Source organism: uncultured Chitinophaga sp. (genome assembly GCF_902168175.1).
GTDB lineage: Bacteria > Bacteroidota > Bacteroidia > Chitinophagales > Chitinophagaceae > Chitinophaga.
Genome location: NZ_CABHOU010000067.1, coordinates 1 through 57,671, shown reverse-complemented (window position 1 = coordinate 57,671; position 57,671 = coordinate 1). Strand labels below are relative to the sequence as shown.

51 protein-coding genes (1 of these 51 running past the window's edge) are annotated in these 57,671 nt (G+C 48.4%); 23 read left to right on the top strand and 28 right to left on the bottom strand.

Going from position 1 to position 57,671, the window contains the following annotated elements; translation table 11 throughout:
• From QZT80_RS14055 to QZT80_RS14045, 3 genes are all read right to left on the bottom strand, one after another.
• A protein-coding gene (locus QZT80_RS14055; protein ID WP_295122904.1) for a sulfatase crosses the window boundary here: on the bottom strand, positions 1 to 350 show its 5' end (the start). 1,069 nt of this gene lie to the left of the window's left edge; only the first 350 of its 1,419 coding nucleotides appear in the window; the start codon lies at positions 348 to 350; its stop codon lies beyond the left edge, outside the window.
• Positions 351 to 471: 121 nt separating this feature from the next.
• The gene (locus QZT80_RS14050) at positions 472 to 750 is read right to left on the bottom strand and encodes a hypothetical protein (RefSeq protein WP_295122901.1); all 279 of its coding nucleotides are present in this window, start codon (positions 748 to 750) and stop codon (positions 472 to 474) included.
• Positions 751 to 804: 54 nt separating this feature from the next.
• Complete coding sequence (locus QZT80_RS14045; RefSeq protein WP_295122899.1) at positions 805 to 1,089, bottom strand: RNA-binding protein; 285 nt, start codon at positions 1,087 to 1,089, stop codon at positions 805 to 807.
• A 307-nt stretch (positions 1,090 to 1,396) separates the two neighbouring features.
• Here QZT80_RS14045 and QZT80_RS14040 point away from each other — a divergent pair, with 307 nt between their 5' ends.
• From QZT80_RS14040 to QZT80_RS14030, 3 genes are all read left to right on the top strand, one after another.
• Positions 1,397 to 2,257 carry a lysophospholipid acyltransferase family protein gene (locus QZT80_RS14040; RefSeq protein WP_295122955.1) on the top strand — a complete coding sequence of 287 codons (861 nt, stop codon included), beginning with the start codon at positions 1,397 to 1,399 and terminating at the stop codon, positions 2,255 to 2,257.
• A gap of 41 nt (positions 2,258 to 2,298) precedes the next feature.
• Positions 2,299 to 3,267 carry a fatty acid desaturase gene (locus QZT80_RS14035; protein ID WP_295122895.1) on the top strand — a complete coding sequence of 323 codons (969 nt, stop codon included), beginning with the start codon at positions 2,299 to 2,301 and terminating at the stop codon, positions 3,265 to 3,267.
• 311 nt (positions 3,268 to 3,578) lie between these two features.
• A complete protein-coding gene (locus tag QZT80_RS14030; RefSeq protein WP_295122892.1) occupies positions 3,579 to 6,743 on the top strand; it encodes a TlpA disulfide reductase family protein in 3,165 nt (1,054 codons plus the stop codon).
• A gap of 237 nt (positions 6,744 to 6,980) precedes the next feature.
• Here QZT80_RS14030 and QZT80_RS14025 read toward each other — a convergent pair whose 3' ends face one another.
• Both QZT80_RS14025 and QZT80_RS14020 read right to left on the bottom strand, forming a co-directional pair.
• The gene (locus QZT80_RS14025; RefSeq protein WP_295122889.1) at positions 6,981 to 7,388 is read right to left on the bottom strand and encodes an RNA-binding protein; all 408 of its coding nucleotides are present in this window, start codon (positions 7,386 to 7,388) and stop codon (positions 6,981 to 6,983) included.
• 353 nt (positions 7,389 to 7,741) lie between these two features.
• Positions 7,742 to 8,968: a thioredoxin fold domain-containing protein gene (locus QZT80_RS14020; protein WP_295122886.1), complete on the bottom strand. Its 1,227-nt coding sequence runs from the start codon at positions 8,966 to 8,968 to the stop codon at positions 7,742 to 7,744.
• A gap of 244 nt (positions 8,969 to 9,212) precedes the next feature.
• Here QZT80_RS14020 and QZT80_RS14015 point away from each other — a divergent pair, with 244 nt between their 5' ends.
• Complete coding sequence (locus QZT80_RS14015) at positions 9,213 to 9,764, top strand: dihydrofolate reductase family protein (protein ID WP_295122883.1); 552 nt, start codon at positions 9,213 to 9,215, stop codon at positions 9,762 to 9,764.
• 2 nt (positions 9,765 to 9,766) lie between these two features.
• Here QZT80_RS14015 and QZT80_RS14010 read toward each other — a convergent pair whose 3' ends face one another.
• A complete protein-coding gene (locus QZT80_RS14010; protein ID WP_295122880.1) occupies positions 9,767 to 10,330 on the bottom strand; it encodes a dihydrofolate reductase family protein in 564 nt (187 codons plus the stop codon).
• Positions 10,331 to 10,372: 42 nt separating this feature from the next.
• Positions 10,373 to 12,805: an outer membrane beta-barrel family protein gene (locus QZT80_RS14005; protein WP_295122877.1), complete on the bottom strand. Its 2,433-nt coding sequence runs from the start codon at positions 12,803 to 12,805 to the stop codon at positions 10,373 to 10,375.
• A gap of 229 nt (positions 12,806 to 13,034) precedes the next feature.
• Here QZT80_RS14005 and QZT80_RS14000 point away from each other — a divergent pair, with 229 nt between their 5' ends.
• The 3 genes from QZT80_RS14000 to QZT80_RS13990 all read left to right on the top strand — a co-directional run bounded on the left by QZT80_RS14000 (position 13,035) and on the right by QZT80_RS13990 (position 17,360).
• Positions 13,035 to 14,165 (top strand): sensor histidine kinase, encoded by a 1,131-nt coding sequence (locus QZT80_RS14000; protein WP_295122874.1) that lies wholly within the window; start codon positions 13,035 to 13,037, stop codon positions 14,163 to 14,165.
• Positions 14,158 to 14,880 carry a LytTR family DNA-binding domain-containing protein gene (locus QZT80_RS13995; protein WP_295122871.1) on the top strand — a complete coding sequence of 241 codons (723 nt, stop codon included), beginning with the start codon at positions 14,158 to 14,160 and terminating at the stop codon, positions 14,878 to 14,880. The genes QZT80_RS14000 and QZT80_RS13995 overlap by 8 nt, the downstream gene beginning before the upstream one ends.
• 125 nt (positions 14,881 to 15,005) lie before the next feature.
• Positions 15,006 to 17,360 (top strand): ABC transporter permease, encoded by a 2,355-nt coding sequence (locus tag QZT80_RS13990; RefSeq protein ID WP_295122869.1) that lies wholly within the window; start codon positions 15,006 to 15,008, stop codon positions 17,358 to 17,360.
• Between the two features lie 50 nt (positions 17,361 to 17,410).
• Here QZT80_RS13990 and QZT80_RS13985 read toward each other — a convergent pair whose 3' ends face one another.
• Positions 17,411 to 19,774, bottom strand: a complete 2,364-nt coding sequence (locus QZT80_RS13985; protein ID WP_295122866.1) for a TonB-dependent receptor — start codon at positions 19,772 to 19,774, stop codon at positions 17,411 to 17,413.
• 163 nt (positions 19,775 to 19,937) lie between these two features.
• On the opposite strand from QZT80_RS13985, the gene QZT80_RS13980 reads away from it, so the two are divergent.
• Positions 19,938 to 21,587: a carboxylesterase family protein gene (locus tag QZT80_RS13980; protein ID WP_295122863.1), complete on the top strand. Its 1,650-nt coding sequence runs from the start codon at positions 19,938 to 19,940 to the stop codon at positions 21,585 to 21,587.
• 117 nt (positions 21,588 to 21,704) lie between these two features.
• Positions 21,705 to 21,929 (top strand): DUF2905 domain-containing protein, encoded by a 225-nt coding sequence (locus QZT80_RS13975; RefSeq protein WP_295122860.1) that lies wholly within the window; start codon positions 21,705 to 21,707, stop codon positions 21,927 to 21,929.
• Positions 21,930 to 22,095: 166 nt separating this feature from the next.
• Here QZT80_RS13975 and QZT80_RS13970 read toward each other — a convergent pair whose 3' ends face one another.
• On the bottom strand, positions 22,096 to 22,518 hold the full coding sequence (locus QZT80_RS13970; protein ID WP_295122858.1) for an OsmC family protein: 423 nt from the start codon (positions 22,516 to 22,518) through the stop codon (positions 22,096 to 22,098).
• A 222-nt stretch (positions 22,519 to 22,740) separates the two neighbouring features.
• On the opposite strand from QZT80_RS13970, the gene QZT80_RS13965 reads away from it, so the two are divergent.
• The 4 genes from QZT80_RS13965 (at position 22,741) to QZT80_RS13950 (ending at position 26,735) form a co-directional block, all read left to right on the top strand.
• Positions 22,741 to 24,075 (top strand): NAD(P)/FAD-dependent oxidoreductase, encoded by a 1,335-nt coding sequence (locus QZT80_RS13965; RefSeq protein WP_295122855.1) that lies wholly within the window; start codon positions 22,741 to 22,743, stop codon positions 24,073 to 24,075.
• Positions 24,076 to 24,772: 697 nt separating this feature from the next.
• A complete protein-coding gene (locus QZT80_RS13960; protein WP_295122852.1) occupies positions 24,773 to 25,504 on the top strand; it encodes an intradiol ring-cleavage dioxygenase in 732 nt (243 codons plus the stop codon).
• A 15-nt stretch (positions 25,505 to 25,519) separates the two neighbouring features.
• Positions 25,520 to 26,044 (top strand): hypothetical protein, encoded by a 525-nt coding sequence (locus tag QZT80_RS13955; RefSeq protein WP_295122849.1) that lies wholly within the window; start codon positions 25,520 to 25,522, stop codon positions 26,042 to 26,044.
• Positions 26,034 to 26,735, top strand: a complete 702-nt coding sequence (locus tag QZT80_RS13950) for a hypothetical protein (RefSeq protein WP_295122847.1) — start codon at positions 26,034 to 26,036, stop codon at positions 26,733 to 26,735. The genes QZT80_RS13955 and QZT80_RS13950 overlap by 11 nt, the downstream gene beginning before the upstream one ends.
• Here the strand turns inward: QZT80_RS13950 and QZT80_RS13945 are convergent.
• Both QZT80_RS13945 and QZT80_RS13940 read right to left on the bottom strand, forming a co-directional pair.
• Entirely contained in the window at positions 26,732 to 27,373 is a 642-nt protein-coding gene (locus tag QZT80_RS13945; protein WP_295122844.1) for an NAD(P)-dependent oxidoreductase, read from the bottom strand. The genes QZT80_RS13950 and QZT80_RS13945 overlap by 4 nt on opposite strands.
• Before the next feature lie 69 nt (positions 27,374 to 27,442).
• Complete coding sequence (locus tag QZT80_RS13940) at positions 27,443 to 28,252, bottom strand: helix-turn-helix transcriptional regulator (RefSeq protein ID WP_295122841.1); 810 nt, start codon at positions 28,250 to 28,252, stop codon at positions 27,443 to 27,445.
• Positions 28,253 to 28,459: 207 nt separating this feature from the next.
• Here QZT80_RS13940 and QZT80_RS13935 point away from each other — a divergent pair, with 207 nt between their 5' ends.
• The 4 genes from QZT80_RS13935 to QZT80_RS13920 all read left to right on the top strand — a co-directional run bounded on the left by QZT80_RS13935 (position 28,460) and on the right by QZT80_RS13920 (position 33,869).
• Positions 28,460 to 28,915 (top strand): DoxX family protein, encoded by a 456-nt coding sequence (locus tag QZT80_RS13935; protein WP_295122838.1) that lies wholly within the window; start codon positions 28,460 to 28,462, stop codon positions 28,913 to 28,915.
• A 187-nt stretch (positions 28,916 to 29,102) separates the two neighbouring features.
• On the top strand, positions 29,103 to 30,524 hold the full coding sequence (locus QZT80_RS13930) for a glycoside hydrolase family 125 protein (protein ID WP_295122837.1): 1,422 nt from the start codon (positions 29,103 to 29,105) through the stop codon (positions 30,522 to 30,524).
• Between the two features lie 24 nt (positions 30,525 to 30,548).
• Positions 30,549 to 32,498: a glycoside hydrolase family 97 protein gene (locus QZT80_RS13925; RefSeq protein ID WP_295122834.1), complete on the top strand. Its 1,950-nt coding sequence runs from the start codon at positions 30,549 to 30,551 to the stop codon at positions 32,496 to 32,498.
• Between the two features lie 63 nt (positions 32,499 to 32,561).
• A complete protein-coding gene (locus QZT80_RS13920; RefSeq protein WP_295122828.1) occupies positions 32,562 to 33,869 on the top strand; it encodes a M23 family metallopeptidase in 1,308 nt (435 codons plus the stop codon).
• Here the strand turns inward: QZT80_RS13920 and QZT80_RS13915 are convergent.
• Entirely contained in the window at positions 33,859 to 34,296 is a 438-nt protein-coding gene (locus QZT80_RS13915; protein ID WP_295122826.1) for an SRPBCC domain-containing protein, read from the bottom strand. The two genes, QZT80_RS13920 and QZT80_RS13915, sit on opposite strands and share 11 nt — an antisense overlap.
• A gap of 122 nt (positions 34,297 to 34,418) precedes the next feature.
• On the opposite strand from QZT80_RS13915, the gene QZT80_RS13910 reads away from it, so the two are divergent.
• Entirely contained in the window at positions 34,419 to 34,820 is a 402-nt protein-coding gene (locus QZT80_RS13910; RefSeq protein ID WP_295122823.1) for a DUF2809 domain-containing protein, read from the top strand.
• A 16-nt stretch (positions 34,821 to 34,836) separates the two neighbouring features.
• Here the strand turns inward: QZT80_RS13910 and QZT80_RS13905 are convergent, their stop codons facing one another.
• The 9 genes from QZT80_RS13905 to QZT80_RS13865 form a co-directional block, all read right to left on the bottom strand.
• Positions 34,837 to 35,511, bottom strand: a complete 675-nt coding sequence (locus QZT80_RS13905) for a collagen-like protein (protein ID WP_295122821.1) — start codon at positions 35,509 to 35,511, stop codon at positions 34,837 to 34,839.
• Between the two features lie 241 nt (positions 35,512 to 35,752).
• Positions 35,753 to 36,562: a ThuA domain-containing protein gene (locus QZT80_RS13900; protein WP_295122818.1), complete on the bottom strand. Its 810-nt coding sequence runs from the start codon at positions 36,560 to 36,562 to the stop codon at positions 35,753 to 35,755.
• 107 nt (positions 36,563 to 36,669) lie between these two features.
• A complete protein-coding gene (locus QZT80_RS13895; protein ID WP_295122815.1) occupies positions 36,670 to 37,779 on the bottom strand; it encodes a glycoside hydrolase family 88 protein in 1,110 nt (369 codons plus the stop codon).
• Positions 37,780 to 37,785: 6 nt separating this feature from the next.
• Positions 37,786 to 38,961, bottom strand: a complete 1,176-nt coding sequence (locus QZT80_RS13890) for a glycoside hydrolase family 76 protein (RefSeq protein WP_295122812.1) — start codon at positions 38,959 to 38,961, stop codon at positions 37,786 to 37,788.
• Positions 38,962 to 38,971: 10 nt separating this feature from the next.
• On the bottom strand, positions 38,972 to 40,102 hold the full coding sequence (locus QZT80_RS13885) for a SusE domain-containing protein (RefSeq protein ID WP_295122809.1): 1,131 nt from the start codon (positions 40,100 to 40,102) through the stop codon (positions 38,972 to 38,974).
• A 28-nt stretch (positions 40,103 to 40,130) separates the two neighbouring features.
• Complete coding sequence (locus tag QZT80_RS13880) at positions 40,131 to 41,924, bottom strand: RagB/SusD family nutrient uptake outer membrane protein (RefSeq protein ID WP_295122806.1); 1,794 nt, start codon at positions 41,922 to 41,924, stop codon at positions 40,131 to 40,133.
• An 18-nt stretch (positions 41,925 to 41,942) separates the two neighbouring features.
• The gene (locus tag QZT80_RS13875) at positions 41,943 to 45,248 is read right to left on the bottom strand and encodes a TonB-dependent receptor (protein WP_295122803.1); all 3,306 of its coding nucleotides are present in this window, start codon (positions 45,246 to 45,248) and stop codon (positions 41,943 to 41,945) included.
• 266 nt (positions 45,249 to 45,514) lie between these two features.
• Positions 45,515 to 46,687, bottom strand: coding sequence for a FecR family protein (locus tag QZT80_RS13870; protein ID WP_295122800.1), 1,173 nt, complete (start codon positions 46,685 to 46,687; stop codon positions 45,515 to 45,517).
• Between the two features lie 79 nt (positions 46,688 to 46,766).
• Positions 46,767 to 47,354, bottom strand: a complete 588-nt coding sequence (locus QZT80_RS13865; protein WP_295122798.1) for an RNA polymerase sigma factor — start codon at positions 47,352 to 47,354, stop codon at positions 46,767 to 46,769.
• Between the two features lie 225 nt (positions 47,355 to 47,579).
• Between QZT80_RS13865 and QZT80_RS13860 the strand changes: the two genes are divergently transcribed.
• Positions 47,580 to 48,197 (top strand): YceI family protein, encoded by a 618-nt coding sequence (locus QZT80_RS13860; protein ID WP_295122796.1) that lies wholly within the window; start codon positions 47,580 to 47,582, stop codon positions 48,195 to 48,197.
• Between the two features lie 62 nt (positions 48,198 to 48,259).
• Here QZT80_RS13860 and QZT80_RS13855 read toward each other — a convergent pair whose 3' ends face one another.
• The 3 genes from QZT80_RS13855 to QZT80_RS13845 form a co-directional block, all read right to left on the bottom strand.
• Positions 48,260 to 49,297 carry a lactonase family protein gene (locus tag QZT80_RS13855; protein WP_295122793.1) on the bottom strand — a complete coding sequence of 346 codons (1,038 nt, stop codon included), beginning with the start codon at positions 49,295 to 49,297 and terminating at the stop codon, positions 48,260 to 48,262.
• 108 nt (positions 49,298 to 49,405) lie between these two features.
• Positions 49,406 to 50,212 (bottom strand): SDR family oxidoreductase, encoded by an 807-nt coding sequence (locus QZT80_RS13850; RefSeq protein ID WP_295122790.1) that lies wholly within the window; start codon positions 50,210 to 50,212, stop codon positions 49,406 to 49,408.
• Between the two features lie 405 nt (positions 50,213 to 50,617).
• Entirely contained in the window at positions 50,618 to 51,346 is a 729-nt protein-coding gene (locus QZT80_RS13845) for a DUF4197 domain-containing protein (RefSeq protein ID WP_295122787.1), read from the bottom strand.
• Positions 51,347 to 51,521: 175 nt separating this feature from the next.
• Between QZT80_RS13845 and QZT80_RS13840 the strand changes: the two genes are divergently transcribed.
• Positions 51,522 to 52,529, top strand: a complete 1,008-nt coding sequence (locus QZT80_RS13840; protein ID WP_295122785.1) for a DUF2167 domain-containing protein — start codon at positions 51,522 to 51,524, stop codon at positions 52,527 to 52,529.
• 391 nt (positions 52,530 to 52,920) lie between these two features.
• Here the strand turns inward: QZT80_RS13840 and queG are convergent, their stop codons facing one another.
• Positions 52,921 to 53,847 (bottom strand): tRNA epoxyqueuosine(34) reductase QueG, encoded by a 927-nt coding sequence (gene queG / locus QZT80_RS13835; protein WP_295122782.1) that lies wholly within the window; start codon positions 53,845 to 53,847, stop codon positions 52,921 to 52,923.
• 83 nt (positions 53,848 to 53,930) lie between these two features.
• Here queG and QZT80_RS13830 point away from each other — a divergent pair, with 83 nt between their 5' ends.
• Positions 53,931 to 54,140 (top strand): hypothetical protein, encoded by a 210-nt coding sequence (locus QZT80_RS13830; RefSeq protein WP_295122779.1) that lies wholly within the window; start codon positions 53,931 to 53,933, stop codon positions 54,138 to 54,140.
• A gap of 41 nt (positions 54,141 to 54,181) precedes the next feature.
• On the opposite strand, the gene QZT80_RS13825 is transcribed toward QZT80_RS13830, so the two are convergent.
• Positions 54,182 to 54,901, bottom strand: coding sequence for a 3-ketoacyl-ACP reductase (locus QZT80_RS13825; RefSeq protein WP_295122776.1), 720 nt, complete (start codon positions 54,899 to 54,901; stop codon positions 54,182 to 54,184).
• Positions 54,902 to 55,041: 140 nt separating this feature from the next.
• On the opposite strand from QZT80_RS13825, the gene QZT80_RS13820 reads away from it, so the two are divergent.
• Both QZT80_RS13820 and QZT80_RS13815 read left to right on the top strand, forming a co-directional pair.
• The gene (locus tag QZT80_RS13820; protein WP_295122773.1) at positions 55,042 to 55,911 is read left to right on the top strand and encodes an aldose 1-epimerase family protein; all 870 of its coding nucleotides are present in this window, start codon (positions 55,042 to 55,044) and stop codon (positions 55,909 to 55,911) included.
• Between the two features lie 293 nt (positions 55,912 to 56,204).
• Positions 56,205 to 56,405, top strand: coding sequence for a hypothetical protein (locus tag QZT80_RS13815; RefSeq protein WP_295122770.1), 201 nt, complete (start codon positions 56,205 to 56,207; stop codon positions 56,403 to 56,405).
• Between the two features lie 332 nt (positions 56,406 to 56,737).
• Here the strand turns inward: QZT80_RS13815 and QZT80_RS13810 are convergent, their stop codons facing one another.
• Together QZT80_RS13810 and QZT80_RS13805 are read right to left on the bottom strand one after the other, a co-directional pair.
• Positions 56,738 to 57,103: a hypothetical protein gene (locus QZT80_RS13810; RefSeq protein WP_295122768.1), complete on the bottom strand. Its 366-nt coding sequence runs from the start codon at positions 57,101 to 57,103 to the stop codon at positions 56,738 to 56,740.
• Between the two features lie 30 nt (positions 57,104 to 57,133).
• On the bottom strand, positions 57,134 to 57,430 hold the full coding sequence (locus QZT80_RS13805) for a GNAT family N-acetyltransferase (protein ID WP_295122766.1): 297 nt from the start codon (positions 57,428 to 57,430) through the stop codon (positions 57,134 to 57,136).
• Positions 57,431 to 57,671 lie beyond the last annotated feature (241 nt).

The window sequence follows — 57,671 nt, the reverse complement described above, 5'->3', positions numbered from 1 at the left end:
GCGGTGGTGTACCCTGCTTTCCTGAGTTGGGTAGCAATGGTAACCTCGCTGGTATCCAGCGCTATGGTGGACCAGGGCATTAATGCGTTGTACAAACCTAAACGGTTGGGATAACAGCCGGTGAGTAATGCCGCCCGCGACGGACTGCACACCGCCTGCGCCGCATTGAAATGTGTAAAACGGGTGCCCTGCTGCGCCGCACGGTTGAAGTTCGGTGTGGGTATACCCGTCATCCCATACGGCTCAATATCGCCATATCCCATATCATCCATATTAATAATAATGATGTTCGGACGCTGCGCGGTGGCCGTGAGGGTACACAACAGCAATAGTAAAGCAATGTATCTCATGATTAATGGAGTACAGTTATTAATAGATCACAGGCTAAAAATAAGTAAAAAGGGACAGTGGGGGAAAATCAATCAGTAATAAGCTGTCGTAATGTTTGGGGAACGGGGACAGGGGGGAGAACTATTCGAGTACTAAAACTTCGCGGCCGCTTTGGCTGCCATAAAAAAGAAGAGCGGGGCCTTCTGAATTACCCACCTCTATACGCAGCGACTCCTCGTCGGCTACCAAAGAAGGATCGGTATCGAGGTAAAAACGGCCGTCGGCTTCGTGCAGGCTGTACGCCATGCCGGCTTTACGGTCGATGTACATAGAATTACCGTCGAACCTGAACTTTTTGTCGCCTGTAATATCATAGTAACTCCTGCTGCAAAGTAATGCGTTAATATCCCTGATGGTCATGTGCGGTAGATTTAAATGAAAAAAAAAGGGGCCATAAGGCCCCTTGTATATACCTTACCAGCGGCCGCCGCGGTTGTTGTTGTTGTCGAAACGTTCCTTTTTAGGTTTCGCCTCGTTAACAACAATGCTCCTGTTGCCAAGCATAGAGCCATTCAGCTCATCGATAGCTTTTTGTGCTTCTGCATCGTTAGGCATTTCCAAGAACGCAAAACCTCTGCTCTGCCCTGTGAATTTATCCGTTATAACGTTTGCCGATGTGATTTCACCATACTGTGAAAAGTGTTGCCTAAGCGCCTGGGAATCCACGCTGAAGGCCAAGTTTGCTACGTAAATGTTCATTTCGAAAAATTTTGAATTAATATTATTTGAGGTAAAAAGCAGAAAGAAAGAGAGAAAGGAATTTACTGGAAGGAAAAGTCTGTCCCGATAACGAGTTGCTGATGATCTCAAATGTACCCGCTAAAGATACTCCATTTTTCCCCAAATAAGCTAATTTTTTTACAAGGGATTATTTAACAGAAGATTATGGCCCGGTTGGTAATATCGGATTGATGCTCCATTTGATTAAAATAGCCTATTTTACCGCATATTATATATATATTTGTAACTATATGCTGAACTTTACAACTGATTGCTATTGACTGCCGTGATTTATTACATTTGCCTGCCGGTTATCTACCTGCTATCTTTGTTGCCATTTCCGCTCTTGTACCTGTTTTCCGACTTCTGCTGTTTTATATTGTACCGCGTAGTTGGCTACAGGAAGAAGATTGTTTTACAGAACCTGCGTAATTCCTTCCCACAGAAAAATGAAAAGGAAATTCAGCAGATCTGTAACGAGTTTTACAGCTACTTTTGCGACCTGTTCCTTGAAACGTTTAAAACCCTCACCATCAGCAAAGCTTCCATGTTAAAACATTGTAGCTTTACACCTGAAACAGTGGCACTGTTCAGGAAACTGGAGGCAGAGGGCAAAAGTGTAGTGCTGGTAATGGGCCATAAAGGCAACTGGGAATGGGCAGGTAATACTTTCAGCCTGATGTGCCCGCAACAGTTATACGTTATTTATCATCCGTTGCGAAATAAGTACTTCGACGGACTGATGTATAAGATGCGCACGCATTTTGGTACTAAACTGATTGCGATGCAGGACACGTTCCGGGATATGGTGAAGTTCAGGAGTGAGACAAACGCCACCGCTTTTATTGCCGACCAGAGTCCGCGCCGCGACAATGCACAGTGGGTCGACTTTTTAAACCAGGACACACCGGTATTTACCGGGACAGAGAGAATTGCGAAGAAGATGGGCTATCCCGTGGTATACGTATCGGTACATAAATTGAAAAGGGGTTATTATAGTGTAAGCGCCGAAGTGTTGATAGATGATCCGAAAGCAATGGCGGACGGAGAAATTACGCGGATACACACGGTAAGGCTGGAGGCCGATATTATACATCAGCCCGCCACGTGGTTGTGGACGCACCGCCGCTGGAAACATAAGAGATAATTCTATTACCCATATTTAAAAACCACCAACGTTCAGAAAAAATGCTTCAAGGCAAAGAACTTATTTTAGCCACCAAGGCTTATGCGCACGAAGATCGGGGAAAGAGCTGGTTCCACACCATCTCCACCCTCCTGTTGTTAGTCGCATCGTTAACCGCTACTTTGCTGGCGCCCTATCTTACTTTACGTATTGCTGCGAGTATCCTGTCGGGCCTGCTGCTTGTGCGTATGTTCGTTATTTACCACGACCATCAACACCATACGATACTGCATAAATCGCCTGTTGCGAACGCTATTATGACCGTTTTCGGTATATATATACTTGCGCCCTCCAGCATCTGGAAGCGATCGCACGACTATCACCATCAGAACAATTCAAAGTTATTCAGCGCCAGCATTGGCTCTTACCCGATCGTGACCAAACAGAAGTTTGATGTAATGCCCGCAGGCGAGCGCCGCCTGTACCTGTTTACCAGGCACCCGCTCACCATCCTGTTCGGCTACCTGTTCATCTTTATTATAGGGATGTGCGTAAACTCCTTTACCAGCAGCCCGCGCAAACACTTTGATGCGTTGATCGCCCTTATATTACATGTAGCGGCCAGTGTGGCCATTATTATATTTCTTGGATGGACAAGCTGGCTCCTGTTCCTGTTCATCCCGTTCTTTATTGCCTGTTCCATGGGTGCTTACCTGTTTTATGCACAGCATAACTTCCCGGGCGTCACCTTTAATGACAATGGAAGCTGGGCGTACGACAAAGCCGCCATGCATTCGTCGAGCTTTATGGAGATGAATCCGGTGATGGCCTGGTTTACCGGCAACATTGGTTTCCATCATATTCACCACCTGAATGCACGTATACCTTTTTACCGCCTCCCCGAGGCCATGGAAGGCATACCTGAACTACAGGCCGCCAAACGCACCTCATTGCGCCTGCGCGACATCCGCGACTGTTTCCGCCTGAAGGTGTGGGACCCGCACCAGGGTGTCATGACGGGATATAAATAATTACAGAGGGCCGGGAGGCCCTTTTTTTATGTCAGGAACTGGCGATGAACCTGCCATGAACCGACGATGAACCGACCCAGACGGCTTTCACCCCTCTTCTTCCCCTCTTTCGCCCCCCTGTTCGTCCCTGCGTTCCTGCCCGCTCAAAATTCTACCCAAAACGACATTTTTTCTACCCATAACGACATTTTTGCTCGTCCCGGATCGGCACCTTTGTCATATAAAAAAGGTGTAGTTAAGGATCAGATTTTGCGCTGTTAGAGATCACTGAAGCGGCTGCACGTTACCGAAATTTGTAAAAACCATATCCAATGATATTAAAGAGATTTAACGCCATACTAAGCGGCTGCAGCGGCGTGATAGGCGATAATGCCGTTCGCCAGCGGAAAGAAAGAACGATTGTGACCAAACGGCCCTGCGAACGTGGCGCCCCTGTAAAGGAGGCACAAATAGCCACCAATAACAGGTTTAAACTGGCTAACGATTATGCCGGTACGGCCCTGGCCGACCCGGCGTTGTATGCTGCTTATAAACAGGCGGCCGACCGGGCGGAGAAGCTGGTGCATGCCCGTAACATGGCCGTGGCCGACTACTACAACCCACCTGTCATACAAAAAGTGGGCACCCAGTTTTATACAGGCCTGCCGGGCGGAAAGATCGTCATTCTTGCTAAAGATGACTTTCGTATCAAAAATGTGACCGTAGCCATTTACGACAGTCGCAACCAACTGCTGGAAACCGGCCATGCGGTGAGTCGTGGCGGCGATAAAGCTTACGAAGTATTTGACTATATCACCACCGCCGACGGTAAAGGCGTACGTGTGATGGTATATGTTGCCGACTACCCGGGCAATGTAACCACCGAAGAAGTATTTACCGGCTACATGGAAACTTGCGAAGATGATTTCGTCACATTTGCCCCTGTGAGCCATCCCAAACAATTGGCCGGAAAAGCAGCACCCACCGTCAGCGAAAAAGCCGGTAAACCCTTGCTTAGTAAAGATCCGGACGTTCAAGGGAGTGACACAACGGCGGCTGAAACTGGTGATGAAGCTGGTACCACCCTATTTTATAATATCGAAAATAGCCATACCTTACCAGTAGTTAATCCAACGCCAACTATGTATAACAAATTACTACTTACTGCGCTGCTGCTTTCAGGATCTTTGGCCTCAAAAGCACAGCAATTCGTGGCCAAAGCCGGCAGCGAAGGTTATTACCGTATTGAGTCGGAAAACAGCCAGAGCGGCGGCATGAAAAGCAGCGATACCTGGAAGCTGAAAGTAAAGGCGGTGAACGATACACTGCTGGAGCTTACGTGTACACTGCTGCAGCGAACATGCACTTCGCCTTACCAGCTGTTTAGTACCAGCGATACCCTGCTGGATGGAGTGAGCAGCCAGGATATAGAAATGCTGGCGCTGCTGAACAAACCGTTTACCTATTACCTCCATAACCCTGTAACAGCAGGACAGCCAGGTGTAAGCGGGCTTTTTAAAGAGGCCGTTACGAACTGGTCGCTCGGCGAACAATACGACAAAATATTCCAGGGAAATGCGGCGTACTACTACAGTGCTAACTTCCAGTCGCTATTTCCAAGCTTACCTTCTACCCTTGCGGCTTTGCCAGCTAACTTCCTGAGTAAAGACAGCAGTAACTACACGGTGGTAACGAAGGAGAAAAACAGCACACTGCTGGTAAGAACGTTGCCTAAAGACAAACAGCTGGGGTTCAAAAACACGATCAGGATTAACAATACAGACGGTATGGTGTTGACCGCAGTGCAGCAGCAAAGCTTTGAAGCAGACGGAAAAACACAAAACATATCTTCGCGGATTACACGTATAGATGAACCCCGTTTCCCTGTATTAAGCGAAGACCTGAAAGCCGCAGCTGTAATAGGTTCGCGCTACAGTTACCAACTGATGGACGGCTACCAGTACGACTCTGCCAAAATGGAAACTTACTTCGCAAAGTACGATCCCATGTTCGCGGAACACAACTTCTACAAAATCAGCAAAGCGGCTATCATACAGAGTTCTAACATCACCGACCTTAACGCAAGGTACAAACGTTACAATGCACTGATCGTCACCATTCCGGATGAAGCCATCGCCAATTCGCCGATCATACTATTTAACAAATTGCAGGAAACGAAGGATACTGATGCGGAAGCCTCCTATAAAACGCTTACCTACCTGGCTAAATACCCCGACCAGTTATCCTCCTGGGTGCAGCATACCTTCGCACAATCGTTCCGTTCCATGCCCGACACTACCGACATGCGTAAAATATTAAAAGAACGCGGGCTAAGCGATGCAGATATTAAACGTATTATTGACAAAGGCATGCAATCGCCAAGAACAGCGCAAAAGCTGGTGGCCATGATGGCGAAAAGTAAGGATACTGCGGTACGTAACGAAGTATACCCGCTTTACCTGTGGAACGAGGCGAAGTTGCACGCAGGCAATAAAGACAGCGTGTTGAAAATAGTAAGCGAACTGGAAAAGATAGCCGGTAAAAAACAAGGAAACTCCCATCGTTACGCGTTGCTGGTATACAAAGACCTGAAAGCGAATGTTGACAGTAAAGCCGCTGCCAGCCTGCTCGATAAACACGTTGCCGCCATGGAGAAGCGTGTAGCCGATACTGCGGACATGAAACGTTTTGGTGATCAGAACATACTGGCTTACGCTTATAAACTGAAAAGCGAAGCCGCTGCCGATTCTGGCACTGCCGTAAAATACCTCGCCAAAGCCGCCTATTATTCGCCTAAATCCATTGCAGAAAAGGAACACGGCAGCTTTTACGACCGTGTGATGCTGGATTCAAAGGAAAGCTACCGCGCCGATTTTGCGCAGGCACTGATGAAGCAGGGTAATTCGGTAGAAGCGATGAAAATACTTTCACAGCAACTCACCTCCGACCCATCGATGTTGCAGGATATGCAGCAGGCCTTTGCGCAAAACTTTCCCGACCGTAATTTCGCAGACTTTTTCAACGATGTAGTCGTAAAATCGTGGAAAGCCGTGCCCGACTTTGCGCTGGCCGGCCCTAACGGCAACGGCTCCTTTAAACTGGCCGACTATAAAGGCAAATGGCTGCTGCTCGATTTTTGGGGCACCTGGTGTGATCCCTGCCGCCGCGAGCTGCCGCAGATCAACAAGTATGCAATGAGCATTAAAGACAGTCCGGACAGGGCGTTCCTGTCTATCGCCTGTCATGATAACGACCAGGCTGTAACCACCTTCCTCACCAAAAACAACTACCAGTTCCCGGCCGCCATGTCGGACAGGAAAGTGGAAGGCGCGTATGCGGTAAAAGGGTATCCGAGTAAAGTATTAATAAGTCCTGCCGGCACGATGCTAGAAATACCTTTCGGCTCCGACTGGGAAAAGATCGCGAATGAATATTCGGCCATTAAACCGAAGCAGGCGGCAGATAAAACGGCCGTTAAAACGGGGAAAGAATTGTAAGTAACTACTCTGTTGATAAGGACGAACGCGCTGTATGGTGCGTTCGTTTTTGTTTGCGGGCTGCTGGCCCGGCGGGTCATAATCCCGCAGGTAAACCAGGAAACGATACGGGGCATCTGTACCCCACGGAAGAGCATTCTACCTTCCCTACTGTCATAAAAAAAACGGGCGTTCCAAAAGAACACCCGCTTCAGTTATATGAGCACACCGGCCGTGCAGCCTGTGAACATTGTAAGTTTACCAACGGTTGTAACCACCACCGCCGCCGCCGTCGCCGCCACGGTTGTAACCGCCGCCGCCACCGCCACCGCGGTTAAAGCCGCCGCCACCGCCACCGCGATTGAAGCCACCACCGCCGCCGCGATTAAATCCTCCGCCACCGCGGCTATCAGGACGTCTTGGAGCCTGGGGCTTAGCCTCGCTAATAACCATGCTTTTGCCGTTCATGTCGATACCCTGCGACTCCTCGATAGCTTTCTGAGCTTCGTCGTCGTTAGGCATTTCAATAAAAGCAAAGCCTTTGCTTCTGCCGGAAAATTTATCGGTAACGAGTTTCACCTCAGTAACAAGGCCAAACTGCGCGAAGTGCATAGTGAGATCTACAGTATCTACGCTAAAGTCTAGGTTTTCAACATAAATATTCATTCGTCAAAATTTTTAAGTGTTAAAACAGCTGATTGGTTGGCCTGGGAAATATCGGTTTTATTTCTTTGACATTGTATTCAATCGGGATAAAAATACTGAGAAAAAGCAGATTATAAAGAGGGATTAACGTTTTATTAAACCAGCCCTTGTGACGAATTGCTATGAACTCAATTACTTTACTAAAACAAAAATAGGGCATTTCCGGCTTTTCAGGCATTTTTTTTCCATCCTTGAAAAGCCGGGAACCCTATGGGCAGGGCGATACCACATAATGGCCGCCCTGAAAACTGCCGGTTTTCACCGGTTTATTGTATAACGAGCAGGTTTCTAAGCAGTTAGAAACAACCGGGCTTTTACCAGGTCTGCTCGCCTTTCTTCATTTTTTCGAGGGTCGCTATCGTGCCGGCATCGTTTTTACTCAGTACCACCGCTTCTTCCTGGGCTTTGATGGCTTCCTTTTTTTTGCCTGTTTTGTACAGCAGGTTGGCGTAGGTGTCCATGAACATAGCGGTTTTAGCCGATTTCATCGACTCCTTTGACCAGGCGAGGGCTTGCTGGAGGCAGGCGGCATCGTCGCATTCTTCGAAAATGGCCCAGGCAAAGTTGTTGAGCTGCATATCGTTAACAGCTACCCGATAAGTACTGATATATTTAGTAGCGGCTTCGCGGAAGGCAGGCCACTCTTTCTTTTGCATGTAATAATACATTCTTGACGAGAGCAGCAGTTCATCGGCCAGATCAGGGAATTGTGTTTTCATGGCATGCTCGGCATTAGCCCAATCAGGCGCCGCCGTTCTGTCCCCTTTGGGGTACATGGCAAGTGGAAGTACTCTGCCAGCCACCTGTTTTACGATCTGGCTGCTTGCTTTGTAACCCAGGATGCTGTCGGCCTTAGCGCCCTGCCTGCGGAATATTTCAAAACCCGGGTCCGAAGGACTACTCGTAGTCTGCGCCAATAACTCCAGGTTAGGCTTGGTGAACAGGTCGTTCTGCGTAGCCATATACGCCTTTACTACTGCCGGTGAAAAGTCGCGGTCGTAGCTGGCCACCGATCCTTTAGCCAGTTTGTACAGCAGGTTGGCATCACGATCGCCGGACTGGAACTTCTTTTTCAGGGTATAATACTGTTCTGAAGGGTCGAGTGCCGCTTTCCCTTTGGCTATAAATTCAGCCTCCGGAGATGAACCTACCGCCCTGTGTACTATTTCGCCATCGGGGCTGAAAAACAGGTACGTGGGATAAGCCTGGATACCGTAATCTTTGGCAATCATTTTGGCATCTTCGTACCATTTCTTCACCTCCTCATTATCCTCTTTGGTTTCATCCATCTGCACTTTTACGTTGATGTAGTTGGCGTTATAGAAATCACCTACAGCCTGCAGTGGGAATATTTCAGCGCTCATCATTTTACAGGGGCCGCACCAGGTGGTAAAGGCGTCCAGGAAGATATACTTGTTCTCGGCCTTAGCTTTCGCCTTGATCTCTTCCCAGCCGGATGCGTGGGCGAACTTCATGCCTTTTTCCTGGGCAAACAGGGCGCCACTACAGAGCATAAGCATGGCAAACAGAATTCTTTTCATGGTGAAGTGTGTTTTAATATATTATGGAGATAAGTTTAAAAGGAAGATTGGCACATTATCATTCCACCAGGTCAACATCTGCCTTTGAAAGATACAAAATTGTGTGAGGCTTAGATGCGCCCCTCTCCAATTTCCATAAACATTAACATCTCCTATGGAAGAAGCCCGTTTCACCCCTTTATTGTCGCTTTAGCCCCCGGTAATTACTGTTGTTCGGCGGTAAATTGCAGTAAAACTCAGATCCATGGGACTAATCACATCATTTACATTTATTACCCTCAACGGTTTTTTCGAAGGTGTACAAAAGGGCGACATTGGCTGGCATAAACACGGTAGCGAGGAAGGAGAATTTGCGAGCGAGAGCGCGCAATCAAATAACACCCTGCTGTTCGGGCGCATTACTTACGGGCATATGGCCTCGTGGTGGCCCACTCCACAGGCCCTCCAAAGCACACCCGCACTGGCCAGATCGATGAACGAGTCCGACAAGATCGTGTTTTCCAACACCATGACCAGCGCCGACTGGCAAAACACCACCGTTATGGGCGGCGACATAATATCAAAAGTGAAAACATTAAAACAGGATAAAAACATGACGATACTTGGGAGCGGCAGTATCCTCACCCTTTTCAGCGAACACCGTCTCATCGACGAATACCAGTTCATGCTCGACCCGGTGGCTATCGGGGGCGGCAGTACGTTATTCCAGGGGCTTACGAAGCAGCTTGACCTGCAACTGGTGAGTAGCAGGCAGTTTAAGAGTGGGGTAATACTATTGAACTATAAGCCATTATAAAACTATTTCTTTTCGTACCAGGTGCTTATTACGCCGTTGGGATATTCTTTCGTACTGATCACTTCCAGCGTTTCGGGCATTACGCCTTCGAACACCTTTTTGCCCGATCCCGCTATTACCGGGTGTACACAAATATGGATACGGTCGTACTGGTTTTGTGTTATGAACTTTTGCCAGCTGCCCAGGCCACTTTCCACCGAAATATCATTCGGGAACTGCCGTTTCAACTGTTCCATCTTACTGCGCAGCGCGTGTTCGTCCTCGAACAATATCTGTTCAGAATTGCGCCAGACCAACTCTTTCGGCTCGCTGGAAATCACGTACTTCTTCATATCATTGATCTTTTTCGCAAAGCGGCGTTCCAGTTCGCTGGGCGAACTGGTTTCGGCATGCTGCCAGTACTCCGCCAGTCCGGCGTAGGTGTTTCCTCCAATAATGATCGCATCCAGGCCATCATAGTAGGCCAGTGAATCAGCCACGATCTCGTCCGGCATGTTCATCCATTTTTCGAGGTCGGTCACAACGCCATCCAGTGAAGCCTGCCAGGTTAAATTAATCTTTCCCATAACTCCTTTTGGGATATGTACATCAAAATTGCTGCCATGCTGTTAATCCCTGCGTACCCGGCTGCGTTCGTCGCCGGCCCCCTCCTTCCGGGCCCTTTCGCCCGTACCAAAATTGCGGCTATAGGTCAGTTTGGCCACTGTAGCCACCGTATGTTCCGGATAAATCAGTACATCCGTATCCAGCCCGAAAGCTTCCCGGGTTAATTTGCCGAACAGGCTGTTGTTACGGTTTATCCGCAGTACGTCGGTAACCACCAGGTTAAAGGTACCTTTCCACAAGTCCTTCTTCACACCGAGGCTCAGTATAGAAAGGCCGCGTACCTCAATGCTGCCGTAGTAGTGTTTACTGGCGTAGCGGCCGGAAAGTTCAGTCGTGAATCCGTACGGCAGGCGAAAGGTTTCTGTAAAGCTGATGCTGGCAAAGGGGTACGTCTTTTTCACCGGCACCTCCGTATAAGGCACGCTGAGCCGATTGATATTGGCCGCCAGGTTATACGTCATACTCCACCATGCTAAAGGGTTAAACGGCAGGTTAGCCTGCAAACCCAACTGCTGCTGGTAGTCCAGGTTTCGCGGTGAAAAGTACGCCAGCGTTTTATCCGGGCCATAGCCGATCTGCGAGTACACGATGGCATCGCTGATATGACTGGCGTTGATGCTGAAAGCATAACCACGCGTATTAAACCCGACCCTCAACTGATGATTGATCGCAGGCCGTAGTTGCGGGTTACCCGTAAACACCGAAACCGGATCATTATAAGACACATAAGAAGCCAGGTCGTTATAGCTCGGGCGACTGATACGTTTTGAGTAAGACGCCTGCCAGTCTGCCGTTTCACTGGCTTTGTAACTATAAGACAAATTCGGAAAAAACAGCCCCTGTCGTCGTTTTAACACCGGCTGTTTCGCACCGGGGCTGGTAACATCGCCATGTACATATTCGTACCGGCCGCCGATTACCAGGTTATTTTTTGGGTTGATGACGATAGTGCCCGTTGCATAAGCAGCGCCTATCCCTTCACGCATGTGGTACTCGCTGGTTACCGCCCTCTTCCTCCATTCGCCATTTACCAGGCTATTGATGCCCGAGCGGCTGTGGCTGCCGCTGAACGTGCCCTTAATACCCGTTTCTATTTTAAGATGTTGGGTAATTGGTTGCGTGTATTGTAAGGCCAATACCCCAATCTGTATACGCGTATTCACCTGACTGCGGTGTTGCGGCGCATAAAAGCTGTCGTTCGCCAAAAGGGCCGGCTGACCATACTCATTTAGATAAGCGTTTTGCATGGCCGAGGGATTGCGGTTGCGGTAATACAAATAATCAGCCGAGAAGCCAAGCTGGCCGCCGTGTAACAATTGCCTGTCCGCATAAGCAGCCAGCGCCACGTTACGCCAGCGGCTGGAGGTTTGCACCGCAGTGGTCACCGTTAATATCGAATCGGGCGGCAACACATAATCGCCATGGCTGGCAGTAGTACCTATCGACCTGTTGGCCGAAAACTGCATACTGCCGCCGGTGCTGAACTTTGCAGAAGGGCGAAGATCGATGCCCAGCGTAGCGTTATGGTCCTGTTGAAGCGGTTTATGTGTAGTCTGGAAAATAAAAGCCGTATGCGGCGCCATAATGGGGATATCGTGAAACCCCGTAACATCGTACCGGTTGTAGCTGCGGTTGCGGGCGTAACTGTAACTGCCATAGAGATCTGCCATTTGCCGGTTATAAGAAAGCGCCGCATTGAGCGACGCTTTTTCTCCTGTTCCGTAGCCGGCGGAGATACTTGTGTTTCCGTTAATTCCAGGTCTTTTATTTCGTTTGAGTACAATGTTGATCAGGCCTCCGCTGCCCTCTGCGTCGTACTTTGCGGGCGGCGTGTCCAGCAATTCGATCTTTTCCACATCATCGCCCCGTAAGCCATTTAAATAGGCCAGCAGTTGCGCGAACTGCATACGCTGTAGTTTGCCGTTGATCATCACCATTACCCCCGGGCGGGTATTAAGGGTGATTCCACTATTGTGTTGATCAACCACCACGCCAGGCAGGCGTTCCAGCACCTCCAGCACCGAACTCCCCTTCGTTAAAACACTGTTCTGCACATTTACCGTGAGTCCTCCCGGTTGTTGCCGGAACAGTGGTTGCTCCGATATGATCTCAATGCCTCCTAACTGCCGGGGGCGTTCATCCATCAGCAGGCGGCCCATCTCTTTACTATCTGTAAAATCAAACACGGCAGAATGCCAGGTGAGATAACCTATACTGCCACATTGCAGCAGGTAGCGGCCTGGCGGGGCAATGATCGAAAACCTCCCGTCGCGGTCTGTAACGGCAGCCTTTACGAGGGTAGAATCAACTGCTTTGTACAGCAGCACATTAGCATCGGGCAAGCCCTGCCCGGCAACCGTTACCAACCGGCCGGTTACCTGGGCATGGATTTGCTGCAAAAAAAGAAGGCAGAAGGAAAGCATAAAAAGTTTCATGGCGGATACTTTACTACAAAAGAACTGGTAGAAGCCCATGCATAAAAACAGATGTGACAACAGGGCGGGAATAATTGCTGAAAAGCCGTTTTTACCCATAACGGGGGATGAAAGCAGCGATTTCCGGTACAATCTGCTGCTTGTCAATTATTCCCGGCGTTTCATATACCAGCGCTACCGCTTAGTCCCGATTTTATGTAACTTCAGGAAGCGCCTTAAGCTTTTTCACATGAAAACATCCGGTAACTGGGCACTCAGGTATAAACTACACCACATCCCCTTTTGGTTCCTGTACAATTTTGTATGGTGGACGGTGAGTTTCGGTGACCCCATCGCTGCGGCCACGGCCATTTTCACCACCTGCTTCAGCATGAAGTTCCTGTTCTATATGGTGATGCAGGGACTGGCCGCTTCCTTTAACCTGTATTACCTGATGCCGCGCTTCCTGGATACGGGCAAATTCAGGACTTACTTCGCTTTACTGGCCGTTACCATTGTTATTGCCAGCATTGCTATTATACCTGGTTATTACCTTACCGCCATGCTTAACGGGCAAACTATGGGCGAGGCATTTGGGGCGAACAACAGTAATCCTGTACACCTGTTTTTCTCCTCCCCCTTTCCCTCCACCATTGCTATTATGACGCTGGCCATGAGTATTAAGCTGGGCAAAAAGTGGTGGCAAACACAACGCAGGCAACAGTTGCTGGAAAAAGAGAAACTGGAAACAGAGCTTAAGTTCCTTCGCTACCAGTCCAATCCACACTTCCTGTTTAACACCATCAATTCTATATTTTTCCTGATCCACAAAAACCCCCATATGGCCTCTGATTCCCTGGCCAAATTTTCGGATATGCTGCGTTACCAGTTGTACGAATGCAACGACAAACAAATCGCACTGGAAAAAGAAATTGCTTACCTGGCGAACTTTGTAGAGCTGGAAAAACTGAGGCAGAACGAACATGTACGCGTGGTATCGAACATCAATGTTCCCGCCGATGGCCTGGCAGTAGCGCCCTTCATCTTAATGACCTTTGTGGAAAATGCATTTAAACATGTTTCCAAAAGCAGCGATACCAACAATTACATCGATATCAATATTCATGTAGATGGCCTTACACTTACCTTTATTGTCACCAACACCATTTCGGCCGACTACTCAGGCGACGTGGTTCACTATGGCGGTATAGGGCTGCAAAACGTGCAGCGCCGCCTCGACCTAGTGTACCCCGGAAATTACCAGCTGGACATAGAACAGGATGAGCAGCTTTATAAAGTAAGATTATGCCTGGAATTAACACCAGTGGAAGATGCCCAGCCTGTTCCTGCCGATACCCTAAACTATTTGCAACATGCTTAACTGTATTATAGTAGACGATGAACCGCTGGCCCGCGAAGGCATGGCCAACTATGTAAAGGAAACAGGCTTCCTGCAACTGGCAGGCACCTGCGAAGACCCCGTATCGCTGATGCAACTGATGGATACACAAAAGGCCGACCTGCTGTTCCTCGATATACAAATGCCCAAAATGAGCGGCATCGACTTCCTGCGTATTACGCCCAATCCGCCGATGGTAATTATCACCACCGCCTTTCCCGCTTACGCCCTGGAAGGCTTCCAGTTAAATGTGCTTGATTACCTGCTGAAACCTATTACCTTCGACCGTTTCCTGAAATCGGCCGCCAAAGCGAAAGACTATTTCCAGTTACGTTCAGCCGCTTCCTCACCGGAGAAAACAGACCATTTTTTCATTAAGTGCGGCAGTAAATATGAGAAGATCTATTTCGCGGATATCCTGTACGTGGAAGGCATGCAAAACTATATTACCATTCATACCACGAAAGGCAAATACATCACTTTACTCTACTTAAAACACCTGGAGCAAAACCTGGACGGGCAGGCGTTTATACGTGTACACAAATCATTTATAGCAGCCATTGGGAAGATAGACAGCATTGAAGGCAACGAGATATGTATAGGTACCCACCGCGTGCCTATGAGCCGCAACTACCGCGAGCAGGTGATAGAAAAAGTGGTGTCCAATCGTTTGTGGGATAAACTGCGCTTTTCTTAGACCTGTTCATATCCGGACACCGGCTGTATTAAAACTGAACAACCCGAACACCCGTAACATACAGTATATCAAACAATTATCATAAGGCACCATATTTGGAAAAACTGCCGTACAATTGTTTTGTTATGATCATCAACCTCATCCGTACAACCTTCAGGCATCTCTGGAAAAACAAAACCTATAGTTCTTTGAACATCGCTGGCCTCGCGATCGGGATTGTGTGTGCAGGGTTTATATTCCTGTGGCTCGAAGACGAAGTGAATTACGACAACCACATCCCCAATAAAGAAAATCTTTACAAAATACTCACTAATCAAACTTACCAGGGTAAAACACGCGCGTTTCATTCCAGTCCCGGCAAACTGGCGGCAGCTATCAAAGAAGAGATACCCGGCATAGAAGAAAGCGGACGGGTTAGCCGCAACTTCCAATTGTTTAGTGCAGGTGAAAAAAACATCTATGAAGCCGGTTGTTATGCCGATGCGTCCATCCTTAAAATGTTTGGCATGGAGTTCTTAAACGGGCAGGCAGACAATGCTTTTAAACAGCTGAATTCCGTAGTGATCACCGAAAAGATGGCCAACCGCTTTTTTGGCAGTGTGGCCAACGCAGCCGGTAAAACCCTGCAGCTTGAACATGGCGACAATTTCCAGGTAACCGGTGTGATCAAAGATTTTCCGGTTAACTCCACCTTCCATCCCGACTGGATCATTCCTTTTGAAGTACATGCGAAAGATAAGTTTTACCTGACCATCTGGGGCGCTAATGCAGTAAACACCTACGTTACCCTTTCAAATACCTCCAGTGCAGACAGGGTTAACCAGCAGCTACACGGCTTCATTTCCGGCAAAGATGCGGGCGCCACTGCGAAACCCTTCCTGTTTGCCGCCAACGACTGGCGTTTGCGCGCTAATTTTGAAGATGGTAAACAAACAGGGGGCAGCATTACCTACGTTCGCATGTTCGGCATCATCGCCTGGATCGTGTTACTGATTGCCTGTATAAACTTCATGAACCTGGCTACTGCACGCAGCGAAAAAAGAGCCCGTGAAGTAGGCGTGCGTAAAGTAATGGGAGCAGGCAAAGGCACACTAACCCTGCAATTCATAGGCGAATCGTTTTGTATGACCATATTGGCGGTCATTACCGGTTTATTGTTGATGGCATTATTGTTACCGGCTTTCAATGCACTGGTAGAAAAGAAACTCACTCTTGACCTGTTAAAGCCCATCCACCTGTTTTCCCTGCTTGGTATTACACTCGTATGCGGACTGGTGGCAGGCAGTTATCCATCGCTGTATCTATCGTCCTTTAGCCCCATCAACGTACTGAAAGGATTAAAGATAAAAACCAGCAACGCCGGCTTTATCCGTAAAGGACTGGTGATATTCCAATTCACCACGTCCATCGTACTCATCATCTCCACTATCATCATTTACCAGCAAATAAAACATGTAACCGGCCGTGACCTTGGTTACAACAAAGAAAACCTGCTACAGGCCGATGTAAAAGGTAATCTTGTAGATCATTACGACGTGGTTAAACAACAGTTGCTCAATTCCGGTTATGTACAAAACGTAGCCCTCAGCAGCACTGAAATACTTTACACCGGCAATAATACTTCGGGGTATAGCTGGAAAGGGAAAGACGCCGATGCAGACATCCTTATTTCCTACCGGAGTATCACCCAAGGCTTCTTCGACGCCTGGGGCATGACCATCACTGAGGGTCGCGACTTTTACGAAAACAGCAAAGCAGACAGTAACAATATCATCATATCCTCCTCGCTGGCCACACTGCTGGGCAAAGGCAGTGCTTTAGGCAAGATTATTACCGATGGCGACGACCAGTTAAAGGTAGTGGGTGTGATAAAAGACTTTGTATACGGCGATATGTACGGCAAGGGCGACCCGGTATTATTCCGTTGCCAGCCGGGCGATGCGGAAAAGATGATAATCAGGTTAAAACCAGACGCCGATGTCAAAGAAGCCATGGCAGGAATTGCGCCACTGATGGAGAAAGCCACGCCAGGTTACCCCTTTTCATACCGTTTTGTAGACGAGCTGTTTAACGAATTGTTTGTAAACGAAATGCTGATCAGCAAACTGGCAAGCCTGTTCGCGCTGCTGGCCATCATCATTTCATGCCTGGGCATATTTGGACTGGCAGCTTATATGGCAGAAAGAAGGGTGAAAGAGATCGGCGTGCGGAAAGTACTGGGCGCCAGCACTGCTAATATCACCTCACTGCTTAGCAAAGACTTTTTACAACTTGTACTGGCAGCGGCCATTATCGCCTTCCCTATTGCCTGGTACGCCATGAGCCAGTGGTTATCAGGGTACGCGTACCGCATCGGCATTAACTGGTGGGTGTTTATTGCTGCCGGGATTGTGGCGATATTTATTGCGCTGCTTACTATTAGTTTCCAGTCGGTAAAAGCAGCGATGGCCAACCCGGTGAAAAGCCTGAAGGCAGAATAAAAAAGGCCGGATCGCTCCGGCACTTCTTTATGGTTTATGGTACTAAGAAATCAGAATTTTAGCGTAACGCCCGCAGCTACGTTAAACGGCTTTTGCGGAACAGTGTTCGTATTCCAGTAATGCTCGTTCAGCAGGTTGTTCAGTTTTAAGTTGAGGCTGAATTTAGGTTTATCGTAAAATACAGCAGCATTGACAAGCGTGTAACCTGGCAGCTTAAAGGTATTAGCCGCATCGAACCAGGAATCTTCGATATAGTTACCGCCTACACCTACGCCAAATCCTTTGGCATTGCCAGCAGGCAGGCGATAGCTGATCCAGAGGTTGGCCATATTCTTAGGTGCCCAGGCAGCGTATTTACCTATTTGTGCAACTGCACCTTTGGTGAACTTGTTTTCATTGTAAGCATAGCCGCCCACGATGCTCAAACCATCTACCGGGCTGGCCAGCAGTTCGGCTTCAAAACCTTTGCTGGTTTGCTCACCTTCCTGTTTGGTAACACCGGCCACCACGAAAGTAGAGTTCTCCACTTTGATATCGTAGTAGCTGAAAGTACCGCTTACTTTACCACCAAACAGGTCGAGCTTCACACCACCTTCCAGTTGGTTAGCGCGCTGAGGTTTCAGCGCTTCGGGTAAACCGCCGGCAGTTTGAATAGCAGGCGGCAGGTTCTGGAAACCATTCATATAGTTACCGAAAACAGACACCACATCTTTTACCGGCTGGTAAACGATACCCAGTTTAGGCGAGAAGGTAGTCTGGTCGTAAGCACCGGAAGTTTTGCCCGTATTAGCATTATAAGAACCCTGTGTTTCGTTTTTATCTACACGAAGGCTGAGCATTACCATTAACTGGTCGGTAATATTCAACACGTCCGACACGTAAGCGGCGTATACATTACGGATGCTTTTAGTGGCCGTCCATGGCAGTCGGGCCGCCCAGGCGTCGAGTGCGCGGTTGTCGATACTGGGCACCGTGCCGGTTACATTGATGGTATCGTAGTTGTATACACCATATGGCGTACGGTTCAGGCGGGAGTAGTCGCGGGAGTAATCCAGGCCCACAACCATCCTGTTTTTAAGGCCGGCAATATTAAACGTACCGATGAAGTTCTGCTGCAGCTGTACGTTACCGAATTTATCAGGCGTAAACATATTAGGCTGGCGGATCAGCGAGTCGTTCGTCATCCAGATATAAGTCCAGTAAGTGAACCGGCCATAATAACCTTCAGAAGATGCGAAGTTGGTAGAGGACGTCCAGCTATTGGAAATCTTGTAATCGGCATGTGCGAACACGCTGTTGATGGTATTTTCGTTGTAAACGCCATTACCCAACAGGTTACGGTTGTAATTCAGCGATACTTCATCAAAGCTTTTAGCGGTGGCGCGGGCCTGCATTTGCCAGTAAAGCGGCTGCGCGCCCCAGTTCTGAGCTACTCTTTCATATTCGAAACTGAACGTTAAACGATCGCTCACCTTGTAAACGATGCTGGGTGCAAAGCTGTAACTTCTCGCATAACCGCGGTCCTGGAACGAGTTTTCACTTTGGAAAGATGCGGTGACACGTGCGAGGATGGTCTTCTCATCGTTCACCGGTGCATTCACATCGGCAGCAATGCGGCTCAGCTCCCAGCTACCGCCGGTGTAACCTACTTCCGCTTTAAACTGCTCCGTTGGTTTTTTAGTAACGTAATTAAGCACGCCGCCGTAAGAAGGTTTCAGACTACCGAACAGCGTGGCAGAAGGACCTTTAATAATCTCTATCCTTTCGATATTGATAGGATCGGCAGGACCTATAGAACCTGTATTTAAACCATTACGCACATTCGCGAACGTAGAGAAACCCCGGATAATAGCACCTGAAGAACCACCACCCGCTTTCTGGATAAGGGCACCGGGCGCATTACGCATGGCTTCTGCCACATCTGTAATCACCTGGTCTTTGATCAGGCGCTGGTCTACGATAGAGTACACCTGCGGGTTCTCCATATTTTTAATCGGCAAACGGCCTATGGTGAAGCTTTCCTTTTTAGCGAAACGGTTGTTATTACCATTCACCACCACTTCCTGAAGTTCCTGGTTGCTAAGTTCCAGCTGTGTGCTGGCCGTACTGGTTTTGCCATTTTCCACCACCACGTTTTGCGTAGCCGTGCGGTAGCCCACCAGCGATACCACCACTTCGTAGTTGCCAACCGGTACATTAAGAATGTTATACCAGCCGTCTTCACCCGTAAAGATCGCTTTCTTGCTGCCTTTCAATACAATGGTGACAAACGCAGCCGGGTCGCCGGAAGGCGTAGTGATCCTGCCTTTAATGTGACCTTTGCCATTTTGGGCATAAGCCGTTGTAAAGGCGAACAGCGTAATAAGCGAGAGCAAAAGGGCTGTAGCCAGCCTTTTACCATGAGTCCAAAGCATAGATGATAGTTTAAGATGTTAGGAGTACGCAAAGGTGATACAGAAACACGGTTACGTGTAATCGTATCCGGAATATGATTTATGGAATAGGGAAATTTGACTGCGAGATAAGTTTAGACCTCCTGCCCCGAAAGCTCTATCTTAGCTTAAACAATCCACAGATATGCCGCATTCATCCATCAATACCACGTTAGGGAGATGGCTTTTCTTCTCCATATTCGCCACTGCAGCAGTTCCGGCAGCAGTGCAGGCGCAAAAAACAAGTAACAACCAGGTTAAAACCGTTCATGGTATAATCGAGGGCACGCTGGAGCCCAGTGGTGTCAGGGCTTTCAAAGGCATACCCTTTGCTGCGCCTCCGACAGGTGATTTAAGATGGAAAGCACCGCAGCCAGTACAAGCCTGGCAGGGCGTACGTAAGACCGTTAAATTCGGCCCCAGGGCCATGCAGGCCAATATGTTCGGCGATATGGGCTTCCGTTCCGATGGCATGAGCGAGGACTGCCTGTACCTCAATGTTTGGACGCCCGCCAAACGTGGTAAAACATTGCTGCCCGTACTTGTTTACTTCTATGGTGGCGGCTTCGTCGCAGGCGATGGTTCCGAATCGCGCTACGATGGAGAAAGTATGGCTACTAAGGGCATAGTGTCCCTTACGGTGAACTACCGCCTCGGCGCTTTTGGTTTTATGGCGCATCCCGAACTGAGTCAGGAAGCTCCTTACAAAGGATCGGGCAACTACACTTTATTAGATCAGACTGCAGCACTTAAATGGGTGCAGGAAAACATAGCAGCCTTTGGCGGCGATCCGAAAAGAGTGACGATTGCGGGCGAATCGGCGGGCTCTATCGCTGTGAGCGCACAAATGGCCTCTCCCCTTTCCCGCAACCTGATAGCCGGCGTTATTGGCGAAAGCGGTTCCCTGCTCGGCGCACTGTCTGCCGTGCCCTTAGCAAAAGCAGAAGCGGTTGGACAAGAGTTTGCCGCAGCACTGGGTGTTAAATCGCTGGCAGAACTGAGGTCCGTGCCTGCAGAGAAATTACTGGAAGCCTCTACGAAATTCGGCCCCTACCGTTTTAACATGAACATCGACGGCTACGTGTTCGATAAAAGTCCTTTCGACATTTACGCATCGGGCGAACAGGCAAAAGTGCCATTGCTGGCAGGCTGGAATAATGAAGAGATGAACGCGCGCGCGGTGCTTGGCAACAACGCCCCCACCAAAGCCAATTTTGAAGCAGCCGTTAAAAAGTTATATGGAGATAAAGCGGAAGAAGTGCTGAGACTCTACAATCCAGCCACCGATGCAGAAGTGGCACGTGTAGCCACTGACCTTGCAGGCGACCGCTTCATCAGTTTCAGTACCTGGAAGTGGATAGACCTGGCAGCTAAAACAGGCGGCCAGCCTGTATACCGCTACCTGTACAGCCATCCCCGCCCGCCAATGGTTGCCTCCATGGGTAACGCCACACCCGGACTTGCAGGAGGTGTTGTAAAGAGCGACGGCAAAACACCTGCATCTCCCCAACCCCGCACCGGCGGCGCTGTACACTCTGCCGAAATAGAGTACGCAATGGGCAACCTCAACGGCAATAAAGTATACGCCTGGACGGCTGACGACCGCAAAGTATCGGCCACGATGCAGGCTTACTTTGCCAACTTCGTGAAGACGGGCAATCCCAATGGCGCCGGCCTTCCCAACTGGCCCGCTATCAAAGGAGAAAACGTACCGGTGATGGTGATCGATGTGAATACCAGGCTTGAGCAGGAACAACATAGAGGGCGATATCTATTCCTGGATAAAAACAGGTAAACGAAAGAGCGATGTGAAAACCACATCGCTCTTTTTTTATAGCTCCAATCGCTGTATGGTTGCGATATTCTATAGTTTGATCAATGCTCATATTCACATATTTCCTACATTCGCCCCATGAACAGCGAAACGGGCAAATACATCATGCTGGCAGGCGCGGTACTGCTGCTGATAGGCGTAATCGTGTACTTCCTGGGCGACAAACTCCACTGGATAGGCCGCTTGCCCGGCGATATCCGCATCGAGCGCGATAACTTCCGCTTTTACTTCCCTATAACCACCATGATCCTCGCCAGTGTGATCCTCACAGTATTGCTAAGGGTTTTCAGAAAATTCTTTTAGTAACCAGCCGGGAAATTCTATTTAGCCGCCGTTGTGTCACTCCCTTCAGCAGCCGTAACAAAAATGAACACTGTTTAATTCTTGCGGTGTATACACTAACAGCCCCATCAACATAAAAAAGCGGACCAGCAATACCGGCCCACCTTCCTATTCGAAATAAAAAATGCTACTGGTAAATCACCTTCAGCGAAACCGGCGTAGCCGCCAATGCTTTCGATACCGGGCAATTCTCCTTTGCTGCCGTAGCAATGGCCAGGAACTTAGCCTCCTCCACACCGTCAATTACAGAAGCGGTCAATTCCAGGCTAATACTGGTAATCTCCAGTTTAGCAGGATCTATTTCCACGATTGCCTTCGTATCAAGCGTGCCGGCCGTAATACCTTCCTGTGCCAGGAAAGCACTGAGTGCCATTGTATAACAACCCGCATGGGCAGCACCCAGCAATTCTTCGGGGTTAGTACCTATACCGTCGGCAAAACGGCTGCCGAATGCGTATTGGGTGTTGTTCAGTACCGTACTCTGGGTAGAGATGTTACCTTTACCTTCTTTAATATTACCTTGCCAGTGAGCGTTTGCAGTTCTTTTCATGATTTTGAGTATTTAAGTAGTGTTTGTTTGTTTGATGATGTAAAGTTGGAGATTCTTTTACCGGGAAATTTTAACCTGGGTTAAAATCTGTTTCACCGGGAACACAAATGGGGTACTATATACATTAATACGTTATCTCTTGTACAAATCACCATCCCCACTCCCCGCATTTCACCTTAATTCCTATCTTTAGGAATCATCTTTACCAAAAAACCGGACATTTTGTTACTGAACCTGGAAAAAATAGCTCAAACGGATAAGAAACGCGTAGTAATCATCGGTGGTGGGTTTGCGGGCCTGGAACTGGCTAAAACGCTGGAGAAAACAGACCTTCAGATCGTATTGATCGATAAACATAACTACCACACTTTCCAGCCGCTGTTATACCAGGTAGCCACGGCCGGACTGGAGGCCTCTTCCATTATCCACCCCTACCGCCGTATTATGCAGGACCAGGAGAACTTCTTCTTCCGCATGGCCGAAGCCCAGTCTGTAGATACCGAAACGCAAACCCTGGAAACTTCCATCGGTTTTATCCGATACGATTACCTGGTGATCGCCACCGGCGCCACGGCCAACTTCTACGGCAACAAAGAACTCCAGGAAAAAGCAATTTCCCTTAAAAGTATCGAAGACGCCCTGCTGCTCCGTAATACCATCATCAGTAATTTCGAAAAGGCGTTACAGGTGAATGATGAAGAACAGCTAAACAGTCTTATGGACTTCGTCATCGTTGGTGGCGGACCCACCGGCGTGGAAATTGCGGGCGCACTCAGCGAACTGCGCAAACATGTTTTCCCTAAAGGCTTCCGCGAACTGGATTTTGTGAATATGGACATTCACCTTATACAAAGCGGCCCCGATCTGCTGAAAGGCATGTCGCCAGTAGCTTCCCGCAAAGCCAAACAATACCTCGACGAGTTTGGCGTAACGGTATGGCTGAACAGGCGTGTAAAATCCTTCGATGGCTATAAAGTGACGCTCGATAATGGCGAGCAGCTTTGCTCCCGCATCCTGATATGGGCCGCAGGCGTTACCGGTGCCCCCGTAAAAGGCATTAAGGATGAATGTATGGTGAGCGGCAACCGTTATAAGGTAGATCAATTTAACCGCGTGGTGTGTTACGATAACATTTTCGCCATTGGCGACATCGCCGCCATGATCAGTCCCGAATACCCCGATGGCTGCCCCATGCTGGCGCAACCCGCCATACAGCAGGGCCGTAACCTGGGCAACAACATCATTCGTTACCAGGCTGGTAAAAAACCAAAACCCTTCAAATACAACGATCGCGGCTCCATGGCCACCATTGGCCGCAATAAGGCCGTTGCCGATCTGAAAATATTTAACCGCGAAATACGTACCCAGGGCTTCCGTGCCTGGCTTATCTGGATGTTCATCCACCTTATTTCCATTATTGGCTTCCGCAACCGCCTCGTGGTATTAATCAACTGGGTTTGGAAATACCTGCGCTACGATGCGGGCATTGGCGTTATCATCGGCGAAAGAAAGGAAAATAAACCAGTGGAAGAATCGGTGGAAAAAGCCCGGATATAAACAGCCCCGCACAGGAATGTGCAGGGCGTTACTTTTTCGGCCTACGGCCTGATTGTCAATTAAATTAATTTGTCCTTTTGTGAAAATTCCATATCCTAATGAATAATAATCATCCCTTTGGATGAAACCTAAATATTACATAAGTCTAAAGTCTACGCCCTCCTTTGGCGGCATTGGGTTAAATGGCAATAAACATGGTTCCGTCAGGTTAATGTTCGGACTCCTTCACAAATAACAAACCGGAGTTACTTTTATAGCCAACACATCCATTGAGGTTCTTGCGGGCAATGGCTGTTATATTTATCCACACGTAAATCACATCTAACGCAAACGAATATACTGGACACCATTTTCATCAACTGAGTATACCAATACGCAAAAGGGTTCCCATACATCAGGAACAGGCATATAGGCATTCTAATAAAAAGCCCGTCACACCAGGGCAGCAATACCGGTGCAGCAGGCAGTTCATCTGCAGTAAAAAGTGTCTAGTAACTGAAAGATTCCCGCTCAAAAACCGCTTACTTCCCGGCCGGCAGTAACCAACAGCCATCCTACCGGAAAGATTCACAACAAATTGTTAAAGCCGTACTGGCGAAAAGCATTAACCGGTAAATAAACGGCATCTACCGACACTCGCATTACCGCGTTAGGCACTTCTCCTATTTTTGGAAAAGCATCTAAACACAGTACGACCATGGAAAGAAAATCCTTCCTCAAAAACAGTTTCGCAGCCCTTGGGGTTGCCTTTGTAGCACCGCTGGCAGCTGCCTGCAAAAAAGACAGCGCGTCTGACACAGAAACCAGCGCTGGAGGTGAAGTAACCACGCCCGGCTCTGGTAATACGAATTGCGTAGTAGCACCATCCGAAACGGAAGGCCCCTTCCCTACTAAAAGCCCTTCTTCTTATGTAAGAAGTGATATTACCGATGGCCGTACGGGGTACAAACTAACCGCCACTATCACCGTTGGAAAGGTGAGCAACGGCTGCGCGGCGCTGGCTAATGCCATTGTGGACATCTGGCACTGCGATAAGGAAGGCAACTATTCTGAATATGGCGGCTCAGGCATGCAAAGCACGAATTACACAAGCGTGCATTTTCTGCGCGGCCGTCAAACCACCGATGCCAGCGGACAGGTTACATTTACCTCCATCTTCCCTGGTTGGTACAACGGCAGGGCCACACATATCCACGTGCATATTTACGATGCCTCGGGCACATCACTGAAGGTTACACAAATCGCTTTCCCTGAAGGCAGCGGCACCGCCGTTGCACTTATAAACGGGTACAGCAAAGGTATGAGCGGTTACACTTACAACAAAAGCGACAACGTGTTCAGCGACGATTCGGCAGGCACTGAAATAGCCACTGTTACCGGTAGCACCACCGAAGGCTTTGCGTTATTCATCAAACTGAATGTTCCTTAATTAATTCACTCACGCATGTTGTCTTCAAAAATCATTACGCTTTGTTACCGGAAAATCATAGATACCCATTCGGTGAAAGCCTGGGACAAACTGGTGTTTGAAGATAGCTTTGCGGAGTTCCGGATGCAGGCGCAGTCGCTCGACCAGCGCAAGCAGCATCGCACTTTTGGCGAGTTGCTGCAAAAGGTGCCAGGGGCAGAGCAATTACACTTCCTGGTAAGTGCCGCTATCGTCAATTACCTACGGCAGCTTAACGGCAAAGTGCCAGATATCACCGACAACCTGGGCAAACTTTTCCTCCCATTCGAAAACTTTCAGTTCGAGATCATTAATTCGGACAGGGCAGATATTAAGAAACACCAGGTGGCTATCAACTTCTACAGCCATCCGTTATACTGGCACGAATCCATCGGTGATTACCTGGTATTATCGGATGCAGCCACTACGCCCGCACAAGATGGCAGTGTGGCGGTGCATCAACTCCGCCTTTCTCCTTACGTAAGCATACACACGTTAAAATATGGACAGCATGAAAGATAATAGTCCCGGCCGCATTTACCTGGCCGACCAGCGTGGTGTACAGCAAAACAGTTGGCACAGGATATTTTACACCTTTAACTCGGGAGCCTATCAACAGCCGCAACGCGAAGCATTCGGCGCGTTGTACGCGCTCAACGATGAAACGCTGGCCGGCGGGCATCAACTAACCACCGAAGTACAGGAGGACAGTTACCTGTGGCTACTACCTGTTGCAGGTGCCGTTACCTACACTAACGGGCAGGATCACCAAACAATTATCGGAGCGGGCGAAATGATGTTCGCGTTCGTTCAAAAGGGCAGCCACTTTACGATCGGTAATCCTTACGAAGATGCGTTGCAACTGGTAAATTATATGACCATCCTGCTTAAAACCGGCGACGCTCCGTTAATTAAAACACCGCGACTTTTCGCGTTCGACGTAACGAAGATCAATACGCTCGAGAAATGGAATATTAACGGGTTGCCGGGCCTCACTTTCGCCATGGGAAAATTCGACGGCCGTGCCGACAGCACCTACCGCTTGCAGGAACCGGAAAAAGGGGCATATGCCATTGTTATACAGGGTGCGTTTGAGGTAAACGGCAGGCTGCTGCACGAAAGAGATGGGGTAGCGCTATGGGACACACCAGAACTGGAATTTGAAGCACTTAGCAACCAGGCCATCCTGTTTATTATTGAAGCGGGCGTTTAATAGGAAACACCCGGTGTTTTATGCAGGTAAGTATCCGAATCCAGCTGCTTCAGCATAAAATCCGCCACATCTGCACGCGACACCTTCACTTTTATTTTTTTATCGGTAGATGCAAACCCATGCCTGTAGCTGCGTGTATGCTCCCCATCCGTCAGGTTGCCGGGGCGAACAATTACCCAGTCGAGGCGGCTGTGTTTAATGTACTCCTCCTGCAAAGCATGATCGGCAAAGCCTTTCTTCAACAAAAAAGGAACAATTAAATATTTAAAGTAAAATGGTGTTTGGTCTAATGTGCTGACGCTATCGCCATAACCGAGCGAGGTTTGGCAAATCAGCCGTTTAATACCTGCTTCTTCCATGCCCTGAACAATATGCTGCGTGCCCTGCGAGCGTAATACGCCCGTTTTGTTAGCCGGTGCGCCGATAGAAGACAATACCACTTCATGGCCTCTTACAGCCTGCGCAACAGAAGCTGCGTTTAACACATCGCCTTTTACGATGTTCAGTTTGGGATGATGCACCTGCAATTTAGAGGGATCGCGAACGAAAGCGGTTACCTGTTGGCCTTGTTCCAGCGCCTGTGTTACGAGATGTTTACCTGTTCCGCCTGTGGCGCCAAAAATGATGATCTTTTTCATAGTTTGAATTTTATAACACAAAACTATGACCCACACAAGGCGGAAAATAGAACGAAACCGACAATCTGTTTAACGGGAGATAAGCGAGAGGTTCTCCATTATTTCGTGGGGCTGCTTTTTGTACTGCAGGGGCGAAACACCTGCAAACTCTTTAAACGCACGTATAAAGTGCGACTGGTCGGCATAGTCGTTAACGAAGGCAATGTCCGACAGCTTATCGAAATTGTGATGGCGCAACTGCTGTAACGACGACTGGAAGCGGGTAATACGGGAAAACAAACTGGGTGGTATACCAATGTACTGTTTAAAACGGCGCTCGAAGCTGCGCTCCGTCAAATTCAACTCATCTCTCAGGTTTTTGATGCTCACATTCCCATTACTCTCCGTAATACGTTGCAGTGCATATTGCATTTGCTGATCTATCCTCCCCTGTTGCTTTTTAAGCATTGTAACCAGGTACTCGGAAAGAATGTTGATGCGAGAGGTTTCATCACTGGCTGCCGCTAACTGTTCCTCCAGGTAAAACCCGAACGGCTTCGCCAGTGGGGAAAGATCGGTACAGGTGTCTGTTAATTCCCCTGCATTCATACCGAATAAGGATTTAAGGGCATCGGGCTGGAAAAAGATGCCCGTAGCGGCAAAACTGCCTTCCATATGAATGGTGGCATGGCCAGTGGCTTGCCCGAACAGGAATATACCGGGCAGCTTTTTATCGAACTGGTACATCACGCCCTTATCAGGTTGCTGGAAAATAAGTCCCGGACAGCCATCCGCAATAGTGCGGAAGCTGCCGCCCTCAACACCATTGCTTTCCAGCATCCAGTAATGCCGGATGTAGGGGCGCAGGAAAGCGGGGGGAAGTATCTGCTTAAATTCCATTTATTAAAGATAATGCTTTTTGCTTCGCTTGTATTATCTGCTCTCATTAGCTCTGGCACGGCTTATGCAGTATTATAGCGTTCATACATGTACGTTTAACGGAAAATTTAGTTACTCCAATGAACCTTTTAAACGGTTGTATGTTAATACTTTCAGCCCTTTGTAATCAACCTACAGGAACCAAATGCTCATCAAAATAACCAGACTATGGCAAAAACCTTCGCCCAAACACTGCTTGGCAGACCAGGATACACCAATGGTATTTCACTGGCGTTACTCATTTTACGGCTTGTAGTGGGCATCGCATTTCTTTATCATGGCTGGGGTAAAATACAAACCCCGTTAAGCTGGAATCCACCAGGCTCGCCGTTGGCAATTCCTGCTTTTCTGCAGATGCTGGCTGCTGTATCCGAATTCGGTGGTGGTATTGCGCTTATCATCGGATTTGCAACACCCATTGCGGCATTGGGCCTTATGTGCACCATGGCCGTAGCCGTGTACATGCACGCAGTAATTTTTCAACAACCCTTTGTTGATATGAAAGGCGGCCCTTCGTTCGAACTGGCCCTTGTGTACTTCGCCATTGCTTTACTATTGCTGATTACAGGGCCTGGCAAATATTCGGCAGACTACCGGCTGTTTGCTCCCAAATTAAGACATTAACCTGCTCTTATTTATCTATTCATATAGCGCAAGGCCGGGGTAATGCCCGGCTTTGTATTTTTTAACCGCGCCAATTATCAATTTACTCAAACCCGCTCCTGCACTATTGCTAAATCGTTGTAACATTTAGCTTTCTTTAACTAAACCAAAGCCGTTATCTTTACCCCGCTAAAACCACGATTTGAAAATGGAAAGAAGAAATTTCATCAGGAACGCGAGCGTACTTGGCGCCGGCCTGCTCCTTGCCGACAAAGTTGCTTTTGCTGCACCTCCCATGGCTTTCCCTACTGTCAGGATTGCACCAGAGAAGAGAAGATTCACTTCAAAAGCTGTAGAAAGCGCTATTGCGGAGTTTAAGAAAAATGTGAAGAACGAAGAGCTGGGATGGTTATTCGAAAACTGTTTCCCTAATACGCTCGATACTACCGTTTTCCATGACACCAAAAATGGTCAGCCCGATACGTACGTAATTACCGGCGACATCGACGCTATGTGGCTTCGCGACAGCAGCGCGCAGGTATGGCCTTATATCCAGTTCATCAAACAGGATAAACCTTTACAAGACCTTATTGCCGGTGTTATTAACAGGCAAACTGCCTGTATCCTGAAAGATCCTTACGCAAACGCCTTCTACGACGATCCTAAAAAGGTGGGCGAATGGGCAACCGATCATACGGCTATGCAACCAGGTGTACACGAACGCAAATGGGAAATAGATTCTATCTGTTACCCTATCCGCCTGGCTTACAACTACTGGAAAATAAGCGGCGATACAAAACCGTTTAATGAAGACTGGAAGAAATCCATTGCTACCATCTTAAAAACATTCCGCGAGCAACAGCGTAAAAACGACCTGGGCCCTTACAAGTTCCAGCGCAGCACGCCACATGCTACCGATACACAACCCATGAGCGGTTACGGTTACCCTGTTAAACCGGTAGGCCTCATCTGCTCGGCCTTCAGACCCAGCGACGATGCCACTGTTTACCAGTTCCTCATCCCTTCTAACTTCTTTGCCCTCGTAAGCCTCCGCGAAGCTGCGGAAATGGTTAAAACGATCTCCAAAGACAGTGCCCTGGCCGCAGAACTAACTGCCCTGGCAAACGAAGTAGATGCCGCACTGAAGCAATATGCAACCGTAAACCACAAGAAATACGGCAAAATATACGCCTTCGAAACCGACGGTTACAGCAGCTTCAACGTAATGGACGATTCCAACGTACCCAGCCTGCTGTCTATGCCTTACCTCAATGCAGTAAAACTGAGCGACCCTGTTTATCAGAATACCCGCCGTTTTGTATTGTCGCTGGACAACCCTTACTTCTTCAAAGGCACTGCAGCCGAAGGTATTGGTGGTCCGCACGTTGGCCGCGATATGATATGGCCAATGAGTATTACCATGCGCGGTATTACCAGCACCAACGACCAGGAAATCAAAACCTGCATCGACCAGCTGCGTAAAACACATGGCGATACGGGCTTTATGCACGAGGCATTCCATAAAAACGATCCAAAGAAGTTCACCCGTTCATGGTTCGCATGGGCTAATACCCTGTTCGGCGAGTTCCTGTGGAAAGTATACAAGGAAAGGCCGCACCTGCTGGCATAATCGATCATGTTTAAATAACACCTGATGCTTAGAACAAAAATTGCAGTAGCAACACTGCTGCTGCTGCATACCGGCATGCTCCATGCCCAAAAGAACTATAGTTTATTAAGTCCGGATGGTAAGGTGAAAGTAGATGTAAGTGTGGCGGACAGTGTTTATTACACCCTAAGTGTTGATGGTAACGAGGTGGCCGGCAAGGCCGTTATCGCCCTTCACACCAGTGTGCTTAAACCCGGCGCCTGGAAAGTGAAAGGCACTAAAACCAGCAGTGTAAACGAAACACTACAGGCCATCGTATGGCAGAAAAGCAAAAACGTAACTGATCATCACAACCAGTTGCGCATCGATTTTACTAACGGGCTTTCGCTTGAGTGGCGAGCCTTTGACAATGGAGCGGCATGGCATTGGGTATCTTCCCAAAAAGGCGCTTACAAAGTAATCGATGAAAAAGCAGGATTTAATTTTGATAAAGAAGGGCGTAGCTGGTATCCCCAGGAAGACGGCTTTTTCTCTCATAACGAACGCCTCTACAAAAACTACAAAATTGACAGCATCGATGCATCCAAACTGGCGAGCTTACCCGCTTTATTCGATGTAAAAGGTATAAAGGTACTCATTACAGAGTCCGACCTGTTTAACTACCCGGGCATGTGGCTCAGGGGTAAAGGCAACGGCGGCATCGGCGGTGTTTTCCCTCAATATCCAAAGGAGAAAAAGATCACCAGCGACCGCGACCAGCAGGTAACACAACGTGAACCCTACCTGGCCAATATCAGCGGTCCGCAGTCGTTCCCATGGCGCATCATGATGATAGCCAGGGATGATAAAGACCTCATCTCCAACCAGCTCCCCTACCTGCTGGCACGTCCTGCGCAGGGCGATTACAGCTGGATTAAACCGGGTAAGGTACAGTGGGACTGGTGGCATTACAACAACGTGTACAATGTAGATTTCGAATCGGGCATTAATAACGATACGTACAAGTATTACATTGATGTGGCCGCGAAATACGGTATCGAATATGTATTGCTCGACGAAGGCTGGTGCGATACCCGCGACCTGCTGAAACTGAAACCCGGTATCGACATAGCTGAACTTTCTGCCTATGCCGAAAAGAAAGGTGTAGACCTATTGCTCTGGAGCAGCTGGCTGGTGCTGGACAAACAGCTTGACACCGCCCTTAACCAGTTCCAGAAATGGGGCATCAAAGGCATTAAGGTCGACTTTATGCAGCGCGACGACCAGGACATGGTAAATTACTATGAGCGCGTGGCTAAAGCCGCTGCTGCCCGTAAAATGATGGTCGATTTCCATGGCGCCTACAAGCCTACAGGCTGGCTGCGCAGCTTGCCTAACATCATGACCTCCGAAGGCGTATTTGGCAATGAAATCAGCAAATTTGCGGGTACTATCACGCCGGAACATACGGTTACGCTTCCTTTTACAAGAATGGCTGCCGGACCAATGGACTTTACCCCGGGCGGCATGATGAACGTGCAGAAGGACCAGTTCTATGTAAACCCGGCCGAGCCCAACACGCTGGGCACCCGTTGCAACCAGATGGCGATGTATGTGGTGTTCGAAAGTCCGCTGCAAATGCTGTGCGATATTCCTACCCACTACCTGCGCGAACCGGAATGTATGCAGTTCCTGGGGCCTGTACCTGCTGTATGGCAGCAAACCGTGCCGCTACAGGCAAAAGTAGGCGATTATGTCGCTGTTGCCCGCCAGGCGCCCAACGGCAATTGGTACATCGGTGCCATGACCGACTGGAGCGAGCGTACGCTGGATGTAAAACTCGACTTCTTACCAGCAGGTAATTACAAAGTATCTGTGTGGAAAGATGGAATCAATGCCAATAAGAACGCGAAGGACTACAAAATGGAAACCTTACAGGCTAACAATACCACTTCCCTCAACATTAAAATGGCGAAAGGCGGTGGGTATGTTGCAGTGATCGAGGCAGTGAAGTAATCAGGTTAAAATATAGTAAAGGGCTGCTCCGTACGGGCGGCCCTTTTTTTGTACTATAGCTGTATGAACGCTCGTATACTATTAGCCGCTTTTATCCTCTGCGTCGGCTGGAGCAGTTGTAAAAGCCCCTCCGCAGGGATATTCGGCAAAAGAACGCCACATGAAATTTACAGCCAGCGTATTACCGATGCAGGACTGGCACAAACCGCCCTGGGCAGCATGTGGAAATCCGCCGCTGCTAAAAGTCTCGCACAACCTGTTCCAGTAGTCATTCCTTATAGTGAGGAGGGATATTTTGCGGCCGAGCGGCCAACGGCGCTTGGTTTAACTTTTAATGTACGCACCGGCGAAAAGCTGAGGATCAGTCTTACGGCTAAAAGTAATCCCCAAACCACCATGTACCTCGACCTCTGGGAAAGGCGTAATGATGGACAGCAAAAGATATTAGCCGTGGCAGACACTACCACCGGCGGTATCGAATACGATGTAAACAGCAGCCAGACGCTTATTGTACGATTACAACCCGAGCTGCTCGTCAGCGGTGAGTACAGCATTAGCATTACCACCGGCCCTTCGCTGGCCTTTCCGGTGCAGGGCGGTACTCGCAGCAGCGTTGGCAGCTTTTGGGGATCCGACAGGGATGCGGGTGCCCGCAGGCACGAAGGCATTGACATCTTCGGTAAAATGGAAACACCATTACTGGCGGTAGCACCGGGCACGATCAGCAGGGTTGAAGAAACGAAGCTGGGCGGAAAAGTGGTATGGCTGCGGCCTGAAGGCAAACCTTATCACATTTATTATGCGCATTTAAATGAACAACTGGTTCGGCCCGGTCAGGAAGTTAAACAAGGGGATGTAGTAGGGTTGATGGGGAAAACAGGTAACGCAAAATCCACTGCCCCTCACCTGCACTTTGGAATATACACCATGGGTGGCGCTATAGATCCATTTCCTTTTGTAAACCCATCAGTAAAAAGCCCTCCTGCAATTACTAACCGCGAAGCGGTAGCCAGGCAGGTTCGCACCAAACAAGCCAAAACACCTGTGTACGCCGCACCTACGAAAGATACCGCGCAACGCAGTAGTACGCTACACACTTTGCTGCGGGTAGAAGCTGCGATGGCAGGCTATTACAGAGTTACGTTGCCCGATAATACAACTGGTTATGTAAACAGCAGCCAGGTAACATCTTTAAACGCACCGCTGAAACAACTGGAACTTAAAAACAACAGGTCACTTTTAAATGCACCAGACTCACTGGCCCCGCGTATTACACAACTTCCCTCAGGAACGAAAGTAGCCGTACTCGCCGTTTATAACGACTACGACTACGTTCGCCACGAAACAAACGAAGGCTGGATCAGGCGGTAGCAGGTGCGCCGTCGAGGAACTTCGTTAACGATTCGTTTATGATGTAATTCCAGCCACCCTGGAAGCTTTCTCTGCGGAACGATTTGGCATCCGGGAAACTTTCCAGTCCGGTGTGCGTAAGCCGCAAACGGGTTTTATCGCCCTCCGGGAACAGCTCGAACGTTACTTCCGAATGCCCTTCATATTTTTCGTACGTCCACGTGTAAGCAATCTTTTTGCCCGGCTCCAGCGCTGTAATACGGCAAAGGTGCACGAACTTGAGGTCGCCATCTTCCCCTGTAAACGAAAACTCTGCACCCAGTTCGGGTTTGAAATCAGCGATATCAAAGTACCACTGCTTCATTTGCTGCCGGTCGGAGAGGGCTGTCCAAACCTTTTGTACAGGATGATCATACACCCTTTCAACGATTAACGGTTCGTGTTGCATATCAATACGTTTTTCTGTTGACGAATCATAATGTAACCAATCGGTTTCAAAACTAAGTATAACCTTTTGGTTACACAAATTTATTTTACCAGGATTATCTTACCTGCTCATCTATATCTTTTATGTTCCGTTTTAACCGAAAGTACTTCTTACTATCCCTCGCCCTGTTGATTATCGAGATACTTATTGCATTGTACATGCACGACGAGTTTATCCGCCCCTATTTCGGCGATTTCCTGGCAGTGATATGGTTGTACTGCCTGCTGCGCAGTTTTGTGAACGTAAGCGCCGTTAAGGGCACTGTATACGTACTCCTGTTTGCCTATGCACTGGAAACTGCACAGTACTTCAACCTGGTAAAACACCTGGGCCTCAGTCATTCCCGTTTCTTTAACATATTAATCGGTAACCGGTTCGAATGGGTGGATATGATTGCCTACACATGCGGCGCTATCGCCATATTGATTTTAGAAGGACGCAAAAAGAAAATGCCTGCGAACGAGGTCCGCAGGCGATCATTATAACTAGACTCCAAAAAAACTAATCCAGGTGCAGCCATGCTGCTACGGCCTTATAATCATTTGTATCTACCGGGGCAGTGCGGCCATTAAGCGCCGAGCCGGCTACCGTTACTATTTTTACCCGGAACGGCGGAACAACAAATGTATTTATTGCTGGTGGTGCGGCAGCAGCATCAGTCTTCGCAAAGAAAAAATGAAGGGTAACTTTTCCCACAGCAGTTGCGTAAGCGTAATTGTAACTATAACCGGAACCGGCATTGTGCGTCCAACTGAAAGGCATTGGCGTCCAAATAGCCGCATCCGTGGTGGAAGATGACTGGAAATACACCAGTACCATCCCGGTGTTCAGGATATCATTAGTGACAGCCGCATTATTACGCGTATGGTATTTTGTGATCTGACCCTGTGCCACCCCATTTGTGGTGGTAAACCAATAGATAGAATTGTATACCCAGTCTGTACTAACGAGTGAGAAGTTGTCCACTTTTACATTCGCATTGCCTTCCGGCCCTTGCGCCCCGGTTGCGCCAGTTGCACCGTTTGTGCCGTTAGTACCATTTGCTCCTGCAGGGCCCTGCGCGCCAGGCACGCCCTGTTCGCCTTGTTCGCCCTGCGGCCCCACAGGCCCTTCCTTTGTACATGCTGCAGCTGCAAGGCAAAATATCACCAGCAGTTTAATAGAAAAATTCTTCATGAAATGATGCGGATTTTAATGTGTAGGAAATTTGGGTTTCTGTCTCTTTTGTTTCACTCAACAGACGACAAATTACCCAACAACAGGCGCATAAAATAGCAATGGCCGGACTTCTTCCTGTGCGGCGGTAATCGGGGAATAACCGGTTTTATTTCGATGAAAACCGGCGGAGCATTTTCGTGTATCCGAGGCTGTCTGCTCCAAAAAAAGGCCTTCGTTTACGATGACCTTCTAATTATTGTTACTTACGTTTTCCCATCCACATTAATGCATTCAATATCATTTGGTTCTGTATTTCATTAGCGAAGGAGAACGATAGCTCTTTATTTGTACGGCCTTCATAATCAATATCGTTGTGCCCCATGTTCACATACAGCATCCTGTAGTTTTTGTTCGTCCACACTACAGGATAATATCCACTATGCCATATCTCCCACTCCTTAGGGCCGGTACCTAAAGGAAAACTGCTGCTGTCGATCGATAACAGGATGCGGATATCTTTGTTCCTGCGCAAATCACGCTGCCAGCTGTACCATTCGTTGGGCGCAGCGCGGAAAGTATCGGGAATGGCTTCCATGGCGGGATGTTTATTGTCTTCTACCCGCAACACTGCGGATGTAGGCCGCCAGGTATTTCCTTTGTACTGCCCTGCACCCAGGAATTTTTCATGGTACCAGTTCCAGTTCTGGGGATAGGCCGATGGTGTGAGTGCGAAGGCGGAGAAATGAAATCCTATCCAACTGCCGCCGTTTTCCATATACTGCTCAAATGCTTTACGCTGATCGGCTGAATCGGGGCGGGTGTCTAAAAACAACACTACCTGGTAACGGGCAAGGAAAGCGGGGTTCATGTTGCCCCAGTTGTTGGTGGAGTCGTAATGAAAATTATACTTTACTGCCACCTCTGCCAGCCAGCGATTGGCTTCATGTACAAAGCTCACATGCGCGCGGTCGTTAATACCGGTATAAAAACCAATTACGTTAAAGGCCGGAGACTTCTTTTGGCTGAAAGCGGCTAAAGGCAACAGGAGAAAGAGGACTATCTTGTACATCGTGGAAGCAATATGTTAGGTTAAAATACGCATTTACCACTGCAAAGCAAAGGGGCCGGTTATAAAACCGGCCCCGCTCCTTCTTTTTCAACCAATGTTTGAATATTTTATTCCGCCAGCGCAGTAGCACACCATAATAAGGGTGCCTGTCCGTGCAAATCGCCTGTAAGGCGTTTGCGATCGAGATAGTACTGTTTATCGTTCTTTTTGTTCGTGCCTTCACACACGTCCCTTACATCTCCATCCTCGTTTATGTAGGATACAAGTGCGAGCCATGCTTTACGGGCGACAGGGCCATATTCTTTCCCATCGAGCCATCCTTTCTTCACACCGGAAATCATTGCATAGGCAAACATGCCCGTGCAGGAACTTTCGGGCCACGACGAGGGCTCATTTATCAGTTGCCGCCACATACCCTCGGGCGACTGGTACTGCTTTAACGACGCCATCATGGTACGGTAACCTTCGAGTATACGTGAACGGTATTCACTGTCGTCCGGCAGGCTACGCAGCAGTTCGGTCATACCCGCGGCCATCCAGCCGTTACCGCGGCCCCAGAAGTAAGGAACGTCAGGGGCGTGATAAAACAGACCGTTGGGACGCTGGATAGAATCGAGGTACATCACCATTTCCTTTGCGGCACGGTCGATGTACTTGCGGTTGCCTGTAGCCAGGTAAGCCTGCGACTGGACCGCCGTAATCATGAACATGTCATCTATCCACAACCGGGTTTGCCAGCTCATGCCCATCAACAACCATTTCTCATGACTTTCTTTAGGCGCCTGCGGTAAGTCCCACTGCGAATCGGCAAAAGGTTTACCCATATCTAGGTAACGCGGCTCTTTGGTTTGAACGTACAATTGTAAAGGTACGGTGCCGAAAACGTTGTGGTCCACATGGTCTTTTTTCGGCACCAGCTTTTGCTCGGTGGTAAACATCGGCTCAAAACGATTGCGCAGCTGTTGCGTTAATTCACTATTCTTTGTAACAGCAGCAAACCGTAAAGCTCCAAGCCAGGCACATACCTCGGGATAAGTAATATCACCGGGCGGTTTCGGGCTGCCAAAGTTGGTATGCGGCGTGGCGATAAAACGTTTCGTTACCTTATCTCCCACATCTTTTGCAGAAAAGCCTTTGGGGAACTTCTTCAATTGTTGCTGCGCCTGCAGCGTTGTTACGCTTACGAACAGCAATAGCGAAAACACGAGTTTATACATACTTGTCTATTTTTTGATCATCCCCTTTTTCTCCAGTTCACACAATGCTTCGAACAACATCACGCCGCTCAACTGCACGGAGCAGTCGAGCGTGGCTGATGCTGGCTGTTTACGCCAATCTGCATCGAAAATGTATTCTGGTTTACGGATACCTTTAGCGAAAAGACTTTTACCGTTACGTTCCATGTACTGAAGATAACTGTTCTTCGTTTCCTCATCAAGATTACCATCCACGATCATACGGGTTAAATAACGGATGAAGATGCCTTTAAACAGGCCGCCATCGCCGGTATTTTCTCCTTTCAACACACCATTGGGCGAGAACTTTGTGAGATCGTTCACCACGTAGTTGGCCGTACGTAAGGCGTTGCGGAGATACTCCTGGTTACCGGTAACGCGGAACAGTTCCAGCGCCCCGCCCATCCAGGTACCCTGGTTATACGTAAGCACCATACTCACATTCGTATTGGGTGTAATTACGCCATTAGTAACGCCGGTACCATCGTACACGGTGCCATTAGCCGGATTGATCAGATACTGCCGTTGCCAGTTATAGATCTTTTTCGCCCATTCAAGGTCATCGGCATTACCATTCAATTTATACAACCTGGCGGCAATGATTATCGCAGGCCCGTTGGAACAGGCGTTTTTAGAACCGGGCGAGTTCTTCTCCCACATTATACCACCGCCGGCAAGGCCTGTCCAGCCTTTCTTTATTTCTGTCCATAATGTTTCGGCAAGCGTCTTATAACTTTCGGTACCGGTAGCATCGTATGCACGTAACAGCGAAATCACCAGCCATTCCATATCATCATAAAAGTTGTTCACCCACTTATTGCCGTTCTTTTTGTACATACCGTCCAGTAACTGGTCGAGTCGGGTAATGTAAGCAGCGTTGCCCGTACGATTGTAACCGTCTACCAGTACATCCACCGCATGTGCGTTCCACCAGTAGTTAAAGCCGGTATGGCCGCCGTTATTCTGCAGGTAATAATGCTCTGTAGCCGACCAAAACTGTTTATCTAATGCCAACTGACCACTATCTGCCGCCAGCGCAAAGTTGTAGTCGATAGCAACCGGTGCGGGCTCCTGTTTATCAGGGTACCCGCGATCGATTTCTTTACTGCAACCCGCTACCAGGCTGGCTAACAGAATAACTGTAATACTCCAATTCGCTTTCATGGTAAAGGGATTAATAAGTGATTTCATGTGTGTAAGCCCCGCCGGTGCCGAACTTTACATAGATATTGGCTTTCGTGGATTCCTGCCGCAATTTATAGGTATAGTCCCATTGCGAGTTATCTACTGGCAGCAGGTAATAGTAAGCAGCGGCAGTGCCGGATGTAGGCCGGGCATCACTGTTTTTGGCAGAATAACCCAGGTATTTCACCGACTCCACGCCCTGCATGTTCACCTCCGTTACCTGGAACTTGTACCGCTCATCTTTACCCCACGATGCGTTGGCGAATGCCAGTGGCGTATTCAGCGATTGCCAGGTGCCACTCTTGTCATAAGTAAGCGGTATCGTTACTGCATTATGGAACGCGAACCAAAGTCCTACCGCCTTAATTTCGGCCATAGCCACTTCGCCCGTATTAAAATCCAATACGATCCGGTACACCTTTGGCGTAGTGACCGGACTGTTCGCCTCGGCCGCATCCCCAATTACATTCCCGTCTATCACGTACGACTCCGGCGTACCAGTAAGCGTATTCACAAAATGATAGGTACCTGCCGTTAAAGACGTGTAAATCTCAAACACACCATCTCCCGTCTTCTTTAACTTAATCGCTTTACTGATATCGGTCCCTGCCTCTGTAGCCGATCCCGAAATATACACCTCATTAGGATACCCGGCAGAACCTGCAGGACGCTCTAACTCTATCACACGTACTTCTGCTGAGTGGGCCTGCTCCACACCATTGGAAGCATACACGCGCCATTTCAGTTTACCTTTGGCAGAGGGCGCGATGCCTGCATTCGCAGCTATTTTATTCAGTTGCTGATGTGTGAGTTGTAACCTCGACACGATACCACCACTATCTGTTTGCGCGGTATACAAAGGTGCCGAAAAGTCACCGCTCTCTTTGTCGATCTGGAGTTTGTAGTACGACAGTGTATAATCGGCGGTTTGCGCCTTATCCCAGTCGAACAGCACGGTGGCATTACTCACCCTGTCCAGCTTAACAGACATATTATTCAACGGCGTCACCAGCGGTGGCGGCGTCATTTTGGTATGAACGTTCCGGTCGAACGGGTCTTTTGTACAGCCGGCCGTTAGTATGGCGGCTATCATTGGTATATATAGAAAACCTGATTTCATGTTGTAATTACATTGGATTAGATAATGATTACCAGCCTGGATTTTCCACCAGGTTTTTGTTCCTGTTCAGTTCCGACTGCACAATGTTCCACAGGTAATATTTTTTATCGAAGGTGCGGGTTTCGAACAGCGTTCTTCTAAAGAACTCGGCGTTGGTTTTACCCTCGATGTTCATTCCGTAAAACGCACCGCCATCGGTTTGTTCGGCTATTTTCCATCGACGGGTATCGAAGAAACGATGGCTCTCAAATGCCAGTTCTATCCTGCGTTCGCGACGGATCGCCTGCCTCATCGCGTCCTGCCCGGTTGGTGCGGGTAAAGCAGCATCTCCGTACAGCGGAATGCCTGCCCTTTCGCGTATCAGGTTCAGGTACTTGAGAATATCAGGATGTGTAGGATCTGACTCGTTCAGTGCTTCTACATAGTTCAGGTAAATTTCCCCGAGGCGCATATGCACTTCCATTCGGCCGGCAATACGGTTCTGTACCAGGTCGGAGCTGGGATGTGCAAATTTGCGCATGCAGTAACCCGTACGCGACCAGTTGGCGCCTGAATACTTACCGCTGTTACCACCGTTTGTCATTTCTACGGTAATAGGCTGCCCGCCTGCACCGGCAACAGCATTCAGCCATTTGGAACCATGGTAGGTAATGGCGATGTAAAAACGCGGTTCACGGCCTACGTACATATTGTACGTATTAGCCGTTGTGTAAGCATCTGCCGCAGTAGAATAACCTGTTTCCACGTAACCAGACAGCGGATCGGTAATGGAGCGGCCATTCGCCATAAAGAAATCGTCGACCACCTGTTGGGTAGGCCCCCAGGACGACCAGCCGCCTACTTTATAAGGCGATCCGTTTTTGTCATGAGAGAACATGTCCGACACCCTGGCCATAATAATTTCCTTATTCCAGTCGGTCAGGAACACGTTTTTGCAGGACTTCATCGCATCGATCTTACCATTGGTCATTTCTTTGTATAGCTCAAAATATGGCATATCTATTACCGCTTTCGCGGCCGCGGCCGCATCGCTCCATTTGTTCACATCTGCCTGCTGACTAATCAGTTGCTTCCCGTCTTTACTCAGGAACTCTGCGTAATCAGTATTACCGTTAAACAATGGGCTGGCGGCGTACAACAGTAAACGTGATTTATAAGCGAGTATCATTGCTTTTTTAATGCGCTGGTAATCGCGCGTATTACTTTGCCATTCGGGTACATCGGCCAATGCTTTGTCCATTTCGCCGGCTACATACTTCACGCAATCGTCGTAGGAAGAACGGGGGATGCTCATCTCTTCTATAGTTGCATCTGGCGCAATGGTTTTCTCCGGCATAATTACTACCGGGCCGTATTGGCGCATCAGCATAAAGTAAAAGTACGCCCGCAGGAAGCGCGCCTCGCCTTTAAACTGTTGCAGCAGCTCTGGCGTCAGTTCTTTGTTCTCGTCTACATGCTCGAGGAAGAAACTGGCCGAACGGATGGCTTTGTAATAGTGCGTCCAGTAGTTGTAGTCGCCCCGGTTACGGTCCCAGTTGCCCAGGTTCATGGCATACGTTGCGTAGTTGTTGTAGGTAACATCTATTTCGTCTGAAAGACCTTCCCATGGCGTGCCGGTGTTCCAGTCGGTTTCTGAACGTATCTGGTTATACACGTTTGCCAGGTATTGTTCGGTGGTTACCTGTCTTTTAAACACATCGTCGATGCTCAGGCGGTCGTCGGGCACCTGGTTAAGAAAATCTTTTTTACAGGAAGATGCCACCAGCATCATACCTGATAAAAAGCAGGCGGCTATGAATTTATATTGTCTGGTAAATTTCATGATCCGTGGAATTTTAGATTAAAAAGTGACATTAAAACCAAGGCTGTAGGTTTTGATGTTGGGGTAGTTTAACCCTGCGCCATTACCCATTTCAGGATCGTACATCTTGAAAGGACTGAACGTAAGCAGGTTGTACCCGATAAAGTAGATGCGCATACGCTGCACGGCCAGTTTCGATAATGTTCCCGGCGGAAGTGTATATCCAAAATCCAGTGTTTTTAAACGGAGGAAATCACCTTTCATAATCCAGTGACTGTTTTCTGCGCCGTAGTTGTAATTGAGGCCGCTGCCGTATGCCAGGCGGGGATAAAATGCGTCCTGCCTTGGGTTATCTACCGTCCAGCGATCTTTTATGTTCGCATAGGGCGTACCTTTTGCAGCACCGTTCTTAAAGGGCATAAACTCACTATCGCCCAGGTAGAAGTCTACCAGGCCTGCTCCCTGCCAAAAGGCACCGAGTGAAAATCCTTTATAACTAAGTGTTGTTCCAAAACCATAAATCAGTTTGGGTACAGAGTGGCGGCCTATGGGCACACGATCATTATCATCAATCACTTTATCACCGTTCATATCCCTGAACTTAATATCGCCGGCCTGCACTACACCGGTAGTTCTGGCTACATTTTTATCGTCGATCTCGGCTTGTGTATAATAACCTTCGGCGATGTAACCAAACCGCTGTCCGATAGGCTGTCCGCGCTTTTCGAGCCATGAATAAGGCTGAATGGGATCATCATTCTCTATTACCTTGTTCCTGTTATAGGTAAGTGTGCCACGGACTGACAAACCAAACTTCGCCCACTGTTTATTGTACTCAGCAGAAGCATCTAAACCACTGCTGTTCGCCGCGCCGAGGTTGCCGAGCAGGTTGCTTTGCAAACCGGTAGTGGCTGGTACGGCCGCACGGGAAAGGAAGATATTGGTACGTTTGCGTTCAAAATAATCGAGTTGGATCAGCAACGCATTGTTCAGGGTCTTAAACTCCAGCCCCAGGTTCAGGTCTTTGGACGTTTCCCAGGTTACACTGGCCGCGTAATCCTGGATCTCTATACCGCCAATTCCTCCACCTCTGTCCTGGCCATAGTTATAACCAGTTACAGTTTTTGTAGTGCCGATGTAGGCAAAACGGCGACCACCAATAAGATTACTGTTACCCACAATACCATAAGACGCACGCAGTTTCAACAACTGCACATAAGGTATCAGTGGTTCAAATAGTTTCTCGTTAGATATCACCCAACCCACGGCCATGGAGGGGAATGCACCGAAACGTTTATCGGGCGCGAAGTTCTCAGCCCCGTTGTAACCAAAGCTTACTTCTGCGAGGTAACGGTCGTTGTAAGAGTAAGTAGCACGTGCCACCATACCTAAACTGCGATAAGGTAATGACCCGATAAGATCGCCTGCTGTAGCGCTCACCCTGTCGTTCTGGTTAAACAATACCATAGCGCCCACATTGTGTAAGCCGAAAGTATTGTCATAACTCAATGCACCTTCGAAATAAAACTGGCGCGAGCCACCAGACGTACGCTCGAAACTCAGGTAGTCGGAACCGCCATTGTTATCTGTACGTTCCAGTATCAGGTCGCCATTGGCGTCGCGGCTGCGGGCGTAATAGCTGTAGGGCGATTTGAGGCGCGCCATCCTGTTTTCGTTGGCGGCGTCAAAGGAGTACAGGATACGGGCGTTCAGGCCTTTGAGCCATGGGCTAAGGTCCTGCCGTACGCTAATGTCCGAATTGATCTGGTTGCCGTAGGTGTTTACATAACCACGATTGGTAAGCAATGCCCAGGGACTGTTTAACCCACCGCCCGTAGAGGTAAACGGCTCTTTATTGTCCGGGTACATTTTGGGATAGATGGTTGGATAAGTATCAAAGGCTTCACGGAAGATTTCGGAAGTACCTGTTCCCGGGTAGTTACCATTAGAAATGAACCCTTTGATATTAAGATCGATATTGGTAGTACGCGTAGCCTTGATGTTCAGGCTGGAGGCGAAGTTGTAACGGGTAAACGCGATCTTGGAATCGTATTTCTGCAGGTTATCTGTTTTAAACAATCCCTTTTCATCATAAAAAGAGGTGGATACATAAAACTGAGCCTTATCAGAACCGCCCCTGATATTGAGGTTCGCTTTGCGGTTGTGTCCAAATTGGTTGAACAGCTCGTCCATCCAGTTCACATTGGGATGCAGGTACGGATCTTCCTGGGTCATCGTTTTACGGATGGCCTCTTCAGAATAAATAGGCGTACCACCGCGGGTTACGCTGGCTTCGTTCGCCATTTGCAGGTAAGTAACACCATCGGTTACCTGTGGAACGCGGGTAAAGGTGGTAAGGCCCTGGTAATAGTCAATATTAATATCCGTTTTACCGGCACGGCCTCTTTTGGTGGTAATAAGGATTACACCATTGGCGCCTTTAACACCGTATACAGAAGTGGAAGATGCATCCTTCAGAATGGTGAACGTTTCAATATCGTTAGGGTCCAGGTTGTTAAACGACCTTTCCACCCCATCTACCATGATCATGGGTTTACTGGCGTCGGAGTTCAGCGTGGCAATTCCCCGTATCCACAAATCCGCTCCATCAAGCCCGGGTTCTGCAGACCGTTGTACACCTACAATGCCCGAAATACGCCCTGCCAGTACCGTGGTGATATTGGCTACAGGCTGCTTGAGTTCCGATACCGAAAGACTGGACTGTGCGCCCAGTGTGGCTATTTTACGTTGCTTTTGTCCGTAAGCCACTACCACTACTTCGTCCAGCGCCTTCTTATCTTCCAGCAATACCACATTGAAGTTACGTGTGCCGCCCACTACAATTTCCTGTGGCAGGTAGCCAATACTGGTTATCACGATCGTACTGTTCTGCGGTACTTTCAGGATGAAGTTGCCTTTTTCATTGGCCGTTACACCGTTCATCGTGCCCTTTTGTTTCACGGTAGAGCCGATCAGCACCTCCCCTTTCTGGTTGGCCACAAAACCGGTAACAACGATCGTGGAGTCGGCCCGTTGTACCGCTACCGGCAAGGGTTTCCGTTTAATCACGATCGTCTTTTCCACCAGCGACCAGGTAATGGGCGTGCCTGCAAAACATCGCTCCAATACTTCTCCCAGCTCGCCCTTACGCACATTCAGCGTAACCAGCGGGGTCTTTTCCAGCAGCTCGTCTTCACACAAAAAGAAAAGGCCAGTTTGCTTCTGAATTTCAAAAAATACACTATTCAGTGGTGCATTCACTACGGAGAGCGACACCTGCTGCGAAACGCCTTTGGCACTTACAGAAAGGCATGCAGCCAGCATAATAACAGCGGTCCATCTCATTATCAACAAGATTTTTGGTACGCACAGGGCGCTAGATCGCCTGCCCTTGTGGGGATCGATAAATAACATAAATTTGTCCGGTTAGGTAAATAATCAGTTGTTCAAGTCGATTGGATATTACCTTACATCCAGCCGGGAGCATTAGGCCGCTTCCGGCTTTCTATTGCATACATGGTAATAACGTGGTACATGGGTACGTGGAATGTTAATCAGTCATTTTGTGGTACTTTTTGGTTGAATGAATAATTAAGTGGAAAACATTAGCCTTAGTTGAATTTGATATACACTTTCTTGCCTTCTATCCTGAACTTTACATTATTATCTGCTGCTTCAAGTATTTTCAGAACGCCTGCCAGCGTGGTATTGCGCGACATGATACCCACAAACTTCTTCTGTGGCACCCCGCCTTCAAACACTGGTTCCACATCGTACCAGCGCACTAACTGGCGGAATATCTGGTTGATGTCTGCCTTCTCGAAATAAAACATACCGTCTTTCCAGGCCATTACTTTAGGCAGATTGGCCTGTTTAACCGCAATGGCACTCCCTCCCTGCTTCAACACACCTTCCTGCAGTGGTTTCAGTAAGGTATTGGCTGATCCCGTTTCCAGCCTTACCGCTCCGCTTACCAGTGTGGTGCTGGTATACCCTTCGTCATCATAGGCCATCACGTTAAAACTGGTGCCCAGTACGGTAACGGTCATATCGTTCAGCTTCACCTTAAAAGGCATGGCCGCGTTTTGGGCGACCTCGAAGTAAGCCTCTCCCTTCAGCTCCACCAACCGTTCTTTTCCTCTGAATGCAGTTGGGAAATGCAACGATGAAGCGGCATTGATCCATACTTTAGTACCATCGGGCAGTGTAATGCGAAACTGTCCGCCACGGGGCGTATTCAGGGTGTTATACACCACCTCGCCCACATCGTCTTTGGCCTGGTAGGCCAACTGACCGCTATCCAGCTTAACTACTTTTACATTGCCCTGGGTGCCCAGGTTACCGTTTTCAGCTTCGTCCAAACTAATTACCGAGCCATCGCCCAGTGTTAAGGTGGCTCTGTTGCCACCGGGTTTAACGTCATGAATGAAAGGCCCACCGGCTACTGTCGAAGACTGTTGCCGCATATGCTGCATCATCATCCACCCACCCGTAACTACCGCTGCCAGTATAACGGCAGCTGCCGCGATTCGTAACCACCGCATACGCACTATCCTACCGCGACCGTCTATCGCATCCAGCCCCGCTTCTATACGGCTGGCCAGGTGTTCGGGCATGGGTGGATATAACTTATAACTATCGGGCACATCGCTTAACTGCAACAGCTGGTGATACGTGCCGGCATCAGCCGTTTGCAGCCACTGTTCGAGGCTGGTAGCTTCTGCTGGCGACAACTGCCGGGCAGCATGTTTTTCCAGTAAGTGAATGATGGTTTGCTGGTCCATATATTAATAAGACTGATGAGCATTAAAAGTGGATACCTTTTCCTGAAAAAAAGTTTTTACGGGTCGCTAAACCGTTTTATTACAGGGTCATTAAAAAAACGAGTATTAGTCCCCAGTCTGCATGATCTTTCAAATGGTCCTTCATCTGGCGGATGGCGGCATAGAGATGTTTTTTTACCGCAGCGCGGGAAACGCCAAGGGCGGCCGCTATTTCATCGAGGCTCATATCCTGCTGGGCGCTCATCAGGAAAATAGTTTTTTTCTTATCAGAAAGCTGGGCAAGGGCATCGAGGGCGATGCGGTGGTATTGATTGAAGAGTACCTCGTTATCCACCAGGTTTTCGGTTTCGGGACTACTGCCGGCCACTACTTCCGCCACACGGTTACCGGTAAGGCGGCGGCGGGTTACATCCAGCAGGCGGTTTTTAGCCATGCGGAACAGGTATTGCTCAAATGAACGGATGCCGATAAGGGTATGCCTGCGCTCCCAAACCTTTAGCAAACATTCCTGTATTACCTCTTCCGCATCTTCCTTTGACTGGCAGAAAAAGAAAACGAAATTGTATAAACGCGGGTAGTACTGCCGGTAAAGCATCGAGTAAGCAGCTCTATCGCCATCTGCCACACGAAGTAGCAGCGCATTTTCATTTTCAATGGGTGGAAGCATAACAGCAGGGTACAAAATAGTAAAAAGCATCAAATTATACGGCCGGGGCTGTAAAAAAGCGGGAAAATGCGCCTTTATTCGCTTACTTGTTAACAGGGCGTATCAAAGATCATATAGTATTTCGCCCGCTCACTTCAGCTCTAAAAACAATCATTCCAACTTCCCCCGGACCATCCCCGGCAAACCACCTTCTATCTTTGCGCCTCATTTAAACCTCAAATCAACATGAAGCACACCTATTATGCATTGTTAGTGGGCCTGGCGATGATCGCCGGCTGTAAAAAAGAAGACGAAGGCGATGATTACGAACTGGTCGCCTCACAATCGGTAGCTGAATGGAAAGGCTATCTGAAAACCGGTTATTATAATGAAGGAGAGATCGGTGTAAAAAGTATTTCCCTGAAAGTGCACGAAGATCGCGTGATTGGCGGTACTTTTTATCTGCCGTTAAATACGATCAAGAACCTCAACCTGCCTACTGAGGACCTGAAAACTGAATTAGTAAATCACCTGAAAAGCGCCGATTTCTTCGATATGGCGAAGTACGCGAACCTGCAGTTTAAGATCTCGAAAATTGCGGTTTATACCGGCGGCACTACTGGTGCTGTAGATGGCGCGAACTATACGGTTTCGGGCAATCTTACAATGGTAGGGAAAACACTACCTATCAGCTTTCCCGCGAAAATTAATGTGGCGAACGGACAGTTGTCCCTGGCTGCTTTGCTGAAAGTGGACCGTACGAAATGGGGCATGACTTACGCTACGTCAGATACGTTAGCAGATGATAAGCGGATTATGAATGATATTGATATTGAATTAAACCTGAAAGGACAGAAGAAGTAAATAAAAAAGGGGGCTGGTTATATCAGTCCCCTTTTTTATTATGAAGTGATCAGATCATCAACTTAAGGAATAATAACGCATACCGGTGCAGGCACTTTAATGTTTTCACCCGTATCCTTCAATTTGCCGGTGACCTTATCGCGTTTAAACACCACGATGTTATTAGTAGCCTGGTTAGCCGACAATAAAAAGTCACCGTTCTTCGTAATGAGGAAGTTACGCGGACCTTTACCACCCGAAGGTTCGTGCCCAACCAGCGTTAATTTACCATTAGCCCTGCTGATGCTGTATATCGCTATGTTATTCAGGTCGCCGCGGTTAGTCATGTACAGGAATTTACCATCGGGAGAGATATGAATATCGGCGCTGCCGAAATTATCGCCCTTATAATCCGCCGTATTGGAAGATATAGTTTGCACGGCATCCAGCCTGCCCACCCTGTATTCAAATGCTGTTACATGTCCGCTGATCTCATGTACCACGTAAGCGTGTTTACCATCGGGATGAAACACCAGGTGCCTGGGGCCACCGCCGGGCGTGATGCTTACAAACGGCACTTTAGCCGGCGTAAGTGGCTGCGCCGCATCCGGGTTGTAATCATAAATCATGATCTTATCAGTACCCAGGTCAGTAGCAAACACCTTTGTACCCTGGGGCGAAAATACGATCTGGTGTACATGTGGTTCTTTCTGCCGCGAAGTAACCGGGCCCGAGCCTTTTTGATTGATCACCTGTACAGCAGCACCCGCCGTACCATCGGCATTTATAGGTAATACGGATAAACTGCCACCGCCATAGTTAGCCGTAATGATATGACGCCCGTCCTTATCAATCGACAACTGGCAGGGGCCGCCACTACCAACCGGCTGCTCGTTCAGCAGCGTTAGTTTACCTACGGCCGCATCCCACGCAAAAGCATACACGCTGCTTTTGCTTTCGCTCACCGCATAGACAAACTTACCGTTAGGCGCTACCGCCACGAACGAAGGATCTTTCAGTCCCTCCGCCACACTCACCTGCTCCGATTTACCGGTAGCCGTGTTAAACTTATAAACATATATCCCTTTGCTTTCACCGGAGGTGTAAGTACCAACAAGCATATGAACATCCTTTGGAAGTTGTGCAAGCGCTGCCGCCCCGGACGTGAGAGGGGCCAAAAACAGGCAGCATTTTAAAAAAGTATGACGCATAAAGTGTAAAATATCGATTTAACCGTTATCTGCAAAACCAGGATAAAGCGTCATGCCCCCATCGATGTAATGCGTAGCGCCTGTTACATAATCACTATCGTCCGAAGCCAGCCACAGTGCCTGTTTCCCAACATCTTCCGGTTTACCGATGCGGCCATATGGAATAAGTTGCAGTAATTTATTAAGCGCTTCGTCAGTTTCCCAGGCTTCTTTATTGATATCGGTTTGGATAGCGCCGGGCGAAATACTGTTCACCCTTATTTTTTTCGGTGCCAGCTCCTGTGCCAGTGTTTTCATCAACAACATCACACCACCCTTGCTGGCAGCATAGTTTGCATGCCCGCCCCAGGGAATAATATCGTGTACACTGCTGATGCAGATGATTTTACCGACCGCGCTGCTAACACCGCGCAGCCCCTGTTTGAGGAAAATATTCACCGCTTCACGGGCGCAGAGGAACTGCCCGGTCAAATTCGTATTGATCACCTCATTCCATTCATCGAGGGTCATTGCATGAAAAGCCCTGTCGCGCTGGATGCCGGAGTTGTTCACCAGGATGTCTAAAAAGCCGTATGTGGACAGGCATTTATCAAACATATCCTTCACATCCTGCTCTGTTCCTACATTTGCCTGAAAGGCAAACGCCTTGCCCCCTGCCGACACAATCTCATTCACCGTTTCTGCGGCCGCTTCCTCATCGGAATTATAGTTAATCACCACATTTGCCCCAGCCGCAGCCAGTTCTACCGCTATAGCCTTTCCCAGTCCGTTACTCGATCCTGTAACGATCGCGGTTTGTCCTTCCAGTTTACGCTTTTTTTCCACCTTGTGTTTTTTTTGGGTAAAGAATGATAACAACAACACCGGGGCTCCAAATACTATTCCATCTATTTCAAAGATAAACTACAGCGATCATACTTCAGTAGATATCCCCAAACGTTGTATTGACAGCCGTTGGATTTCTGCTAATTTTACGATCGTTCGGCCAGTGGCCTGTTCATAAATATCATCATCCACCTGAAACTTTCTACTGCTACACATTTGTACCCGTTACAGGCACTTAAGTGCTGGTGGTAAAAATCATGTAAATGGAGAACAAAAGGGATGAGACGACTTTTCCCGTTAAAAGGTGTGGCCGGCTAGCCGCACTTTTTTTATTCAGGTTGATGCGGTAGCCGGGCATTAAAAAAGGCAACCCTTGCAGGCTGCCTTCCTATTGTTTTGTACGATTTATTTGTTCTGTGCCAGCGAACTGCCGAACACCGTTTTTAGCAATTCTGTCACCCTTGCCGCCGGATCTCTGCGGATCTTCAGCTCTTCCTGCGCTACTTCATGAAAGATGCCCGATATCGCCTTTTCCGTTACATACGCCGTAAGGTTAGTGTTAACCGGTGTTTTAGAGAACCTGTTGTACACGGTAAATACATCTTCCCAATATTTGGTCGCATCTACATTTTTCAACGCCTGCTGTATTACAGGACTGAACGCGTTGGTTAATGCTGATGTGGTTTTGCCTTTAAAGTACATAGTGGCCGACGAGTCGCCGCCCCTAAGTATACCCACTGCATCTGTAATGGTCATGCCCTGTATGGCACTAACAAAGATAGGGGCCGCTGATTTCGCAGCCTCTTCGGCCCCACGGTTCATCGCCAATATAGCCTTATCCACTACGCCGCCTAAACCCACGTTGCGCAGGGTCGATTCCACTTTCAGCGCCTCGGGCGGCATTAATATTTTAAGGGCAGCATTGGCAAAAAAGCCATTGGCGGCAGACAAGCGGTTAGCACTGTTCTGTGTACCGATGGTAAGGGCCTCTTTAAGTCCGGACGCTATTTGCCAGGCGTTAGGCTGCCCTGTGGTACCGGTAGTGGTTGGAAGTCCGTTTAGGATTTGCTGCGTTGTTTCACAACCAGAAAAAAGAAGTACCGCTGCAGCGGCCGATAATAGCAGGCGTTTCATATTTAGATGTATTTCTATGCTTTGAGAGGCAAATATAATACCTCTTTTCTATACCGGGCACCGCCATATTGATAAGTAACTGTAAATAAATTACATGAAAAAATAATTGTTAATAAGTAGTTATATATAACACTTATCAGCTATTTTTCGCATCTTGGCAAAAATTTCAGCAATAATGTTCAGAATCGCCCTTTCCCTTGCCTTGTTAATCTGCCTTTCATTTGGCGTTAAGGCAGCGCCTCCCGAAGACAGTACCACTGTTTCCGAGGCCGAACAACAGGCCATCGACTCCATCGTGGCTTCTTACAAGTACAAAACCGGTAAAATTGAGATCAGTAATGGTGAGATCGTGCTGAATGTACCAGCAGGCTTCAAGTTCCTGGATGCCGCGCAGAGCAAACAGCTGCTAACCGACATCTGGGGTAATCCACCCGAAACATCGGAAGATGCTTTAGGTATGATCTTTCCCGCCAACACCGATCCTTTTACGCCCAACAGTTATGCCTTTATCGTTTCTTATGACGAAACCGGCTTTGTAAAAGACGAGGACGCCGATAAGATCAACTACGACGACATGCTGAAGCAGCTGCAGGAAGACGAAGTAGAGGCAAACGCGGCCCGCACCAAACTGGGTTATCAACCCATCCACATGGTGGGCTGGGCGCAAAAGCCGTATTACGACAAGAAAAGGAACGTGTTGCACTGGGCTAAGGAACTAAAGTTCGGCGACGATGAGGTGAACACCCTTAACTACGATGTACGTGTACTCGGCCGTAAAGGTGTATTATCCCTCAAAGCCATTGCCACCACTACAGAGCTGGCGCTGGTAAACAAGAACATCGACCAGGTCCTGCATATCGCGTCCTTCAACAAAGATTTTACGTACGCAGACTTCAATCCAGGTGTGGACAAGATCGCTGCGGTGGGTATTGGCGCCCTGGTAGCAGGTAAAGTACTGGCCAAAGTTGGTTTCTTTGCTGTTATCCTCAAATTCCTCGCCCCACTCTGGAAATTCATCGCTTTAGGCTTCGTAGCCCTGATCGGTGTGTTCCGTAAATTTTTCACCGGCCGCAGGAAGAAGCAGGAGGAAACTGCTGAATTGGCTACGGAAGAAGAAGTGGTTGCAGCAGAAGAAGTAGAAGCCACTGCGCCTTCTGCGGGTGCAGAGCAGGAGAAACACTGATAAATATTGTTTCATTAACATATCGGAGTGCTGCCTTACGGGGTGGCACTCTTTTTTTGCAGTCCACTTACCGGCAGTATAGGGGTTTCCTAATGTTTTCCTGATGTACCCCTGGTGTGGGTTCATGCCAAAAGCATGATAAGAGTATGCCGGGTGTATCATCAGAGCCTGGAGAGAGTATGCTGAGAGTATGCTGAAGCGGAGGGTAAGCGGACGGTTAGACACGTTTTAGACGTGCGGGTGTGATTACGACAGCTGTCCAATGTTATTACTGCCGCTGAAGGGAGTGACACAACGGCGGCTTAATAGCATGACCAAAGCTTGCTCACCCCATGTTCTCCCAATAACGAAAGGGCAATGTAAGGGCAGGGAAAGGGCCAGGGATAACCGGCTAGGGTTTCAGGAACGTAAGATTGCGGCGGATACCGGCAAATTTGCTGCGTTTTAGCGGGGAATGGCGGAAGATGCGTTTGAATTCCTCCTCAGTCATCTCCTCCCACTGGCTGGTGGTAAAGTTCAGTATTTCGGGAATGGGGGTAAAGTCGAGGTCGTTATGCGGTTTGGAAAAGCGGTTCCAGGGGCATACATCCTGGCAAATGTCGCAGCCAAACATCCAGTCCTCAAACTGGCCTTTCATTTTATCGGGTATCAGTTGATCTTTAAGTTCGATGGTGAAGTAGGATATGCAGCGGCTGCCGTCTACCACGGTGGGCGACGTTAAAGCGCCGGTAGGACAGGCATCGAGGCACTTGGTGCAGGAGCCGCAGTAGTCGCCCGTAATAGGATCGTATACCAGCGGCACATCCACGATCAGCGTGGCGATAAAAAAGAATGAGCCAGCCTGTTTGTGTATCAGGTTCCCGTTTTTGCCGATCCAGCCTAAACCGCTCTTTTTAGCCCAACTCCTTTCCAGCACCGGGGCCGAGTCCACGAAACCGCGGCCATGCACCTCCCCGATCTGCTCCCGCATGTCAGACAGCAGGTGGTTCAGGCGTTCGCGTATCACTTCGTGATAATCCTTCCCATAGGCGTACTTCGCGATCTTTGGGGCCTCTGCCGACTGTTGCTGTGGCGGGTAGTAATTAAGCAGCAGGGTGATCACCGACCGGGCATCGTCCACCAGTTTACGCGGATCAATGCGCTTGTCGAAGTAATTCTCCATATACTGCATATTGCCATGCATGCCCTTATTCAGCCATTGTTCCAGGCGATAAGCATCTTCATCCAACTGCTCCGCTTTGGCAATGCCACAGTGGTCGAAGCCGAGTTCACGGGCCCGTTGCTTAATAAAGAGCGTATATTTTTCTGCCGGAAGCATAAGAGCTGCAAGGTACAAACTTTTTCTGCCGTTGGTCGTGGCATGCCGATTGATATGCTATTATCAGCCAAAACACACTAATTATGAAAACATTCGGAATCGTTCTAATTGTACTGGGCATAGCCATGATCGTATTCAGGGGCTTCAATGTTCAAACTGAAAAAGAAGTGGTGGACCTCGGCGCGGTGGAGATTAACAAGAAAGAAAACAGGTGGATAGGATGGCCTACCTATGCCGGCGGTATTATAGCCGTGGTAGGTGTGGTGTTGGTTTTATCCGGCAGAAAGAAATAAAAGATACAGCGCCCGCTTCATGTAGCGGGCGCTGTTATATTTTAGGGGTTAGTTGACCATAAACCGGCCGACTTGATCACGATCCTCGGGTTCAGTTTCAACTGGCTTACTACGAATTCCGCCAGGTCTTCGGCCTGCATTACCTTATCCGGGTTACCATCCGTCAGCTTCAGTTCAATGGCCATATCCGTACCCACCGTGCTAGGGGTAAGTGCGCTTACGCGGATGTTGTGTTTACGTACTTCCAGCATCAGGGATTCTGTGAGTCCGAGCAGTCCGAATTTAGATGCACTGTACGCGCTTGTAAGCGGGGCGCCCCTTTGACCGGCTGTAGACGATATGTTGATGATATCTCCGCTTTTACGGGCGATCATGCCGGGCAAAACAGCCCTGGTTACATAATACACTCCCATCAGGTTTACCTGGATGATCTTTTCCCACTCTTCCGGCTCCAGCTCCAGGAAACCACCGAAGGAGGCGATGCCTGCATTGTTGAGCAATATATCTATCTGCCCAAATGACGCCTCCAGTAATGCAACCGCTTCATCAACCGCCTTCCTGTCCGACACGTCCGCTACTGCCGTTACCACTTTCACACCTGCATCCTTAAGCGTGGCCGCTGTTTCCTCTATCGTTGCAGCCGAACGTCCCATCAGGCCGATGTTTACACCTTCTGCTGCCAGCGCTGCCGCCAATGCCTTTCCTATTCCTCTGCCACCGCCGGTGATTACCGCTGTTTTCCCTTTTAATGACCCTGCCATATATCCGAGTTTTATTTGCCTGCAAAGTTAGGGGAAAGGGTCGTACCAATTCACCTGCCCGTTGTATAAATCAGGGTTACTTTTCCATAAACAGATGCGGCGGTATATATTTGCACCAGTTCACCGAAAAACACAGGCATATGCAGTACTTATCCAATGAACAACTCAGCATCAGCATTAGCGAAAAAGGTGCGGAATTACAGAACATCAGGCGCAACGACCTGCAACTCGAATACCTGTGGAGCGGCGATGCAGCTTTCTGGGGAAAGAAAAGCCCGGCATTGTTCCCGGTAGTAGGCGGATTAAAAAACAACCAGTATACACATAAAGGCCATGTATACACGTTAGGCCGTCATGGGTTCGCACGTGACCAGGTGTTTACCGTTGCTGAGGAAACCTCCGGCAGCATTACTTATACACTCACCGAAAGCGAAAGCTCACTGAAAGTATATCCATTTAAATTTAAGTTCAGCATTCGGTATACACTTGATCGCGACACGCTCCACGTGAATTATATCGTAGAAAATACGGGAGATGCGGAACTCCTGTTCTCTGTTGGTGCGCATCCTGCATTTAAACTACCGCTTACAGGCGACACAACGTTCGACGATTATTACCTGGAGTTCTCTAACGTGGAGAATACAGGTAAATGGCCACTGTCGGCGGAAGGACTGATAGAATTGAGCCCTGAGCCTTTGTTGAATAACACACAAACGCTGGCGCTTACCAAACCCATGTTTTATGCAGATGCGCTTGTATTAAAGCACATGGCATCTGATAAGATCAGCATCAAAAATGATAAAACATCTCATGGTGTGGAGATGCATTTTGAAGGGTTTCCTTTCTTCGGTATATGGTCCGCCAAAGATGCAGATTTCCTTTGCCTGGAGCCATGGTGCGGCATTGCCGACTCCGTAAATGCAAGTGGTGAACTGGCGGAGAAAGAAGGTATACTATCGTTAGTACCAGGTGCTTCCTGGAATAAACAGTGGTCAGTTAGCTTTTTTTAGATAAGATAAAAATACGCTGAAATACAGGCAGCTGCGCGGTTTCGTGCAGCTGTTCTTTATTTAACACACTTAAGTGGCCATGTTTAGAAAATAATATTTCTATGCACTTAAAAAAATTTATGTTGTTATCCGAACCCCTACTTTTGATCTTGTTGATGCGAAAATAAAAAGCAAAAACAAAGAGTATATGCAGCTCCCAACTGCGATACTACGGTTACGTTAGCCCTCGTTCCCGGTATTTTAAGCACCATATTTTTCACTGCATGGCGATATGCCGGCATAAATACTTCATCATGAAAAGGATTGTCCAGACACATGAAGCAGCGTTACTTCATCACACATTATTAATGCCCGTACCACCGGCATGTAACGGGCAGTTACAGCATCACAACATCAACGCCCTGAGGCAGAAGAAACCTTCTTTTGTGCAGACGGAAGTACACGTCCGCTATAGCCGACATGCGAGATATGGCTTCCGTCAATGCCCGCTATAACGGGGGTTTAAGTGGGTAACAAGGCTGTTACCGGTTACGGAGCAGCCTTGTTATAAAATCAGTTTACATGGCAGCAAGTGTAATACCGAAGGCTGCCCGGGTTGTTAGGGTGGCCTTCATCTAAACGATCATCACGATGTCCATTTGGGTAACTTAACTTTTCAACAGGGTCCGCAAGTGGGGTTATTATGGCGGGCCATTGTGATCAGTTAATAAAAGGTACTCTAGTACGCGGCGCATCATTTATGCGCGGCAGCGGGGTACATAAAAAAGAAGGCGGTACAGTTTCCTGTACCGCCATATATAAGCTCTTTGTGAAAATCGGGCGTGTATTAGTCCAGCAACTGCCGGAAAGATTTAAACTCTTTACGTAACTCGGAGAATAAGCGATCAAACTGTTCCATATCTTCCTGTTGTATTTTTTCCAGCACAAGCAGTTTATCAGTATCGGCTCCATCCTCAGACATCAATTTGTCTACTTTGGAGATTTCCCCGAGTTTGTCGTTTACAACTACTTTGTGGCGGATCAATGCATTCTGAAGATGCTCCAGCTGGATTTTCTGATCGGTCGTAACGGCTTTGGGAGACAAGTCGGTAAGCTCGGCTTGCAGTGCTTTGATCTCCTTTTCCGATTTTAACAGGTCTAACTTCCAAAGCTGGTGTTGCTGGTGAAGTTCATCAAAATTCTTAACGGACATGTTATTTATTAGTTTTTAGATAATAAAGATTTAAACATGAATACCGTGCGCGAGCACTTTTTTCCATTGGGGATACTGGCGAATGAAGGCGGTTACATAGGGGCACAATGGCACCATTTTGAGTTTGCGGTCGGCAATCATTTCAAAAACCCTTTCCACCAGAGCTTTGGCAACACCATCCTCAAATTGAGCAGGTACGTCTACGCTGGTGAGGAACATACGTCCTCCTCCCATCATATATTCAACTTTTGCAAGTTTGCCATTTACCCGCATTTCGAATTGGCGCGCGCCCTCATTTTCAACTACAGCAATGTCATTCAGGTTCATATAATGTATTTAAATATAATGATAATCGACAGTTTGGTGGGGAAAACAAGGCGAACAGGGAGTAGGTTTAATTACAAGACAGGTGCAAAGATACGAAATTTCCTGCTAAACAGTACAGCATTGGCAGATGAAGGGGGCTGGCAGGGACCAGCATTCGTGAGAGGCCTGTCTCTTATACACATCTCCGAGCCCACGAGACTCCTGAGCATCTCGTATGCCGTCTTCTGCTTGAAAAAAAAAA

Excerpts from the sequence above, each read along its gene's own strand:
- QZT80_RS13940 (WP_295122841.1), bottom strand. The coding sequence starts at position 28,252 with ATGGAATTTAAGCAGATACTTCCCCCCGCTTTCCTGCGCCCCTACATC.
- QZT80_RS13840 (WP_295122785.1), top strand. The coding sequence starts at position 51,522 with ATGTTCAGAATCGCCCTTTCCCTTGCCTTGTTAATCTGCCTTTCATTT.
- QZT80_RS14015 (WP_295122883.1), top strand. The coding sequence starts at position 9,213 with ATGGGACTAATCACATCATTTACATTTATTACCCTCAACGGTTTTTTC.
- QZT80_RS13935 (WP_295122838.1), top strand. The coding sequence starts at position 28,460 with ATGGCAAAAACCTTCGCCCAAACACTGCTTGGCAGACCAGGATACACC.
- QZT80_RS13880 (WP_295122806.1), bottom strand. The coding sequence starts at position 41,924 with ATGAAATTTACCAGACAATATAAATTCATAGCCGCCTGCTTTTTATCA.
- QZT80_RS13980 (WP_295122863.1), top strand. The coding sequence starts at position 19,938 with ATGCCGCATTCATCCATCAATACCACGTTAGGGAGATGGCTTTTCTTC.
- QZT80_RS14005 (WP_295122877.1), bottom strand. The coding sequence starts at position 12,805 with ATGAAACTTTTTATGCTTTCCTTCTGCCTTCTTTTTTTGCAGCAAATC.
- QZT80_RS13875 (WP_295122803.1), bottom strand. The coding sequence starts at position 45,248 with ATGAGATGGACCGCTGTTATTATGCTGGCTGCATGCCTTTCTGTAAGT.
- QZT80_RS13915 (WP_295122826.1), bottom strand. The coding sequence starts at position 34,296 with ATGCAACACGAACCGTTAATCGTTGAAAGGGTGTATGATCATCCTGTA.
- QZT80_RS14045 (WP_295122899.1), bottom strand. The coding sequence starts at position 1,089 with ATGAACATTTACGTAGCAAACTTGGCCTTCAGCGTGGATTCCCAGGCG.
- QZT80_RS13910 (WP_295122823.1), top strand. The coding sequence starts at position 34,419 with ATGTTCCGTTTTAACCGAAAGTACTTCTTACTATCCCTCGCCCTGTTG.
- QZT80_RS13990 (WP_295122869.1), top strand. The coding sequence starts at position 15,006 with ATGATCATCAACCTCATCCGTACAACCTTCAGGCATCTCTGGAAAAAC.
- QZT80_RS13805 (WP_295122766.1), bottom strand. The coding sequence starts at position 57,430 with ATGAACCTGAATGACATTGCTGTAGTTGAAAATGAGGGCGCGCGCCAA.
- QZT80_RS13970 (WP_295122858.1), bottom strand. The coding sequence starts at position 22,518 with ATGAAAAGAACTGCAAACGCTCACTGGCAAGGTAATATTAAAGAAGGT.
- QZT80_RS13995 (WP_295122871.1), top strand. The coding sequence starts at position 14,158 with ATGCTTAACTGTATTATAGTAGACGATGAACCGCTGGCCCGCGAAGGC.
- QZT80_RS13960 (WP_295122852.1), top strand. The coding sequence starts at position 24,773 with ATGGAAAGAAAATCCTTCCTCAAAAACAGTTTCGCAGCCCTTGGGGTT.
- QZT80_RS13905 (WP_295122821.1), bottom strand. The coding sequence starts at position 35,511 with ATGAAGAATTTTTCTATTAAACTGCTGGTGATATTTTGCCTTGCAGCT.
- QZT80_RS13865 (WP_295122798.1), bottom strand. The coding sequence starts at position 47,354 with ATGCTTCCACCCATTGAAAATGAAAATGCGCTGCTACTTCGTGTGGCA.
- QZT80_RS14010 (WP_295122880.1), bottom strand. The coding sequence starts at position 10,330 with ATGGGAAAGATTAATTTAACCTGGCAGGCTTCACTGGATGGCGTTGTG.
- QZT80_RS13945 (WP_295122844.1), bottom strand. The coding sequence starts at position 27,373 with ATGAAAAAGATCATCATTTTTGGCGCCACAGGCGGAACAGGTAAACAT.
- QZT80_RS13985 (WP_295122866.1), bottom strand. The coding sequence starts at position 19,774 with ATGCTTTGGACTCATGGTAAAAGGCTGGCTACAGCCCTTTTGCTCTCG.
- QZT80_RS13975 (WP_295122860.1), top strand. The coding sequence starts at position 21,705 with ATGAACAGCGAAACGGGCAAATACATCATGCTGGCAGGCGCGGTACTG.
- QZT80_RS13885 (WP_295122809.1), bottom strand. The coding sequence starts at position 40,102 with ATGAAATCAGGTTTTCTATATATACCAATGATAGCCGCCATACTAACG.
- QZT80_RS13955 (WP_295122849.1), top strand. The coding sequence starts at position 25,520 with ATGTTGTCTTCAAAAATCATTACGCTTTGTTACCGGAAAATCATAGAT.
- QZT80_RS13950 (WP_295122847.1), top strand. The coding sequence starts at position 26,034 with ATGAAAGATAATAGTCCCGGCCGCATTTACCTGGCCGACCAGCGTGGT.
- QZT80_RS13825 (WP_295122776.1), bottom strand. The coding sequence starts at position 54,901 with ATGGCAGGGTCATTAAAAGGGAAAACAGCGGTAATCACCGGCGGTGGC.
- QZT80_RS13810 (WP_295122768.1), bottom strand. The coding sequence starts at position 57,103 with ATGTCCGTTAAGAATTTTGATGAACTTCACCAGCAACACCAGCTTTGG.
- QZT80_RS13820 (WP_295122773.1), top strand. The coding sequence starts at position 55,042 with ATGCAGTACTTATCCAATGAACAACTCAGCATCAGCATTAGCGAAAAA.
- QZT80_RS13855 (WP_295122793.1), bottom strand. The coding sequence starts at position 49,297 with ATGCTTGTTGGTACTTACACCTCCGGTGAAAGCAAAGGGATATATGTT.
- QZT80_RS13930 (WP_295122837.1), top strand. The coding sequence starts at position 29,103 with ATGGAAAGAAGAAATTTCATCAGGAACGCGAGCGTACTTGGCGCCGGC.
- QZT80_RS13845 (WP_295122787.1), bottom strand. The coding sequence starts at position 51,346 with ATGAAACGCCTGCTATTATCGGCCGCTGCAGCGGTACTTCTTTTTTCT.
- QZT80_RS14020 (WP_295122886.1), bottom strand. The coding sequence starts at position 8,968 with ATGAAAAGAATTCTGTTTGCCATGCTTATGCTCTGTAGTGGCGCCCTG.
- QZT80_RS13860 (WP_295122796.1), top strand. The coding sequence starts at position 47,580 with ATGAAGCACACCTATTATGCATTGTTAGTGGGCCTGGCGATGATCGCC.
- queG (WP_295122782.1), bottom strand. The coding sequence starts at position 53,847 with ATGCTTCCGGCAGAAAAATATACGCTCTTTATTAAGCAACGGGCCCGT.
- QZT80_RS14025 (WP_295122889.1), bottom strand. The coding sequence starts at position 7,388 with ATGAATATTTATGTTGAAAACCTAGACTTTAGCGTAGATACTGTAGAT.
- QZT80_RS13900 (WP_295122818.1), bottom strand. The coding sequence starts at position 36,562 with ATGTACAAGATAGTCCTCTTTCTCCTGTTGCCTTTAGCCGCTTTCAGC.
- QZT80_RS14030 (WP_295122892.1), top strand. The coding sequence starts at position 3,579 with ATGATATTAAAGAGATTTAACGCCATACTAAGCGGCTGCAGCGGCGTG.
- QZT80_RS13870 (WP_295122800.1), bottom strand. The coding sequence starts at position 46,687 with ATGGACCAGCAAACCATCATTCACTTACTGGAAAAACATGCTGCCCGG.
- QZT80_RS14000 (WP_295122874.1), top strand. The coding sequence starts at position 13,035 with ATGAAAACATCCGGTAACTGGGCACTCAGGTATAAACTACACCACATC.
- QZT80_RS13830 (WP_295122779.1), top strand. The coding sequence starts at position 53,931 with ATGAAAACATTCGGAATCGTTCTAATTGTACTGGGCATAGCCATGATC.
- QZT80_RS13925 (WP_295122834.1), top strand. The coding sequence starts at position 30,549 with ATGCTTAGAACAAAAATTGCAGTAGCAACACTGCTGCTGCTGCATACC.
- QZT80_RS14050 (WP_295122901.1), bottom strand. The coding sequence starts at position 750 with ATGACCATCAGGGATATTAACGCATTACTTTGCAGCAGGAGTTACTAT.
- QZT80_RS13920 (WP_295122828.1), top strand. The coding sequence starts at position 32,562 with ATGAACGCTCGTATACTATTAGCCGCTTTTATCCTCTGCGTCGGCTGG.
- QZT80_RS14035 (WP_295122895.1), top strand. The coding sequence starts at position 2,299 with ATGCTTCAAGGCAAAGAACTTATTTTAGCCACCAAGGCTTATGCGCAC.
- QZT80_RS13890 (WP_295122812.1), bottom strand. The coding sequence starts at position 38,961 with ATGAAAGCGAATTGGAGTATTACAGTTATTCTGTTAGCCAGCCTGGTA.
- QZT80_RS13895 (WP_295122815.1), bottom strand. The coding sequence starts at position 37,779 with ATGTATAAACTCGTGTTTTCGCTATTGCTGTTCGTAAGCGTAACAACG.
- QZT80_RS13815 (WP_295122770.1), top strand. The coding sequence starts at position 56,205 with ATGAAAAGGATTGTCCAGACACATGAAGCAGCGTTACTTCATCACACA.